Source organism: Nocardioides sp. SYSU D00065, from assembly GCF_017916425.1.
Taxonomy (GTDB): domain Bacteria; phylum Actinomycetota; class Actinomycetes; order Propionibacteriales; family Nocardioidaceae; genus Nocardioides.
In genome coordinates this window covers 1,642,495-1,699,249 of record NZ_JAFMSX010000001.1, presented here as the reverse complement: position 1 = coordinate 1,699,249, position 56,755 = coordinate 1,642,495, and the positions used below count along the sequence as shown (strand labels likewise).

Genomic DNA, 56,755 nt, shown 5'->3' with positions numbered 1-56,755 from the left:
CACGTCGATCGTGTAGTCGCCGGTGAGCGTGTCGAGGGCGGTGGTGGGGGCATCGAAGTCGGTGGTCATGAGGAGCTCCTTGAGGTTGTTGGTAGAAGATTCAACCACCCGAACGGACGACGAGGCCAGTTCATTCCCGCGTGCCGCCGACTTTCTCCGGACATGCGTCGAGCCACGCCCTGCATGGGCGTGGCTCGACGGGGAACAGCGGTCAGGCGGCCTGGCTGACGACGGTCGTCGCGCAGGACCAGCGGGCCTCCATGTGGGTGCGTCCCGACGCATCCGTCACGGCGACCCAGGTGCAGACCGGTGCGTCGGACATCTTGTGCTTGCTCATGTGACACCTCGCGTTCACTTTCTGTTCACCTAAGGTAGCACGTCCCCACCGGAGCGCAAATAGGTCGCCGAGATGGGCGTGCGCGCTCCACCTGGCGGGTCGGCAGGTGCCCTGAGCGGCATCGGTGCTCCCTCTGTGACCGATGGGGACGCGGTGTACGGCGGTGGAAACGCGCAATCGAGCGCTTCCTGCCCGATTTCGGGCAGGAAGTTGCTGCTTCTCGCTCGACTGCCCACACTCGACCTCGTGCCGGACCCCGCCCTCGTCGCCCACCTCGTCGCCACGACGACGCTCACCCCCGGCGAGGCGGCGCGCGTCATCGACGACGTGGTGGCGTTCCACGCCCAGCCGGTCGAGCAGTACGTCCGCGAGCGGCACGCGCGGCTCAAGACGTACGGCGCGAAGAACCCCGAGATCTTCGAGCGCATCGCCGCGGAGCTGGCCGAGCGCGTCGTCGCGCCACCGGTCCTCTCCGAGCGGCAGCTGCGGCGGATCGTCTACGGCTAGGCCCCTCGCGCCCCCCGACCTGCAGCCCTACCGGAAGGAACCACCCAGCATGTGCGGAATCGTCGGCTACATCGGCCGCCAGGACGCGGCGCCCGTCGTCCTCGAGGGACTCACCCGTCTCGAGCACCGCGGCTACGACTCGGCCGGCGTCGCGGTCCTCGGCAGCCGTGGGCTCCGTGTCGCCAAGCAGGCCGGACGCGTGCGCGAGCTGACCGGCGCCCTGCCGCGCCGCTTCGCGGGGACCACCGGCATCGGTCACACCCGGTGGGCCACCCACGGCCCGGCGACCGACGTCAACGCCCACCCGCACACCGACGAGTCGGGTCGGGTGGCCGTGGTCCACAACGGGATCCTCGACAACTCCGCCGCCCTGCGTGCCGGGCTCGCCGACGCCGGGGTGACGCTGGTCAGCGACACCGACACCGAGGTGCTCGCCCACCTCGTCGCCCGCAGCGGCGCCGACACCCTCGAGGGCAAGGTCCGCGACGCGCTCGGCGCGGTCGTGGGGACGTACGGCCTCGCGGTGCTGCACGCCGACTTCCCCGACCGGATCGTCGTGGCCCGCAACGGCAGCCCGCTGGTCGTGGGCGTGGGCGACAAGGAGATGTACGTCGCCTCCGACCTCGCCGCGATCGTGCGCCACACCACGACCGTCGCGATGCTCGACGACGGCGAGATGGCCACCGTCACGGCCGCCGGCTTCAGCACCATGCGGCACAGCGACCTGGCCTCCACCGGCAAGACGGCGACGCAGGTCGACGTCGACGCCGCCGCGTACGAGGCCGGCGAGCACGAGTCGTACATGCGCAAGGAGATCCTCGAGCAGCCCAGCACCGCGCAGGCGGTGCTGCGCGGCCGGCTCGACGAGCGCTTCGGCACCGCGCACCTCGGCGGCCTCGACATGGACGCCCGCGACCTGCGCGCCGTGCGGCGGGTGAAGATCCTGGGCTGCGGTTCGGCCTACTACGTCGGGCAGATGGGCGCTGCACTGATCGAGGAGCTGGCGCGGATCCCGGCCGACGCCGAGGCGGCGAGCGAGTTCCGCTACCGCGACCCGGTGATCGAGCCCGACACCCTCTACGTCGCGGTGAGCCAGTCCGGCGAGACCATCGACACCCTCCTCGCCGTCCAGGAGGTGCGCCGCAAGGGCGGGCGCTGCGTCGGCCTGGTCAACGTCGTCGGCTCGGCGATCGCGCGCGAGTGCGACGGTGGCATCTACCTCCACGCGGGGCCCGAGGTGGCGGTGGCCAGCACCAAGGCGCTGACCAACATGTTCCTCGGCTTCGCGCTGCTCGCCCTCCAGCTCGGTCGGGTCCGCGACCTGTCGATCGCCGACGGCAAGCGGCTGGTGGCCGGCCTGGAACGCCTCCCGCGCCAGATCCAGGAGGTGCTCGACGGCGAGGACGCCCTGGTCGAGGTCGCCCAGGAGCTGGCCGCCGCGCGCAGCCTGTTCTTCGTCGGGCGCGTGCGAGGCTTCCCGGTCGCCCGAGAGGGCGCGCAGAAGTTCAAGGAGGTCAGCTATCGCCACGCCGAGGCCTACCAGACCTCCGAGCTCAAGCACGGCCCGCTCGCGCTCATCGACCCCGACGTGCCGACGGTGGCGCTGGTGCCGCACGACGAGCTGACCGAGCGCAACGTCGGCGCGCTGCACGAGATCGCCGCCCGGCAGGGACCCCTGGTGGTCGTCACCCACGAGGACGTGGACCTGGGAGAGGTCGGCGCGCGCCGCATCGTCGTCCCGCGCAACGAGCCGGAGCTCGACCCGATCCTGCTGACCATCCCGCTGCAGCTGCTGGCGTACCACGCCGCGCGACACCTGGGTCACGACATCGACAAGCCGCGCAACCTGGCCAAGTCGGTCACCGTCGAGTGACCCGGGCCGAGCCGACAGGGGACCTGCTGGCGCCGATCCACTGGACCGGCTGGACTGGCCGCCCCTTGCCGCATGGGGTCAGCAAGGGGCGCGCCGCAGAGAACCTTCCCACCAGACGGGCGTCCTGTCCGACGATCGAGCGAAGTTGTCGGCGGATTTCACTGTCGCCCGCGTCACGCCTCGCCGGGCGTCCGCGACAGCGCCGAGCGCGAGGCCGCGACGAGCCGGAGTGCGCGCTCGGCGAGGTGCGCGGCCACGGCCCGGTCGGCCTCGACGAGGCCGACTCTCGTGCGGCGGTCGAGCAGGTCGTCGGCGTCGTGCGCGCCCTCGTCGGTGATCGCGAAGACCAGCTCGGCGAGCGTGACGGGCACGTCCGGCGCGGCCGGTGCCAGCAGCTCGTCGTCGGGCAGCCCGGTGACCTCCCGGGCCGTCGCCAGGACCAGCTCGGCGTCGGTGCCGAAGCGGCGTACGAGGCGGGCGGGCGCGCGGCAGCGGCGCAGCTGCGCGGGGGTGCCGGCGCCTCGGAGCGGCAGCGCCGCCGTGCGGCACGGACCGGCCCGGAGCCGGCCGGCGGCGACGAGGTGGTCGAGGGTGTCGGCGGCCATCCGGCGGTACGTCGTCAGCTTGCCGCCCACCACCGTGGTGACGCCGGTGGCCGAGGTGAGGATCGCGTGCCGGCGCGAGAGGTCGGCGGTGGCGTCGGTGCCGTCGACCTGGAGGAGCGGTCGCAGGCCGGCGAAGGACCCCACGACGTCGCTGCGGGTCGGTGGGTCGGTGAAGACGGGGGCGACGACGTCGAGCAGGAAGTCCACCTCGGCCGCGCTCGGCGCGGGCACGTCGGGCACCGGGCCGGTGACCGGCTCGTCGGTGAGTCCGACGTAGACCGTCCCGTCGGGCTGGGGGAGGACCATCGCGAACCGGGCGCGCGCCCCGGGGATCGGCACCACCACCGCCACGCGCGTGTGCAGCGCCGAGCCGCGCAGGACGAGGTGGGTGCCGCGGCTCGGACGCAGCCGCACCCGGTCGTCGAGGTCCCCGGCCCACACCCCCGTCGCGTTGACGACGGCGCGGGCGCCGACGACGGTCCTGCCGCCGGTGAGCTCGTCGCGCAGCTCGACGCTCGTGCCCGTCGCTGCGGTGGCCCGGGCGCGGGTGCGCACGTGGGCGCCGTACGCCGCCGCGGTGCGCGCCACGTTCACCACGAGCCGGGCGTCGTCCTCGAGCTGACCGTCCCAGGCGAGCAGGCCGCCGCGCAGGGTGTCGGCGCGCAGCGACGGCGCGAGGCTGCGGGCCTCCGTGGCGTTGAGCCGGCGCGGCCGGGGGAGGGTGCGCGCCGACGTCCGCGCGGTGCGGCGCAGCAGGTCGCCGGCGTGCAGGCCGGCCCAGGTCAGCGCCGCGCGCCGCCGGGGCATGGTGTCGCCGAGCGGTGTCAGCATCGGCAGCGGGCGGACCAGGTGGGGAGCGGTGACGGCCATGAGGATGCCGCGCTCGACGGCGCTCTCGTGGGCGATCGCGACCTGGCCCTGCGCGAGGTAGCGCAGGCCGCCGTGCACGAGCTTGGACGACCACCGCGAGGTGCCGAAGGCGAGGTCGTGGGCGTCGACGGCCAGCACGCTCAGTCCGCGGGTCACGGCGTCGAGCGCGACACCGACGCCCGTGATGCCGAGGCCCACGACCACCACGTCGACCTCGTCCGGGGCGCCGGCCAGGCCCGGGATGATCCGGACCGGCGCCAGGTCGCCGCGCGCCACTGCGCCCGGTGTCACGTGGTCGGGGCGAGGGAGGCGGCGACGTGGCGGGCGTACTCCTCGTCGAGCTGCTCGAGGCTGACAGCCGCGTCGGTCATGGTCATCGCGGAGAACACGAAACCGTGTCCGGCCAGCGTCAGCGAGCGGGCCATGAGCAGCGGATCGCCGTCGCGGATGGCGCCCGACTCCTGGCCGCGGGCGATCTCGGCGGCGAGGAGGTCGACGAGCGCCTCCTGCGACCGGCCCGGTCGCGAGAGGAGGTAGGGAAGCATCAGGTCGGGGTCGAGCTCGACGATGCGGAGGAACAGCTCGTTGTCGCGCAGCGCCCGGACGGTGGCCACGGCGGCAGCCGCGATGCCGGCGGGCGTGGGCGTGTCCGCCGAGGCGACGCGCGTCGCCGCGGCGATGCCGACCCACTCGCGGGTCATCAGGTCGCCCAGCAGCGAGCCCATGTCGGACCACGCGCGGTAGATCGTCATCCGCGAGACCCCGGCGCGGCGGGCCACCTCGGTGAGCGTCGTACGCCGCCAACCCACGTCGAGGATGCACTCGCGCGCCGCGTCGAGGTAGGCGTCGAGACGCGGGTCAGCCGTGTGACGAAGTGACGACATATGTCACACTGTAACGCATGTCCCCGACCCCGGTCCCCGAGATGCACCCGCAGCGCTGGGGCGACCCCGCCGCCGCCCATCGCCTGGCGGCGTCGGCGCTCGAGCTGGTCGAGCTCGCGTTCGGCCTGCAGGACCGCCCGCTCGCGACCGACACCGCCCCTGCGCCGAGCGCACTCGACGAGCCCGTGCTCGACGCCCTGCGCGCGGCGATCGGCGACGAGCACGTCATCGTCGACGACGCGACCCGCGTCCTGCGCGCCCGCGGCAAGTCGACCCCCGACCTGCTGCGGGCCCGCGCGGGCGACCTCGGCGACGCGCCCGACGCAGTCGTCCGTCCCGACGGCCACGCGGAGGTGGCGGCCGTGCTCGCCTGGGCCGACGAGCACCGGGTGGCGGTCGTGCCCTTCGGTGGCGGCACCAGTGTCAGCGGTGGCCTCGCGGCCCGGCGCGACGGCTACGCCGGGCTGGTCAGCCTCGACCTGGGTCGGATGAGGCGACTCCTCGCGGTCGACCCGGTGTCGATGACCGCGACGCTGGAGCCGGGCCTGCGCGGCCCGGAGGCGGAGGAGCTGCTCGCCGCCCACGGGCTGACCCTCGGCCACTACCCCCAGTCCTTCGAGCACGCCTCGATCGGAGGGTTCGCCGCGACCCGCTCGAGCGGCCAGGCCAGCGCCGGCTACGGCCGCTTCGACGCGATGGTCGTCGGCCTCCGGGTCGCCACGCCCACCGGGTCGCTCGACCTCGGCTCGGCTCCCGCGAGCGCGGCCGGCCCCGACCTGCGCCAGCTGCTGCTCGGCTCCGAGGGCACCTTCGGCGTCCTCACCGCGGTCACCGTCCGCGTACGCCGCGCACCCGAGGCCACGACGTACGAGGCCTGGCGCTGGCCGTCGTTCGACGCCGGCTGCGACGCGATGCGCACCCTCGCCCAGGCCGGGCTGCTGCCCACGGTGCTGCGGCTCTCCGACGAGGCGGAGACGGCGATCAACCTGGCCGACCCGTCCTCGATCGGCGCGAGCGAGGACCCTGGCTGCCTGATGGTCACCGGCTACGAGGGCAGCGCCGAGCAGGTCGAGGCGCGGCGAGCCGCCGTCTCGGCCGTCCTGGGCGGGCTCGGGGGCACGGCGCTCGGGACCGAGCCGGGGGAGACGTGGGCGCGCGGACGGTTCGCCGCGCCGTACCTGCGCGACGCGCTGCTGGACCACGGCGTGCTCGTCGAGACCCTGGAGACGGCCACGTTCTGGTCGAACCGGGCGCGACTCCACGCCGACGTGCGAAACGCGCTGGGCGCCGCGCTCGGCGCCGGGGCGCTGGTGCTGTGCCACGTCTCGCACGTCTACGAGACGGGGTGCTCGCTCTACTTCACCGTCGCGGCCCGGGAGGACGCGGACCCGGTCGCGCAGTGGGCGGCCGCCAAGTCGGCGGCCAGCGACGCGATCATCGCCGCCGGCGCCACGATCACCCACCACCACGCCGTGGGCACCGACCACAAGCCGTGGTTCGCGCAGGAGGTCGGCGAGGCCGGGGTCCGGATGCTGCGCGCGGTGAAGGCGGAGCTCGACCCGCGGGGCATCCTCAACCCGGGTGTGCTGATCCCGTAGGGCGGCGCCGCCGCTGGGGGCCGCCCTCTTGAAACGTTACATGGGCGAAATGCAGGCCGCCGTCCGCCGACATGTCCGGCTTCTAGACATGCAGCGCCATCCCCGTCCCCCCGAGAGGCGCTCGATCCCACATGTCCTTCCTCACCCCCGGGCGCCGCGCCGCCCGCCTGGTCGCCCTGCCGGCGATCGCGGCGGTCGCTGTCGGCACCCTCACTCTCACGCCGACCGCGCAGGCGCTGACCAGCGTCGCCACCGCCAACGGCGCGACGATCAACATCAACGACGCCCGCCGCCCCGGCCTCGACACCGGCTCGATCCGCAACGTGAGCGGGTCCCGGATGGAGGGCTTCGGCAACCTCTTCGTCCACGTCGACGCGCCCGCCGGCGAGGAGCCGCGGATGAACGACCAGATGATGCGCGGCTTCGGCCTGACGGCGACCGCGCCGGGCTCCTACGCGTCCACGCGGTCGGTGCGTCTCGGGGACGTGCTGATGACCCGCAAGGTCCAGGTCAGCGCGGCGCGCAACGCCACGAGCTTCTTCGACACCTTCACCAACACCTCGACCAGCTCGATCGTCATCGACGTGTCCTTCGGCGGCTCGCTGGGCTCCGGCCTCACGGCCACGACCAGCCCGAACAAGGCCACCATCAGCGCCTCGAGCAGCGGCGACGCCGCCGTCGGTCCGGCCGACACCTGGGTCGCCGCGACCACCCCGGGCAACACGCGTCCCACCGGGGTCGTCGTCGGCACCGGCGTGACGTCGCTGGGCGACCAGCAGTCGAACCCGTTCCGCACGGCGTACGTCCCGACCGGCAGCCGGGCCAACGACCTCGGCTTCGTCCGTACCCTCACGATCGAGCCCGGCGCCACCGAGTCCCTCATGCAGTACGTCGTCGTCGGTGCGCTCGGCGACACCACCCAGATCGCGGCGGACACCGCCGCACTGGCGACCGCGCCCGACCTCTCGGCGCTCAGCATCGACGAGATCTGCACGCTGCAGAACCTCGACCTCGCCCCGTACGCCACCGCCTGCGCCGGCGCGGAGCCGCTGAAGCTGCCGGCCGCCGCGGAGGAGGTGCAGCACACCACCGACGTCGCCTACGACGTCACCGGCAAGACCATCGCGGACCTCCAGGCCGACATGGTCGCGGGCAAGGTCACCTCGGTCCAGGTCACCAAGGCCTACCTCGACCGGATCGAGGCCTACGACGGCGGCGCCCTCGGCTTCCACTCGTTCATCACCGTGGCGAAGGACGCGGTCGCCCAGGCGCTCGCCGCCGACGAGGCGCGTCGGGCCGGTCGCACCGGCGACCTGCTCGGCATCCCGATCGCGCTCAAGGACATCTACGACACCAAGGACATGCCCACCTCGGGCGGCACCCTCGCCCTGAAGGACTGGGAGCCCGAGAAGGACGCCTGGCAGGTCGCCAAGCTGCGCGAGGCCGGCGCCGTGATCATCGGCAAGACCGTGCTCTCGGAGTTCGCCAACTCCGGCTCCTTCAGCGAGAGCGGCTTCAAGCAGGTCTGGAACGCGCTCTACCCCTCCAAGACGTCGTTCGGCTCCAGCGGCGGCTCGGCCACCGCGGTCGCCGCCGACCTCGCGGCCGCGGCGATGGGCACCCAGACCGGCGTCTCGCTGTACGCCCCGTCGACCGGTGCCGGCCTGACGACGTTCCGCGGCACCGACGGTCTCGCCAGCACCAACGGCGTCATGCCGCTGACGTGGGCGACCGACTACGCCGGCCCGATGGCCAAGTCGGTCACCGACGTGGCGTCGCTGCTGGACGCCACCTCGACGCGGGCGACCGGCAACAACCCCGACGACCTGCTCACCAGCCGGGTGGACAACAGCCTGCGCCCGGCCGAGTGGAAGTCGTCGCTGAGGAGCGACTCCCTCCAGGGCAAGGTGATCGGCTACGTGCCCACCTCCTTCGCCTCCACCGCGATCGTCGACGACAACGCCGGCGCGGTGGCGCTGGCCGACGCCCGCGCCGCGATCGAGGCGGCGGGCGGCACGCTCGTCGCGCTGCCCGCGGGGGCCGCGACGGCGCCCACCAACCCGCCGGCCGTCGGCCCGACCACGGGCAACGCGGGCTCGGAGGGCTGGGAGCGCTACATCGCCGAGGAGCGTCCGGCGACCTTCCCGATGACCGCGGAGGAGCTCCTGGAGAACCAGGCGAACCTGCCCTACAACGTCTCCAGCAACTACAGCTACAACCCGATGGACGACACGAGCGTCGCCAACCTCCTGGCCCGCCGCGACGCCTACAAGGTCAACGCCGACACGTGGATGGACACCGCCTTCGGCCGGTCCGTGGACGCGGTGATCTACCCGGGCTTCCTCAGCAGCGTCGGCAACAACGACGCCTCCTCGGCGATCATGAGCTCCGACCGGGCCTCGGGGGTCATCACCCAGAGCGTCGGCCTTCCGACGGCGATCCTGCCGATCGGCGCCAACGACGAGGGACAGTCCAACAGCGTGCAGATCGTCGGTCGGGCCTGGGACGACGCCGCCGTCCTCGGCTACGCCTACGCCGTCGAGCAGCAGGCCAAGGCCGCGGTGCGCACCGAGTTCGCCCCGGCCCTGGCCTGGAGCGGCCCGGCAGCGTCGACCACCTCGGTCAGCCTCGGGTCCACCGCGACGACGTACGGCACCGCCACCACGGCGACCGTCACCGTCGCTGCGGACGCCGCGGTCACCGGCGCCGTCACCGTCGAGGTCGCAGGCACGAGCGTCACCGGCACCCTCGCCGGCGGCACGGCCACCGTCACCCTGCCGGCCGGCACGCCGGTGGGCACCCACCTGGTGACGGCGTCGTACGCCGGCTCGCCGACGGTCAGCGCGAGCGCCGCCACGGCGACGCTCAAGGTGGCGAAGGCAGCGCCGAGCGTCACCGCCAAGCTCGTCAGGACCAAGGTCGCCGTCGGGAAGAAGGCGAAGGTCCGGGTCGCGATCAGCGCCGCCGGCACGTCGACGGTCCTGGTGTACGACGGCGCCAAGGTGGTCCGCTCGCGGTCGGTGACCGGCAGGCGGACGATCACGCTGCCGAAGCTGAAGGCCGGCAAGCACAAGATCCGCCTGCACGTCGTCGCCGGCGAGGAGTACGCCGCGGCCACGAGCAGGACGCTCCACCTCAAGGTCGTCGCCAAGCGCAGGAGGACGTAGCTGCCTCGTGCGGCTGGCGCGCCCGGGCCGACCCGGGCGCGCCGGCCGTCGCGCGGCCTCGGCCGCGGCTCAGGCGAAGGACCAGACCAGGAGCTCGGCGTCGGCGCGCGCGGTGACGACGTGACCAGGCTCGTCGGCGAGGCGGACCGCGTCGCCGGCGCCCAGCGCGAGGCCGGCGACCTCCGCCGCCCCGGTGGCGGCGAAGACGTGCTGTCGCGGGTCCTGCGGCAGCGTGACCGACTGCCCGTTGGCCAGCCGGGCCACGAGCAGGCGGGCGCCGCGGGCGCCGATCGGCAGGCCGTCGCCGCCCACCACCTCGGCCAGCCCGGTGCCCGGCGCCGGCGCCTCGCCCCGGACGTACGACGGCGCACCGCCCGGTCGGCTCGGTGCGAGCCAGGCCTGGACGAACCGGCAGCGTCCGGAGGAGGCGTCGGCGACCTCGCTGTGCCGGATGCCCGCGCCGGCCGACAGGACCTGCGCGTGGCCGGCCTCCACGACGTGGCGAGCGCCGGTCGAGTCGGTGTGCACGAGCGCGCCCTCGAGGACCCAGGTGACGATCTCCAGCTCGGAGTGGGGGTGCTCGGGGTAGCCCGCACCCGGGTCGAGCCGGTCGTCGTTGTGGCACACCAGGGGACCGAAGCCCAGGTTGGCGGGGTCGTAGTGGGGACCGAAGGAGAAGGAGTGGTGCGTCACCCGCCCAGCGGCGGTCGACGACGACCTCCGGGAACCGACGTACAGCACCGTGCTCATGCGGATATGTTCGCTGATGTGCCTCCCCTGCAGGACTTCCCCATGCTGCCGCCCGGGTTCCGGTTCGGGACGGGCACGGCCAGCTACCCGGTGGAGGGCGCGGTGTCCGAGGACGGGCGGGGCCCCAGCATCTGGGACACCTTCAGCGCCCAGCCCGGCCGGATCGTCGACGGCAGCACCGGCGAGGTCGCCTGCGACCACTACCACCGCGTCGACGCGGACGTCGCGCTGATGCAGCAGCTCGGCACGGGCGGATACCGCTTCTCGATCGCCTGGCCGCGGGTGCAGCCGAGCGGCCGCGGTCCGGTCAACGAGCAGGGCCTGGCGTTCTACGACCGGCTCGTCGACACGCTGCTGGCCCACGGGCAGCAGCCGATGGCCACGCTCTACCACTGGGACCTGCCCCAGGCGCTCGAGGACGACGGCGGCTGGCTCAACCGCGACACCGTCGAGCGGTTCGCCGACTACGCCGCGGTCGTGGGCGAGCGGCTCGCCGACCGCGTCGAGCACTGGATCCCGGTCAACGAGCCCAACGCCGCCTCGATCCTCGGCTACGGCATGGGCGCCCACGCGCCGGGCAAGGCGCTGTACTTCGACTGCCTGCCCGCCGTGCACCACCTGCTGCTGGCCCACGGCCGCGCGGCGATCGAGCTGCGCCGGGCCGGCGCGGCCTCCATCGGCTGCGCGAACAACCATGCGCCGATCTGGCCCGCGAGCGACGACGACGCCGACGTCGGGGCGAGCAAGATCTTCGACGCCCTGTGGAACGGCACCTTCCTCGAGCCGATGCTGCTCGGGCGCTACCCCGTCGACCTGATGCCGCTGTTCGAGGACGTCATCGCCGACGGCGACCTGGCGACCATCCGCCAGCCGCTCGACTTCTACGGCGTCAACTACTACAACCCGATGAAGGTCGCGGTCGCCGACGACGACTCCGAGGTGCCCTTCGAGCTGCGCGAGGTCGTGGGCTACCCCACCACCGACATGGGACGGCCGATCGTGCCCGACGCGCTGCGCGAGTGGCTGGTGATGTTCCGCGCCCGGTTCCGCGCCGCGCTGCCGCCGATCTACATCACCGCGTCCGGGTGCAGCTACACCATGGGCCCCGACGAGTCGGGGATCGTGGACGACCAGCCCCGCATCGACTACCTCCGCGCCCACGTCAACGCGGTCTCGGAGGCGATCACGCGCGGCGTCGACGTACGCGGCTACTACTGCTGGTCGCTGATGGACACCTTCGAGTGGGCCGAGGGCTACACCCAGCGCTTCGGCCTCGTGCACGTCGACCACGACACCCTCGTGCGGACCCCGAAGAGGTCGTTCCAGTGGTACGCCGACCTGATCCGGGCCCAGCCGCAGCACCGCTGAGCGCCCGCTGGCGACGTACCAGCTCGAGGTCGGGTGCAGCGAGCCCTGACTGCCCTTGTCAGGCGGTCGCTGAGGTTGTCAGGCTTTGCACGGGCCGACAACCTGAGGAATCCCCGGCCGGCCGGGGATCCCTCATCGCCGCCCCAGCCCCGCCGACCCGGCGACCGCGTCCCGGCCGCAGGTCCCACCGATAGGCTGCGGCGCATGACCAGTCGACGTCGGGTGGTGTTCGTCGTGGGGTCGGGCCGAAGCGGCACGAGCACGATGGCCGGGACCCTCCGCACGCTCGGGCTGCACGTCCCCCAGCCGGAGGTCGTCGCCGACGCCACCAACCCCAAGGGCTTCGGCGAGCCGCGCTGGGTGGTCGACCTGCACACCCAGCTGCTGGCCCGCAGCAACGTCCAGGTCTCCGACGCCCGCCCGCGGGCCTGGCTCGACACCGGCACGACCAGCGCCGACCACGCGACCCGCGAGCGCGTCACGGCCTGGCTCGAGGAGCAGTTCGCCGTCGCCGACGAGCTCGTCGTCAAGGACCCGCGCGCCGCCTGGTTCCTCGGCCTGTGGCGGGCGGCCGCCGACCGCTGCGGCGCCACGTCGTCGTACGTCACGATGCTGCGCCCGGTCACCGAGGTGGTCGGCTCCAAGCAGACCTACTACGGCCAGATGGGCGCGGGCTCCGACCAGGGAGCCGTCACCCGCACCGCGGCGTGGGTCAACATGATGCTCCACACCGAGCGTGCCACCCGCGGCCAGCAGCGCGCGTTCGTCCACTACGGCGACCTGCTCGACGACTGGACGCAGCCGGTCTTCGCGCTCGGCGAGGCCTTCGACCTGGACGCGGTGAAGACCGCGATGGCCGTCGACATCGCCGCGGTGCACCGCTTCATCGACCCGTCGCTGCGCCGGGTGACGATGACGTGGGACGACATCGGGGTGCCCGACCGGCTGCGCGAGCTCGCCGACGAGACCTGGCGAGCGCTCGCCGCCGTCGCCTCCGACGACTCCCCGGAGCACCACCAGTGGTGCGACCGGCTCCGCGCGGACTACGCCGCGCAGTACGCCGACGCCGAGGCCTTCGCCCACTCGACGGTCGTCGCGCAGCGGCGCACGGCCGCGGCCGAGGCGCGTCGCGAGGCGGCCGCGCAGGCGCCGGCCGCACGTGGCGCCGACCGGGTGCCCCACGCGGTGCGCGCCATGGTGCCGCCCGCCGCCCGGCAGCGGCTGCGCAAGGCGATCGGGCGCGAGCGACCGCAGGGGCAGGGACCGGCCTGATGCCCGACATCGCCTCTCTCGAGAGCGAACCGGCGTACGACGTCACCTGGCCGTGGACCGCCGGCGAGCCGCTGGCGCCGGGGCTGACGTGCGTCTTCCGGGTCCGCAACGAGGCGCGCAACCTGCCGTGGGTGCTGCCGCCCATCTTCTCCGCGGTGCAGCACGTGCTGCTGGTGGACAACGGCTCGGACGACGGCACCGCCGACGTGGCGCGCCGGGTCGCGGACGAGTGCGGCGCCGCCGAGCGGTTGACCGTCCTCGACTATCCCCACCGGGTGGCCCGCGCCGGCGCCGAGCACCTCGCGACGCCGGCCACGAGCGTGCACTCGCTGACGCACTTCTACAACTGGTGCTTCTCCCACGTCCGCACCACCTACTCGATGAAGTGGGACGGCGACATGGTGCTCACACCGGAGGGGGCCGCGATCCTGCGCGACCTGTCGTGGCAGCTGGAGGCGACCCGCGCGATCGTGGCGATGCCGCGCCACCCGCTGACGGTGGTCGACGAGTCGACCGGCTGGCTCGACCTGTCGCTGCGCTTCCTCGAGCCGTGGGTCTACCCCATGGGCCCGGAGTTCACCTTCGTCAAGGCCTTCGACTGGGAGCTGCGCGAGTTTCCTCCCGGCGTGGAGCGGATCGTGCTGCAGCAGGGGCTGTGCGTCGAGGTGAAGTGGCTCGACGCCGACGAGTACGCCCACTGGCGCCGCGACGGCGTCGACTTCACCAACACCCGGCTGTACCGCAAGCTGCGCGAGTTCGAGGTCGACGAGGCGATCCGCAACGGCGACCCCGAGGCGCTCGGCGGGCTGGTGCGGGTCACCGCGCCCGAGGGCGTCCACATCATCGACCACGTGAGCCGCGACTGGCTCTGGCGCCAGCCGCGGCCGCTCGTGCAGCACTCGCTGCCGGCCTCCTTGAAGCACCGAGCGCTGAAGGACCGCTAGACCGTGACCCCTCCTCCCCAGCCCCCGACTCCGCCGCACCGATCGACGCCGCACCCGGCGACACGGCACCCGCTGCACGACGTCCGGCTCCCCGGGCCCACCTTGGTGCTCGTCGACGACTCCGACGCCCTCGCGCTCGACGCCCTGCGCGGCATCGAGGACGTCCCCGGCATCGAGCCGCGCGTCGTCGCGCTGTCCTCCATCGACGGCCCGCTCAAGGGCTGGGGATCGGTGCTCGTGGTCGCCGCCGACCGGGCGCGGCTGCGACGGATGGCCAGCGCCGTGCCGCTGCTGGGGCAGTGCAAGGTCGTCGCGTGCTGGTTGACCGACACGCCCACGCCGTGGGTACTGGTGCCGCGCCCGGAGTGGCCGCGGCTGGTCCACCTGGCCGCCCGCGAGGCCGGGGACCGGGGCGTGCTGACCGTCGCCCGCTTCGCCTCCGGCGCACGAGCGCAGCTGGTGGCGATGGAGATGGCCCGCCAGGCGGCCGGTCCCGGCGACACCGCCCACGGCGGCCTCGTCGTGTCCTACGCCGGTCGCGCCGCGGCGCCGGGCCTCGACGCCCGCAGCGTGCTGCTGCCCGACGTGGCCGGAGCCGGCGACGCCGAGCGCGACGTACCTCCGGACGTCGTGGTGGCGCGCCGGGGCGGTGCGGTGGCCGAGCATCACGTCATCGACCGGGCACCGACGGTGGTGACCGATCCCGGTCCCGAGCCGGTGGACGAGCGCGTGTTCAACCCGGTCGGCTTCCGCAAGGACTGGGACCACCCGGTCGTGGAGCTCGACCGCATCACCCGCGGGCCGGTCACCGAGGGGGTCGTCGCCGCCGCTCGCGCCTTCCAGGGCGTGTGCCTCACCGCCCAGACGCCCACCGCCGACCTCCTCGCGCTCGCGATGGCGGGCGTCCCGCTGGTCACCGAGGACGTCCTCGACCTCGCCCCGCCGCTGGCCGCGGCGCTGGCTGCCGACGTCGACCTCGACGACCCGCTGCGCCGCGAGGAGCACAGCCTCGCCGTGCGCCGCGCGGCCTTCGACCACCACTCGACCCTGGCGTGGCGCTCCGCGCTCGCCGCGCGCTCGGGCACCCGCCACGTGGGGCTGCCGCCGGTCAGCGCGCTGCTGGCGACCAAGCGTCCGCAGATGCTCGACTTCGCGCTGCGACAGGTCGCCCGGCAACGCGGCGCGGAGGTGGAGCTGGTGCTCGCGGCGCACGGCTTCGAGCCGGAACGCGACGCCGTACGCCGGGCGCTGGGCGACCGGCCGCACCAGGTGCTGTCCTTCGACGGCGACACGTTCTTCGGCGACGTCCTCACAGCCGCGGCGCGGGCCGCGTCGAGCGAGGTGCTGCTCAAGATCGACGACGACGACTGGTACGCCCCCGACGCGGTCCACGACCTGCTGATGGCGCGCCGCTTCTCCGGCGCCGACGTGGTCGGGATGCCCTCGGAGTTCGTCTACCTCCACCACGACGACCTCACCGTGCGGCGCAACCACCCCTCCGAGCTCTTCGCCCGCTTCGTCGCGGGCGGCACCCTGCTGCTCGACCGCGGCCTGCTGCGCTCGCTCGGCGACTTCCGGCGGGTGCGCAAGTTCGTCGACGCCCAGCTGCTCGCCGGCGTCGAGGCGGCGGGCGGCCGGATCTACCGCACCCACGGCCTGGGCTACGTCCTGCGGCGGACGGGCGAGGGACACACCTGGGTGCGTGACGACGCGGAGTTCCGCCGACCTGACATCGTGGCCTCGGAGTGGGAGGGTTTCCAGCCGAGCCTGGTGCTGGAGGTCGACCCGCTCGACCGGCCGGTCCCGGGCGGGACGGTCGGCACGAACGGGGGAGGGTGAATGCCGCGGCAGCCGGTGGTGCGCCACAACGACTGGGGGAGCCTGGTCCCGGCGACCCTCGGTGACTGGGAGCCGACGCTGTCGGTCAGCGTGGTGGTCCCCACCTTCAACTACCAGCACACGCTGCCGCACGTCCTCGCCGCCCTCGCCGCGCAGTCCTACCCCGCGCACCTGCTCGAGGTCGTGGTCGTCGACGACCAGAGCTCACCGGCGCAGGAGCTGCCCGAGGTCCGGCCGGAGAACACCCGGCTGATCCGCGTCGAGGAGGGCTGGGGCCGGGCGAACGCCTGCCACCTCGGTGCGCGGGCGGCCGACGGCGACGTCCTGCACTGGTACGACGCCGACATGCTGGCCTACCGCGAGGAGGTCGAGGCCCACGCCCGGTGGCACCATCTCGTCGACTACGCCGTCCCCGGCGGCTGGAAGCTCTTCGTCGACCCGGCGCCGCTGCTCGAGCTCGAGCCCGCCGTGGTGCGCGACCGGGTCGCGGCGGGCGGGGCGGCGGACCTCTTCGCGGATCAGCAGCACGAGCCGCACCAGTGGGTCGAGGACTACTGGGCCAAGACCGACGACCTGCGCACGGCCGGACCCCGCGCGCAGCGCTTCCACATCGGCATGACCGGCTCGGTGTCGCGCGCGCTGTACTTCGACTCCCGCGGCTTCGACCGCACCCTGCGCCTCGGCGAGGACCTGCACCTGGGCCACGAGCTGGCCCAGGCCGGCGGCGTCTTCGTCGTCGACCGCGAGGCCCGCAGCTGGCACCTCGGCCGCTCGCAGGTGCTGCGCCGCGCCGAGCAGGTCAACCGCTACAACGACCCTTTCCTCGCCGACCTCGTCCCCACGATGCGGCCCAAGCGCAACCGCCGTGGCCGGGCCTACCAGGTGCCGTACCTCGAGGTGGTCGTGCAGGCCGGTCCCGCGGACGAGACCATCCGCCTCGTCGACTCGCTGCTCGACGGGGACGTCCCGGACCTGCGGGTGAGCCTCGTCGGCCCGTGGGGCTCGGTCCACCAGGACCGGGTCCAGCCGGTCGAGGACCCGGTGCTGGAGACGCGCCTGGTGCACCGCTCGTACCTCCACGAGCCGCGGGTGCGGCTGGTGGAGTCGACGCCGGAGGTCAGAGAGGCCGAGTTCGTGCTGACGCTGCCCGACGTGTCGCTCGCGCCCCTGCCCGCGACCCTGGCGGCCCTGCTCGACGACCTCGAGCGCACCCACCACGGCGCGCGCGTGCTGACGTACGCCTCGGGTGCGACGGCTCGACTCGAGCGCACCGCCGCGCTGGCGCGGGTCTCCCGCCTGATGGCCGAGGGCGACGACCCGGAGGCGCTGCTCGAGGAGTCGTTCGGCGTGAAGACCTACGTCGCGACCGAGGTGGGCTTCGTGCCGGTCGACCAGCGGGTCGTCGAACGCTTCACCCTCGGGGCCCGCCCGCCGATGGACCCCGACAAGTCCGAGAAGCGGCTGCGCAAGGTGCTCGCCGCCGACCGACCCGCTGACGAGGTCGTCGACGACGGCGCCGACCCGGCGACCGAGGTCGAGGCGGCCTCGGACCGGAAGCGGGGGATCTTCGGCCGCCGCCGCTGATGCTTCATCACGGTATGTCGGTGAACAGGCACTTCCCTGCGTGAATTCACCGGGGGAAGTGCCCATCCGGCGACATACCGTGATGGACAGGCAGCGGGGTCCCGCCGAACCTCAGTCGGCGCCGAAGAGGTCGCGGGTGTAGACCTTGTCGGCCACGTCGCGCAGCTCGTCGACCATCCGGTTGGCCACGATCAGGTCGACCCGCTCCTTGAACGAGGCGAGGTCCGCGGTCACCTCCGAGCCGAACCAGGTGTCCTCGCCGAGCTCGGGCTCGTAGACGATGACCTCGATGCCCTTGCCCTTGAGGCGCTTCATGATCCCCTGCACCGAGGACTCGCGGAAGTTGTCGGAGCCGGCCTTCATGATCAGGCGGTGGATGCCGACGACCTCGGGCGCGCGGTCGATGATGTCGAAGGCGATGAAGTCCTTGCGCGTCGTGTTGGCCTCGACGATGGCGGAGATCAGCGTCTGCGGGACGTCGGAGTAGTTGGCGAGCAGCTGCTTGGTGTCCTTGGGCAGGCAGTAGCCGCCGTAGCCGAACGACGGGTTGTTGTAGTGGGTGCCGATGCGCGGGTCGAGGCCGACGCCGTCGATGATCTGGCGGGTGTCGAGCCCGCGCGACAGCGCGAACGAGTCCAGCTCGTTGAAGTACGCCACCCGCATCGCCAGGTAGGTGTTGGCGAACAGCTTGATCGCCTCGGCCTCGGTGGGCGCGGTGAAGAGCACGGGTACGTCGTCGGCGTCGGCGCCCTTGACGAGCAGCTCGGCGAAGGCGCGCGCCCGCTCGGAGTCCTCGCCCACGACGATGCGGGCGGGGTGCAGGTTGTCGTGGAGCGCCCGGCCCTCGCGCAGGAACTCGGGGGAGAAGATCACGCGGTCGGTGCCCAGGCGCGCGCGGACGTCCTCGATGTAGCCCACCGGCACGGTCGACTTCACGACCATCGTGGCGTCCGGTTCGAGCCGCAGGACGTCGCGCATGACGGCCTCGATCGAGCTGGTGTCGAAGTAGTTGGTGACCGGGTCGTAGTTGGTCGGCGTCGCGATGACGACGAACTCGGCGCCGGGATGCGCCTCCTCGGGGTCGGTCGTGAAGGTGAGGTCGAGGTCCTCCTCGGCGAGGAAGCGCGTGATGTCGTCGTCGTGGATGGGGCTCTCGCCGCGGCGCAGTCGCTCGACCCGCTCGGCGTCGAGGTCGAGCCCGACCACGGTGTTGTGCCGAGCCAGCAGCACCGCCATGGACAGCCCGACGTAGCCGAGCCCGGCGACGGAGATCTTCGTGGTCACCGGCTCAGTGTGCCGCACCCGGGTGACCGCGATGCCATGAGAAGGGGTCGTCGCGGCGACCACTCGGCGTGGGGTCGTTCAACCGGCGAGCGGGGTCAGGTCGCTGGGCAGGACGGCGGGCGTGCCGGTCGTACGTCGCGCGTGCCGCGACACGTCGCCGCGGCACGCCGGCTGCTCCAGCGCCCGCAGGTCCTCGAGCCAGGTGGGGGCGGGCGCCTCGGCGATCGGCAGCGTCACCCGCAGCGACGTCCCCTCGGGACCCACCTCGGCGGTCACCACCGCCGTCGCCGAGCCAAGGTTGCGGACGAAGGTCGCCAGCGTGCCGCCTCCACCTCCGCACGCCGCGAAGGTCGGTCGCCAGCCCGGCAGCACGGTCAGGACCTCGTCGAGGGTGGTCGCTCCGGTCGTCACCTCCGCCGCCGGTGCGCGGCGACGGTTGACGCCCGTCTCGAGCCGGGGCGAGGCGACCCGCACGCCGAGCGCGGCGAGCGCGGGGTCGGCGTTGACCTCCTCGACGAGCTCCCCGGGCGCGTCGTCGTCCGTCCACTCGGCGCTCTCCTCGTCCGACGCCTCGGCGTCGCCGAGCGGTGCGGAACCGAGGGGTGGCGGCTCGAAGGGCGCGGACTCCCCGTCGAGGCAGGTCCGCTCCACGGAGGCGGGCACCGCCCACGTCTCGTCGAGGTGGTGCGCCGTGACGGCTTGCACGGCCACCTCCGCACCGGCTCCGTCGGGCGCCACGGTGAGCTGGGCGGCGGCGTCACCCGGCCCGGCCAGGGCGACGTGCACGGTGTCGCCGCACGTGCTGGACGTCGGCGCCCACCCGGCGGCGCGCGCTGCTCGCAGCTCCTGCGCCGCCGCCGCGGGCACCTCGACTGCGTACGGCGTGGTGCGCCGGCCCACGACCCGGTCGACCTGGCCGTTGCTGCCCAGCGCCGGTCCCGCGACGGTCGCGGACGTGGGGGCCACCCACGGGTCCGACCACACGGCGATCGCGGCGGCGAGGTCCGCGCGGTCCGACCCGATCGCGGGGTCGTCGCTGCACCCCGCCAGCACGGGGGCGAGCAGGACGCTCAGGACGACGGCGTGACGGCGAACCACGGCTCGTCCCATCCGGAGACGCCCAGGTCGCCGCCGGTGAAGTCGTCGCGCGAGACGGTCTGCTCCCGCCCGGAGGCGGGGTCGAAGATCGTCAGGCTGTCCCCGGTGCTCCCGGTGACGAGCACGACGTGCCCGGGCCGGGTGGTGTCGCCGACGTAGAGCGGGACGTGGTGACCCTCCTCCACCGAGCCGGCGATCCGGTCGTAGGTGGCGCCGCGGTCGGAGGCCGCGACGGTCTGCACCTCGTACTCCGTGCCGGGGGCACCGCTGCCGCCGTCGGCGGACATCTCCGCAGCGACCGCCCACGGCTGGGTGCCGGCCGCCTCGGGCCACGGGAACTGGAGGTCGCCGTCGCGGTCGGTGATCGCGTTGGTGCGCTCGTGCATGTCCAGCGACTCGTCGGCGAAGCGCTGCTCGGGCGTGCGGGGGTCGGTGCGGCCGGTGGCGGGGTCGTAGCCGGTCTCCATCCACAGCGCGTAGGCCGGGTCGTTGAGCATGCGCGACATCACCAGGCTGGAGGAGCCGCACGTCGTCTGGTCGGGCTGGGAGTAGGAGCCGTCCGTCGGCGGGTCGAGGTCGTCGAGCTCCGACGGGCTCATCGTGTGCAGGCGGGCGACGTAGTTGGCGAGCGCGGTGCCGGTCAGCCCGGAGGCGACGCCGGCCATGATCCACGCGCGCTCCTCGTCGCTGCGGGCGTCGGCCAGAGCGTCCCGCACGGCCTGCTGCTGCTGCGGGCTGAGCCGGTCGAACGCCGCGTCGTAGCCCTTGAGCGCCGACCCGGACAGCGGACCGTCCTCGTCCTCCCAGCCGTTGACGAGCGCGACCGGGGAGACGCCTTCCGGCAGTGCGTCGGGGAGGTCGATCTCGTCCATCGCCGCGCGGATGGCGTTGCGCGCGACGCGCACCGCGTCGCTGGCGTCGGTGTAGGCGCCGATGGCCTCGCGGATCGCGTGCACCACCCCCTCGACGACGCCGCGCAGGTAGTCGACGAGGTCCCAGGGCGGCATCTCCCCCCAGGAGAGCTCGAGGTTGTCGCGCAGCATGTCGTCGGCGCGGCGGTGGCGATCGCGCGCGGCGGTCATCGACTCGGCGAGGGCGTCCAGCGCGCTGGCCACGTCACGGGCGGCCGACGGCACGGTGGCCGTGCGGGTGCGCAGCCGTCGGACCGAGGTGCGGAAGGTGTCGCCCGACGTGCCGTCCCAGGCCGTCGCGTCGATCCGCTCGCGGCAGGTGTCGAGCTCCTCGCCGGCCCGGTCGACGCAGGCGGCGATCCGGCGCCACACGGCGGCCGCCGTGGTGAGGGCCTCGGGCGCCGGCTCCGGGGGCTCGGAGGCGATCGCGACGGCCTGCGCGACGGCGTCGACGATCGTCTGGGCGGCGTCCCACGGTGGCCAGAGGTCGATGTCCTCGACGAGCGACAGGGCGTCCCTCAGCCGGGCGACGGTGTCATCGAGCAAGCCCATGGAACTCTCCCGCCGAGGTGCCGTCGGTGGCCAGGAAGTCGGCGATGCACTGCTCGGTGTTGACGCGGTGCTCGGCGATGACGCCCAGCACCACGCGCAGCACGCCGTCGAGGTCGCTCGCCGCGTCGGCGAGGGTCGCGGCGAGGTCCGCCATGTCGTGTCCGGCTGCCTCAGCGGTGCGCGCGATCGCGTCCTGCACCTCGGTGTGCGCGTTGTCGCCGTAGTGCCAGCCGGCGCGGACCGCGTCGGGGTCGAGGATGATGGTCATGGGTTCCTCCCTGTCTGGAGGGAGGTTTCCCCGGGCGGCGGGCCCCAAACAAGCGGGCCCGCCGTCTGGGGACAACGGCTGAGCGGAGCGACCGTCAGCGGAGCACGCCCGAGTCGCCCGACACGACGACGTAGAAGCGCTTGCGGGCGCCGTCGGTGGTGACGCTGCCGTCGCTGTTGCGGGGGCTGACGACAAGGTGCTGGGTGTTGCCCGTGCCGGGAGGCGCGCAGTTGACCACTCCGGGCTGGCACATCGCCGCGGAGATCTCGCCGGAGAACTCGGGGTTGGCGTCCGCACCGGGGGCGCGGCCGTTGGTGATGGCGTCGCCGTTCTGGTCGACGGTGTTCTGCAGGGCGACGACGGCGAGCACGCCGTTGTCGGTGAGGTCCTCGCCGGCGTTGATGTAGACGTTGCCGTTGGCGCGCAGGCCGGCCGTGTCAGTGCCGGCGGGGGCCAGGGTCGGGTACGCCGCGGTGACGGTGAAGCCGCCGGACTGGGCGACGATGGCGCCGGTCGCGTCGACGAGCGCCCAGCGTCCGACGCCTGCCGGGCCCTGGGGGCCGGTCGGGATCTGGCCGGCCTTGAAGTCCTTGGACTTCAAGGACCCGTTGCGGATCTTGTTCGAGCCGAGGACGTCGTTCTTGATGTCGCGACCCTTGAGGGTCTTGTCCTTGATGTCCATCGTGGTGAGGGAGTTGTTCCGCACGTCGTCGGAGCCGATGAGGCCGGCGGCGTACGACGTGCCGGTGGAGGCCACGACCAGCGCCATGACCGAGACGGCCATGGACGGGGACGGGCGGCGGAGAGCGGGGAGGCGCATGAGGGTGACCCTTCGTCGACTGGCCGCCGGGTCCGACGGCTCCCCGGGGGTTCGGAGTGAGCCGGGTCACGGATGGGTGCGGATCGCGTTTCCCTCCGCTGGGTACGGTCGGGACATGGGTATGGCAAAGAAGATCGCAGCGCTGGGCATCGCCAAGAAGGTCTACGACGAGGCTCGCAAGCCACACAACCAGGCCAAGATCAGGTCGGCCGTGCAGAAGATGCAGGAGCGCCGCCGCCCCCGCTGACCACGGGCGGGCGACCGACCCGAGACCCACCGCAAGGGGTGACCGGGCATTGCGGTGGCGCGCGTCGCGGCGTACGACTGGACGATGACCACCACACCGAGCGAGCCTGCGCCCGAGCCGACCGTCGTGCCCTCCGGGGACCCCGGCGTGAGCCCGATCGAGCCCGATCAGGTGCCGGACGCGCCGATCCCCGAGGCCGAGCCCGCGGTCGGCCGATGAGGCGCTGCGCTCCCCTCCCTATGCTCGCGCCATGACGATCCAGCAGCCCACCGACCTGACCCACGCAGCGATGCTGGGGTTGGGCACCTACCGGCCCGAGCGGGTCGTCACCAACGACGAGATCTGCGAGGTGCTGGACTCCTCCGACGAGTGGATCCAGACCCGGTCGGGCATCCGGACCCGGCGCTTCGCGGGTGAGGGCGAGACCCTCATCGGCATGTCGATCACCGCGGCCGAGCGGGCCCTGGCCGCTGCCGGAGTGGGCGCCGAGCAGGTCGGCTGCGTCATCGTCGCCACCTCCACCCACCCCGAGCACACGCCGGCGTCCGCACCGCAGGTCGCCGCCGCCTTGGGGATCACCTCGGCGGCGTTCGACATCTCCGCCGGCTGCGCCGGCTTCTGCCATGCCATCAACCTGGCGTCGTCGATGGTCCGCTCGGGAGCCGAGTCCCACGTGCTGGTGATCGGCGTCGAGCAGCTGAGCCGGTTCATGGACCCGACCGACCGCGGCACGGCGTTCATCTTCGCCGACGGCGCCGGTGCGGTGGTCGTCGGTCCGTCCGACGTGCCGGGCATCGGCCCGGCCGCGTGGGGCTCGGACGGCTCGCAGGCACACGTCATCACCCAGACCCCCAGCTGCCTGGGCGGCCACTCCGAGACCGACCACCCGGTCGTGCAGATGGAGGGCACGGCCGTCTTCCGCTGGGCACCGTTCGCGATGGCGGAGGTCGCGCACGAGGCGATGCGCCTGGCCGGCGTCACCCCCGACGACCTCGACGCCTTCATCCCCCACCAGGCCAACCTGCGCATCACCCAGACGCTCGCGAAGAACATCAAGCTGCCCGAGCACGTCGCGGTCGCCACCGACGTGATCGACTCCGGCAACACCTCGGCCGCGTCGGTGCCGCTGGCGATGGAGGCGATGCTGCGCCACGACGAGGCAGCCCCCGGCGACACCGCCCTGCTCATCGCCTTCGGCGCCGGGCTCAGCTATGCCGGGCAGGTCGTGACGCTCCCGCCGCTGGGCTGAGGGACGCGCTCCTCGACGCCCCGGAACCGGGTCGCGGACGGCGTCGACGCGACCTACGATCGAGCCCTCGCCCCGCCCCTGGGGCGGACGGGCTCCGCAGGCTCGACCTGCGCGGCGACCGTGATCCGTGAACAGTGGTACGACCACATCGGCAGGGGCTGCCCGGCGGACCGGACCTCGTCCGGTCCGCCGGTGCCTTGACCGGGCACCCCTGCGGGTGCACCTGGCCGGCATCTCGCCCGATGCGGCTCTGGCAGCCGGCGCGGCGTACGTCGAGCGGTGAACCAGCCACATCCCAGCGGGTCCCGATGTGGCTCACGCACCGCTAGCGGGAGCGCTGTACCGCTGGCGGTGGGCCAGCCACAATTCAGGGCCGCCCGATGTGGCTCACGCACCGCCAGCGGGCGCGGCGTACGTCGAGCGGTGAACCAGCCACATCCCAGCGGGTCCTGATGTGGCTCACGCACCGCCAGCGGGCGCGGCGTACGTCGAGCGGTGAGCCAGCCACATCCTGGCGGTCATCGATGTGGCTCACGCACCGCCAGCCGGAGCGGCGTACGCCCAACGGTGCCCCGGACTTTCTCAGAGCGCCGCGACGAGCTCGGTCCCCTGCCGGATCGCCCGCTCGGCGTCCAGCTCGGCGGCGAGGTCGGCCCCACCGATGAGGTGCGCGGGCCGGTCGAGGCCGTCGTAGAGGTCGCGCACCGAGTCCTGGCCGGCGCACACGACGATCGTGTCGGCGGCGACGACCCGCGCGGCGCCGTCGACGGTAAGGTGGAGCCCCTCGTCGTCGATCCGGTCGTACGTCGCGCCGCTGACGAGCGTCACGTGCGACTGGCGGAGCACCGCACGGTGCGCCCAGCCCGACGTCCGGCCCAGGCCGATGCCGATCGGCGTGGTCTTGCGCTGGACCAGCGTCACCTCGCGGGCCGGGGTGCGCGGCTTGGCCTCCGTCAGGCCGCCCTCGTGCAGCGCGGGGTCGCCGACGCCCCAGTGGGCCAACCAGTCGTCGAGGTCCTCCGCCTGGTGGGTGAGGAAGACGCTCACGTCCACCCCGATCCCGCCGGCCCCGATCACCGCGACCCGGCGCCCGGGCACCACGGCGCCGCTCAGCACGTCGGCGTACGACGCCACGCTCGGGTGGTCGATGCCGGGGATGTCCGGGATGCGGGGTTCGACGCCGGTCGCGACGACGACCTCGTCGAAGCCGGCGAGGTCGCCGGGGCCGGCGGTCGTCCCGAGGCGCACGTCCACGCCGAGGACCTCGAGGCGGCGCATGAAGTAGCGCAGGGTGTCGGCGAAGTCCTCCTTGCCCGGTACGGCCATGGCGAGGCGGAACTGGCCGCCGAGCCGCGGCGAGCGCTCGAACAGCGTGACGGCGAACCCGCGCTCGGCCGCGCTGGTCGCCGCGGCGAGCCCGGCCGGACCGGCGCCGACGACGGCCACGGTCCGCCTGCGCAGTGTCGGCATCAGCACGAGCTCGGTCTCGCGGCAGGCCCGCGGGTTGACCAGGCACGAGGCCCGCTCGTTGCTGAAGACGTGGTCGAGGCACGCCTGGTTGCAGGCGATGCACGTGTTGATCTCGTCGGCGCGCTCGTCCATCGCCTTGGCGACGAAGGCGGGGTCGGCCAGCAGCGGGCGGGCCATCGAGACCAGGTCGGCCTCACCCGCGGCGAGGATGTCCTCGGCGAGCTCGGGGGTGTTGATCCGGTTCGACGCGCACACCGGGACGTCGACCACCTGCTTGAGCCGGGCGGTGTACGACCGCCACGCCCCGCGCGGCACCTGCGTGATGATCGTGGGCACCCTCGCCTCGTGCCATCCGATGCCGGTGTTGAGCACCGTCACGCCGGCCGCCTGGAGGTGCAGCGCCAGCTCGGCGGTCTCCTCCCAGGTCTGGCCGCCCTCGACGAGGTCGAGCAATGAGATCCGGTACACGAGGGGGAAGTCGTCGCCGACCAGCTCGCGCGAGCGGCGTACGACCTCGACCGGGAAGCGCATGCGACGGCTCGGCGAGCCGCCCCACTGGTCGTCGCGGTCGTTGGTCCGCGCGGCGAGGAACTGGTTGATGAGGTAGCCCTCGGAGCCCATGATCTCGGCCGCGTCGTAGCCGGCCTTCCGGGCCAGCGCGACGCTGCGGGCGAACGCCGTGGCAGTGCGGTCGACCTCCTTGCTGGACATCGCGCTCGGTCGGAACGGTGTGATCGGCGACTTCCTGGCCGAGGCGCCCTGGGAGAGCGGGTGGTAGCCGTAGCGGCCGGCGTGCAGCACCTGCAGGGCGATCGCGCCGCCGGCGTCGTGCACCGCGCCGGTGATCCGCTCGTGGCGCGCGGCGTGCAGCCGGTTGGTCATCTCCGACGCGAACGGCTTGAGCCAGCCGCGCTTGGTGGGGGCGTAGCCGCCGGTGATGATCAGCCCGACGCCGCCGCGTGCGCGCTCGGTGAAGAAGGCCGCGAGCCGGTCGATGTCCCAGGGACGGTCCTCGAGCCCGGTGTGCATCGAGCCCATCACCACCCGGTTGCGCAGCACCAGGGCGTCCGGACCGGTGCCGAGGGTCAGCGGGGCGAGGAGGTGGGGGTAGCGCGGGTGCGTCATGGGTGGGGCTTCCTGTCGTGTGCCTGCAGGTACTCGGTGATCCAGTCGATCCAGAACCGCTCCAGCCGGATGCCGCCGCGCAGCACGAGCCACTGGTCGAGCCCCGCCTCGTCGAGGGCGGCGGGGTCGGGGAACTGCTCGCGCTCCAGCGACTCGTAGTGCGCGAGCCGGGTGGCGTGGTCGGCGCGGACGCCGTGCAGGTGGCGGGTCAGCGCCGCGCGGTCGCCATACGCCGCTCCGCGCAGCTTGACGGCGAGCTCGCTGCGGAACGTCTCGCGGGGGATCGGGGCGGCGAGCCAGTCGGCGAGCACCCGCCGACCCGTCGCCGACGGGGTGTGCACCCGCTTGTCGGGTCGTCCCTCCTGCTCGACGACCTCGACGGTGACCCAGCCGTCGGCCTCCATCCGCGCGAGCACGCGGTAGATCTGCTGGTGGGTCGCGTGCCAGAAGAAGCCGATCGACCTCTCGAACCGTCGGGTGAGGTCGAGGCCGCTCGCGGGTCGCTCGCTCAGCGCGACGAGGAGCGCGTGCTCGAGGGCCATGCATGGAGTGTCGCCGACCTATGCAACGAGTTGCAAGCCTGGCGTGGTTGAGGGATCCCCGGTCGGCCGGGGATCCCTGAAGTTGTCAGGCCATGCAAGGGCCGACAACCTGCGGAACCCCCGGCCAGCCGGGGATCACTAAATCCCGCCCCACAGCGACCCCGACAGCAACGGTGTCATCATCGGCGCATGACGTACGAGCTGGGGCAGGGCACCGGTCCGCTGCGGGGCGTGCGGGTGGTCGAGATCGCGGGGATCGGGCCCGGACCGCACGCCTGCATGGTCCTGGCGGACCTCGGCGCGGACGTGGTGCGGATCGAGCGACCGGGCGGCGGGATGTTCGCCGGGGGCCGCGCCGACCTGCTCAACCGCGGCCGGCCGAGCGTCGCGCTCGACCTCAAGCGCCCCGAGGCGGTGGCGACCGTGCTGGGCCTCGTCGAGCGCGCCGACGTGCTCGTCGAGGGGATGCGACCCGGCGCGATCGAGCGCCTCGGGCTCGGCCCGGAGGAGTGCCTGGCCCGCAACCCCCGGCTCGTGTTCGCCCGGATGACGGGATGGGGCCAGGACGGACCGTGGAGCGAGGTCGCCGGCCACGACCTGAACTACGTCGCCGTCAGCGGCGCCCTGCACGGCCTCGGCCAGGACCCCGGCCGGCCGCAGTTCCCCGGCAACCTGCTCGGCGACTTCGGGGGCGGCTCGACGTACCTGGTCATCGGCGTCCTCGCCGCGCTGATCGAGGCCCGGGCCGGCGGCCGCGGGCAGGTCGTCGACGCCGCGATCGTCGACGGCGCCGCGCACCTCAACGCCATCGGGTCGAGCTTCGCGGCGATGGGCCTGGACCCCGACCGGCGCCGCTCCGGCCTGCTCGACGGCGGCACGCCCTGGTACGACGTGTACGAGACCGCCGACGGCCGGCACGTCAGCGTCGCCGCCCTCGAGCCGCAGTTCTGGGCCGCCCTGGTCGAGCGGATCGGCGTCGCGCTGCCCGACCGCGACGACCCCGCCCAGCACGCGAGCATCAGGGAGGCGCTCACCCGGAGGTTCCGGGAGCGGACGCAGGCCGAGTGGGCCGAGGTGTTCGACGGCACCGATGCGTGCGTCGCGCCCGTCGTACGGCTCGCCGACGCGCCGCACCACCCGCACCTGGCCGCTCGCGGGACGTTCGTGTCGCCGGGCGGGGTGACCCAGCCGGCGCCGGCGCCGCGCTTCTCGCGCACCGCGACCGCCGTCGGCGCGCCGCCGGCCCTGCCTGGCGAGCACACGCGGGAGGCGCTGGCCGCGTGGGGCATCGGCGACATCGATGCCCTGGTCGCGAGCGGGGCGGCTGTCCAGGCCTGAGGCGCGGCGCCGCTCGGTCGTCGCCGAGGCCGTCTGGCACGCTGGGGGCCGTGGACAGGCGGCAGGGAGCACTCGCCGTCGCGGTCGTGGTCGTCGCGCAGCTCCTGGGCACCTCGCTGTGGTTCAGCGCCAACGCGGCCGCCGCCGATCTCCGCGGGATCTGGGACCTGAGCGACGCCGACCTCGGACGGCTGACGATGGCGGTGCAGGCCGGCTTCGTGACCGGGACGCTGCTCGGCGCGGTCACCAGCCTGGCGGACCGCTACGCAGCGAGCCGGATCTTCGCCTGCGCCTGCGTGCTCGGGTCCGCCGCCAACGCTGGCTTCGCGTTGCTCGCCGAGGACACGGTGTCCGGGATGGCCTGGCGTTTCGTCACCGGCCTGTGCCTGGCCGGCATCTACCCCCTCGGCATGAAGCTGGTCGTCTCCTGGGCCCCCGACCGCGCGGGCCGGGCGCTCGGCTGGCTGGTCGGGATGCTGACGCTCGGGACCGCGCTGCCGCACCTGGTCTCCTCGCTCGGCGTCGGATGGGACTGGCGCGCGGTCGTGCTGGCTTCCTCCGCGCTCGCGCTGGCCGCCGGCGCGGCCGTGCTGCGGCTCGGCGACGGGCCGCACCTGCCGCGCGGCGACGCCCGCGGCCTGCGTCCGGGCGCGGTCCTCCAGGCGTTCCGCGTGCGCTCCTACCGCGGTGCCGCCCTCGGCTACTTCGGCCACATGTGGGAGCTCTACGCCTTCTGGACGGTCGTGCCGCTGCTGCTCCTCGACGTGGTCGTCGGCGGTCCGGGCGAGCTGAGCGCGTGGGCGTTCGTCGTCATCGGCGCCGGGGCGGTCGGCTCGGTCGCCGGCGGAGTGTGGAGCGGGCGGGTCGGCGAGGCGCGCGTGGCCGCGGCGGCGCTCGCCGCCTCGGGCACCATCTGCCTGGTCTACCCGCTCGTGGCCGGCGGGCCGTCCTGGCTGGTGCTGGCGGTGCTGGTGCTGTGGGGCGTCGCGGTCGTGGCCGACTCGGCCCAGTTCTCGGCGCTCTCGGCCAGGGCGTGCCCGCCGCACCTCGTCGGCAGCGCGCTGGCGGTGCAGAACGGCATCGGGTTCGCCCTCACGATCGGCGCCATCGCGCTGGCGTCGGCCCTGGTCGGCGACCTCGGCCCGCACGTGTCGTGGCTCCTGCTCCCGGGACCGGTCCTGGGGCTGCTGGCCATGGCGCGCGACCTGCGCCGGGTGTAACTCCCAGTTGCACGAGCGCGCCGCTCGCCTAGGCTCGGGGCGTGAGCAAAGCCGACCACGTCGACGTGCTGATCATCGGCGCCGGGCTCTCGGGCATCGGAGCGGCGGCCCACCTGGTCAAGGACCTGCCGGGCACGACGTACGCCGTCCTCGAGCGCCGCGACGCCAGCGGCGGCACGTGGGACCTGTTCCGCTACCCCGGCGTCCGCTCGGACTCCGACATGCACACGCTCGGCTACCGCTTCCGTCCCTGGCGCGGGCACACCTCGCTGGCCGACGGCGCGTCGATCCTCGCCTACGTGCGCGACACGGCCCGCGAGTACGGCGTGGACGACCACATCCGCTACGGCCACCACGTCACCGCCGCCTCCTGGGACGCCGCCACTGCCCGCTGGAGCGTCACCGCCCGGGTGGGGGAGGAGACGGTCACCGTGACCGCGGACTTCCTGTGGGCCTGCAGCGGCTACTACGACTACGACCGGGGCCACACGCCTCACTTCGAGGGCCAGGAGCGCTTCCGCGGCGAGGTGGTCCATCCGCAGCACTGGCCCCAGGACCTCGACCACGCCGGCAAGCGCGTGGTCGTCATCGGGTCGGGGGCGACCGCGGTGACGCTGGTCCCGGCGCTCGCCGCGTCCGGAGCCGCCCACGTCACCATGCTGCAGCGCTCGCCCACCTACGTCCTGTCCGTGCCGGGCCAGGACGGGCTGAAGCGCAGGCTGACCTCGCTCGTCGGCGAGCGGACGTCGTACGCCGTCACCCGGTGGAAGAACATCGCGGTGCAGTCGGCGCTGTACAAGCTGAGTCGCCGCCGCCCGGACCTCGTGCGCACCGTGGTGCGCAAGGCCAACGTGGCGCTGCTGCCGCCGGGGTACGCCGTCGACACGCACTTCAACCCCACCTACGACCCGTGGGACCAGCGGCTGTGCCTGGTGCCCGACGGCGACCTGTTCCGCGCGATCAGGGCCGGCTCGGCGACGGTGGTCACCGACCGGATCGTCACCTTCACCGAGACGGGACTGGAGCTGGCCTCCGGTGACCGGCTCGAGGCCGACGTCGTGGTCACCGCGACGGGGCTCGAGCTGCAGGTCTTCGGCGGCGCAGAGCTCAGCGTCGACGGCGAGGTCGTCGAGCCGCGCGAGACCATGGCCTACCGGGCGATGATGCTGTCGGGGGTGCCCAACTTCGCCTTCACCATCGGCTACACCAACGCGTCGTGGACGCTCAAGGCCGACCTCGTCGCCGAGTACGTCGTGCGCGTGCTGGCCCGGATGCGCGCCACCGGTTCGCGCTCGGTCGTGCCGGTGCGCGACCCGGCGGTGAAGGAGGTGCCGCTGCTCGACTTCGAGTCCGGCTACGTCCAGCGGGCGCTGCACGCCCTGCCGCGACAGGGCGCGGTCGCGCCGTGGCAGCTCAAGCAGAGCTACGTCCACGACGCCCTCGCGCTGCGGACTGCGCGGCTCGACGACGGCGTCCTGCGCTGGTCCTGACCGCGCTCAGGCGCTGAGCCGCTCGCCCGAGGCGGTGTCGAAGACGTGCACCTCGCTCGGTTCGACGACCAGGCCGACCTGCTCGCCCTTCTCCAGCCGCCGGCGACCGTCGACCCGCACGACGCACTGGGCGACCTCCTCGGCGAGGGCGGGATCGCTGGGCGTGACGTAGACGAAGCTGTCGGAGCCGAGCTCCTCGACCACCCGCAGGGTGCCGCGGATGCCCTCGCCGGCCTCCGCGAGGCGCCACGCGTGCGGGCGTACGCCGAGGGTGACGGCACGGCCGGCCCGCGTGGCGACGCCCCGCTCCAGCGGCACGCGGTGCCCGGCGACGACGGCGACGCCGTCCGCCACGACCGCAGGCAGCAGGTTCATCGCCGGGGAGCCGATGAACCCGGCCACGAACAGGTTCGCGGGGCGGTCGTAGAGACCGAGCGGGGTGTCGACCTGCTGCAGCACCCCGTCCTTGAGCACGGCCACCCGGTCGCCCATGGTCATCGCCTCGACCTGGTCGTGGGTGACGTACACGGTCGTGACGCCGAGCCGCTGCTGCAGCGCGGCGATCTGGGTGCGGGTGGACACACGGAGCTTGGCGTCGAGGTTGGACAGCGGCTCGTCCATCAAGAAGACCTCCGGCCGCCGCACGATGGCACGGCCCATGGCCACCCGCTGACGCTGGCCTCCGGACAGGGCCTTGGGCTTGCGGTGGAGGTAGTCGGTGAGGTCGAGCAGCCGGGCGGCCTCCTGCACCCGCTCGGCGCGCTCGGCCTTGCCGACGCCGGCGATCTTGAGCGCGAAGCCCATGTTGTCGCCCACGGTCATGTGCGGGTAGAGAGCGTAGTTCTGGAACACCATCGCGATGTCGCGGTCCTTGGGCACCTCGCGGGTGACGTCCCGCTCGCCGATGCGGATCGACCCCGCGTCGCACTCCTCCAGGCCCGCCAGCATCCGCAGCGACGTCGACTTGCCGCAGCCGGACGGTCCGACGAGCACCATGAACTCGCCGTCCTCGATCTCCAGGTCGAGCGCCTCGACCGCCGCGCGGTCCGCACCCGGGTAGTGGCGCCCGGCGCCGACGAAGCTCACTGATGCCATCGTGTGGTTCCCCTCGCGAAGTGGTGGTGTGACGCCCGGGCGGTGGCCGCCCAGGACGTCGCTGCTCACCGTACGCAGCGGCAGGCGTGCCGTCTAGTGGAAGCGCTCTCATTCAAATGGTGGACTTGTGCGCGCTCCATTGACACTCGAATGTGACGCCTGTCATGGTGAACCGCGGACGTAAGTGGAAGCGCTCTCACGCATCGGTGCTGACGTCCACCCCGAGCCGGGCAACCCGTCCGGCCTTCGCACGGCAGGAGTGCAGTGGTGCAGACATCGAAGAGCCGGCGAGTGCGACTCGCCACGAGCGCGTTGCTGGCGCTCACCCTCGCGACGACGGCGGCCGCGTGCGGCGGCAGCGACGACGAGGGCACGACCGCGGACGGCAAGATCAAGCTCACCGTCGCGACCTTCAACGAGTTCGGCTACGAGGAGCTCATCGAGGAGTACAACGCGATGCAGGACGAGGTCGTCGTCGAGCAGAAGAAGGCCGGCACGGCCAACGAGCACCAGGACAACCTCTACACCAAGCTGGCCGCGGGCTCGGGCCTGTCGGACATCGAGGCGGTCGAGGTCGACTGGTGGGCGGCGCTGATGGAGCAGGCCGACGCCTTCGAGGACCTCTCCGACCCGGAGGTGGAGGGACGCTGGCTGGACTGGAAGACCGAGGCGGCCACCACCGACGACGGCCGGCTCATCGGCTACGGCACCGACATCGGCCCCGAGGGCATCTGCTACCGCGCCGACCTGCTCGAGAAGGCCGGCATGCCGACCGACCGCGAGGAGGTGGCCAAGATGTTCACCACCTGGGACGACTACTTCGAGGCGGGTCGCCAGTTCGTGAAGAAGGTGCCCGACGTCGCCTGGTACGACAGCTCCGGCGCGACCGCCCAGGCGATGATCAACCAGACGGAGTACTCCTTCGAGGACGAGGACAACAACGTCATCGCCGCGGAGAACCCGCAGGTCAAGGAGGTCTTCGACACCGTCACGGCGCTGTCGGAGGAGGGCCTGTCGACCCAGCTCGTGCAGTGGGCCGAGGACTGGACCGCGTCGTTCCAGAACGACGGCTTCGCCACCATGGCGTGCCCCGGCTGGATGCTCGGCGTCATCGAGGGCAACGCCGAGGGCGTCGAGGGCTGGGACATCGCTAACGTCTTCCCGGGCGGGGCCGGCCTGTGGGGCGGCTCCTACCTGACGGTGCCCACCCAGGGCGACCACGTCGAGGAGGCCAAGGAGCTCGCCAAGTGGCTGACCGCCCCTGAGCAGCAGCTCAAGGCGTTCGACGCCAAGTTCACCTTCCCGAGCCAGGTCGAGGCCCTGGAGGACCCGGGACTGCTCGACCACACCAGCCCGTTCTTCAACGACGCCCCGACCGGGCAGATCCTCGCCGACCGCGCGGAGGCCATCGAGTTCATCCCGCACAAGGGTCCCAAGTACGCCGACATCAACACGGCGTTCCAGCAGGCGATCCAGCGCGTCGACGAGGGCAAGGAGTCCCCCGAGGACGCCTGGCAGTCGTTCCTGGCCGACGTCGAGCGGCTGGGCTGATTCTTCGCGATGGGTGTGGGTTCAACTGCCGTGAAGCAGGTCGGGGGCGCCGGTGGCCCGGCGTCCCCGACCCGGGCACGGCCCGACAGCGCCGACGTACGCCGCTCCGCGTGGCGGCGCCGGCTCTCCCGGCTCGACACCAGGGTCACGCCCTACGTGTTCGTCTCCCCGTTCTTCCTGCTGTTCCTGCTGGTGGGCATGTTCCCGCTCGCCTACACGGCGTTCGTGTCGGTCCACCAGTGGGGGCTGCTGTCGGGGCAGGGCGACTTCGCCGGCCTCGACAACTACCGGCGCGTGCTGGAGGACCGCTACTTCTGGAACGCCCTGCGCAACACCGTCAGCATCTTCGTGCTGTCGTCGGTGCCGCAGGTGGTCATCGCGCTGGTGCTGGCTGGCCTGCTCGACACGCAGCTGCGGGCGCGCAACCTGTGGCGGATGAGCGTCCTGCTGCCCTTCGTCGTGGCACCCGCGGCGGTGGCGCTGATCTTCGGCAACGTCTTCGGCGACCGCTACGGCCTGGTCAACGAGGTGCTGCAGGGGATCGGCCTCGAGCCGATCCGCTGGCACGTCGACACGCTCGCCAGCCACGTCGCCATCGCGTCGATGGTCAACTGGCGCTGGACCGGCTACAACGCGCTGATCTTCCTGGCCGCGATGCAGGCGGTGCCGCGTGACGTCTACGAGTCGGCAGCGCTCGACGGGGCCGGCCGGATCCGCCAGTTCGTGTCGATGACCGTCCCGATGATCCGCCCCACCGTGCTCTTCGTGGTCATCACCTCCACGATCGGCGGACTGCAGATCTTCGCCGAGCCGCGGCTCTTCGACACCGCCGGCCTCGGCGGCTCCGACCGGCAGTACCAGACCCTCACGATGTACCTCTGGGAGCTCGGCTGGCGGGTGCGCGACCTCGGCATGGCGTCGGCGGTGGCGTGGCTGCTGTTCCTCATCATCGTGGTGTTCGCGGTGGTCAACCTGCTCATCAGCCGGCGAGCCGGCGCGCTGCGGGGGGTGGACGGATGAACCGGCGTCCCGGATTCCTCGTCTACGGCCTGCTCACCGCGTTCGTGCTGGGCTCGTGCGCGCCGCTGTACTGGTCCTTCCTGGTCGGCTCGCACAGCCGTGAGGTGCTCACCAAGCGGGTCCCGCCGCTCCTGCCCGGCGGACACTTCTGGGACAACGCCCAGCGCGCGATCGACGCGGTGCCGTTCTGGAAGGCCCTGGGCAACAGTCTGCTGGTCTCGGGCACGGTCGCCACCTCGGTGGTGTTCTTCTCCACGCTGGCCGGCTTCGCCTTCGCCAAGCTCGCGTTCAAGGGCCGCACCCCGCTGCTCGTGTTCGTGGTCGCGACGCTCGCGGTGCCGACCCAGCTCGGCGTGATCCCGCTGTTCATCGTGATGGCCAAGCTCGGCTGGGTGGGCTCGATGTGGGCTCTCATCGTGCCCGGCATGGTGACCGCGTTCGGGGTGTTCTTCATGCGGCAGTACCTCGTCGACGCCGTGCCCGACGAGCTCGTCGAGGCGGCGCGGGTGGACGGATGCTCGCTGTTCCGCACCTTCTGGAACGTCGCCGTGCCCGCCGCCCGGCCCGCCGCGGGGATCCTGTGGCTGTTCACCTTCATGGCCACGTGGACCGACTTCTTCTGGCCGCTGATCGTGCTGCCGGCCAGCAACCCCACGATCCAGATCGCACTCCAGCAGCTGCAGAGCGGCTACTACGTCGACTACAGCCTCGTGCTCGCCGGCGCCACCCTCTCCGTGGTCCCGCTGCTGGTCCTCTTCGTCCTCACCGGCCGCCAGATGGTCGCCGGCATCATGCAAGGAGCAGTCAAGGGATGAGCGTGCAGAGCAGGACCCCCGCCGAGCCGGGCACCGCCGCGGCCGCGACCGCGGAGCCGGTCCGCTTCCCCGCGGACTTCGTCTGGGGGATGGCCACCGCGTCCTACCAGATCGAGGGCGCCGCCGCCGAGGACGGACGGACGCCGTCGATCTGGGACACCTTCTCCCGGGTCCCCGGCGCCGTGATGAACGGCGACACCGGCGACGTGGCCTGCGACCACTACCACCGGATGCCGCAGGACGTGGCGCTGCTCGCCGACCTCGGCGCGACGTCGTACCGCTTCTCGGTGGCCTGGCCGCGCGTGCGACCCGACGCCGGTGCGGTCAACCCGGCCGGACTCGCGTTCTACGACCGCCTCGTCGACGAGCTGCTGTCGCGGGGGATCGCCCCGTGGCTCACGCTCTACCACTGGGACCTGCCGCAGGTGCTCGAGGACGCGGGCGGGTGGACCAACCGCGACACCGCGCACCGGTTCGTGGAGTACGCCCTGTCGGTGCACGACGCGCTCGGCGACCGGGTCCCGACGTGGACCACCCTCAACGAGCCCTTCTGCTCCTCGCTCCTGGGCTACGCCGCGGGCCACCACGCGCCGGGCCGGCAGGAGGGTGCTGCCGGGCTGGTCGCGGCCCACCACCTGCTGCTGGGCCACGGCATGGCGACGCAGGAGCTGCGCAGCCGCGGCGCCGACCGCCTCGGGCTGAGCCTCAACCTCACGGTCCCCGACCCCAGCGACCCCGACGACCAGGTCGACGTCGACGCCGCGCGGCGCATCGACGCCCTGCACAACCGGCTGTTCCTCGACCCCGTCCTCCGCGGCTCCTACCCCGCCGACCTGCTGGAGGACACCGCCGGCCTCACGTGGCAGGGCCGGCCGTGGTACGACGTCGTGCGCGACGGCGACCTGGCGATCACGTCCGCGCCGATCGACGTGCTCGGCGTGAACTACTACCACGGCAACGAGGTGTCCGGGCACCCGCGCACCGACGTCGTCGGCCTCGGCGCGGACCACCCCGACCGGGTCGCGCTCTCCCCCTTCGTGGGCTCCGAGCACGTCACCTTCCCCAGCCGCGGGCTGCCGGTGACCGACATGGGCTGGGAGATCCAGCCCGAGGGCCTGCACCGGCTGCTGCGCCGCCTCCACGACGACTACCCGCACCTGCCGATCTACCTCACCGAGACCGGGGCCGCCTTCGACGACCGCCGCGACGAGCACGGGCGGGTGCACGACCCGGACCGGATCGACTTCCTCGACTCCTACCTCCGCGCCGTGCACCGCGCGGTCGAGGAGGGGGTCGACGTGCGCGGGTTCTTCCAGTGGTCGTTCTGCGACAACTTCGAGTGGGCCTTCGGCTACGCCAAGCGGTTCGGCCTCGTCCACGTCGACTACGCCACCCAGGAGCGGACGCCGAAGTCGAGCGCCCACTGGTACGCCGAGCTGTCCCGCACCGGGATCCTGCCTGCGCGCGACCCCGCCGGCGACTAGCGTGGCGCGCGTGAGCACCTCGCGGACCCCGGCCGGCACGGGCTCGCCGACCCTCGACGAGGTGGCGCGCGTCGCCGGGGTGTCCCGCGCGACGGCGTCGCGGGCGATCAACGGGGGCCAGCGCGTCAGTGCCCGCGCGCAGTCGGCGGTCGACACGGCGGTGCGCACGCTCGGCTACGTCCCCAACCCGGCCGCCCGCAGCCTGGTGACGCGGCGTACGGACTCGATCGCCGTCGTCGTCCCGGAGCCCGACGACCGTGTGTTCTCCGACCCGTTCTTCGCCGGCACCCTGCGCGGGGTCACCCGGGTGCTGGGGGAGCGCGACCTCCAGCTGGTGCTGCTGCTGGCGCGGCCGGGGGCCTCCACCGCCCGCACCCTGCGCTACCTCACCGCCCGCCACGTCGACGGGGCGCTCGTGGTGTCCCACCACCGCGACGACCGGCTGGCCGAGCAGCTGGCCGACATCGGGCTGCCGTGCGTCTTCGGCGGGCGGCCGTGGACCGGCGGCGACCGGGTGGCCTACGTCGACGTGGACAACACCGCGGGCGAGCGCGAGGCGACCGAGGTCCTGCTGGCCCGGGGGTGCGCCCGCATCGGCACCATCGCCGGGCCCGCGGACATGACGGCCGCGGCCGACCGGCTGGCGGGCTGGCGCGAGGCGATGGGGACCGCGGGCCTGCCCACCGACGCGGTCGAGCACGGCGACTTCACCGAGGAGAGCGGCGTGCGCGCCGCCCGGGCCCTGCTGGAGCGCCACCCCGACCTCGACGGCCTCGTCGTCGCCTCCGACCTGATGGCCGTGGGGGCGCTGCGGGTGCTGGCCGAGCTGGGGCGTCGGGTGCCCGAGGACATCGCCGTCGTCGGCTACGACGACCTCGGCGTGGCCGAGCGCACGACGCCGCCCCTGACCACGGTCCGCCAGCCCGTCGAGGTGATGGCGGAGCGCGCGACGCGGCTGCTGCTCGAGCGCGTCGACGGGGTCGACGGCAGCCACCCGGTCCGGCTGATCATCCCGCCGACCCTGGTGCGTCGCGACAGCGCCTGAACGCGGTCCGGGTCCGCGCCCGGTGGTCGAGGATTCACGGGAACACCACCGGCCCCACTAGCGTTGTCACCACAGACGCCCGGTCGGTCTTGCCCCGGGCGCAGGTCGTCGCCCGACACGCTCGGTGCGACACCTCCCTCACTCTGAGGCACGTACGCCGCACACGTCCCAAGCGCAGCGGCTCACGGTGGCGAGACGCCAACCGAAAGCAACTCACATGACCTTCGCCGACCTCGGCGTGCCGTCCTCGCTCGTGCAGATCCTCGAGCAGCAGGGCATCACCACTCCCACTCCCATCCAGGCCGCGACGCTGCCCGACAGCCTCGCCGGGCGCGACGTGCTCGGTCGTGGCCGCACCGGCTCGGGCAAGACGTACGGCTTCCTGCTCCCGCTGGTCGCCCGCCTCGACGCCAGCAAGCTGCCGGCCATGCCGCGCAAGCCGCGCGCGCTCATCCTCGCCCCGACGCGTGAGCTCGTCGGCCAGATCCACGCCGCGCTCGCGCCGCTGGCCAAGACCGCCGGCCTCTCGACCGTCGTCGTCTACGGCGGCGTGGGCCAGAACCCGCAGGTCACCGCGCTCAAGAAGGGCGTCGACGTCGTCATCGCCTGCCCCGGGCGGCTGGAGGACCTCATGGGCCAGGGCTTCGCCGACCTCTCGGCCGTCGAGATCACCATCCTCGACGAGGCCGACCACATGGCCGACCTGGGCTTCCTGCCCGGTGTCCGCCGGATCATGGACAAGACCCCGCGCAGCGGCCAGCGACTGCTGTTCTCGGCCACGCTCGACAAGGCGATCGACGTCCTGGTCAAGCGGTTCCTGACCAACCCGGTGACCCACGAGGCCGACTCGGCGCAGTCGCCGGTGGCCACGATGCACCACCACGTGCTGCACCTGACGCGCGAGCAGCGGGTGCCGGTGCTGGTCGACCTCACCAGCGCCCCGGGCCGCACGGTCGTCTTCACGCGCACCAAGTACGGCGCCAAGGCGCTGGCCCGCCAGCTCAACAAGTCCGGCGTGCCGAGCGTCGAGCTGCACGGGAACCTGTCGCAGAACGCGCGGACCCGCAACATGGAGGCGTTCCACGCCGGCACCGCGACGACCCTCGTCGCCACCGACATCGCCGCGCGCGGCATCCACGTCGACGACGTGGCGCTCGTCGTGCACGCCGATCCGCCGGTCGAGCACAAGGCCTACCTGCACCGCTCCGGACGTACGGCGCGCGCCGGCAACGAGGGCACCGTCGTCACCCTCATGACCGACGAGCAGCAGCGCGACGTGCGCGACCTGACCCGCCAGGCGGGCATCAAGCCGGTCACCACCAAGGTCGACGGCCCCGGCCACCCCGTGCTGGCGCAGCTGGCTCCGGGTGAGCGGACCCTTGTGCCCGGCGGTCTCGTCGTCGAGGCGCCGGCGTCGGGTGGCGGTGGCCGCTCCACGGGCGCCAACGCCCAGCGCAAGCGTGCTCGCCGCTCCGGCCAGACCAACGGCCAGTCGCGTCGGGGCAACCCGACCAGCTACACCAGCGAGACCCCCAGCTCCACCGGCGGCGGCCAGCGTCGCCGCTCCGGCGGCGGTCAGGGCGGTCAGGGCGGTCAGGGCGGCGGCGCAGGTCGTCGTCGCTCCGGTGGCGGCCAGTCCGCCTCGTCCGGTCAGTCCCAGGGCGGTCGCGCGCACAGCGCCTCCTCCTTCAGCCGCGGCCGCTGAGCGAGTTCGGCCCCGTGTGGGATCCCCGGCCGGCCGGGGATCCCTCAGCTTGTCGGCCCTTGCAAAGCCTGACAACGTACGGAAGAGCCTGACGTCCGGGGATCACTCGGAATGCGCGCCACGGCCAGATGGTTCACCCTTCAACCAATGGAGGAGCGCCATGACTGACGACCACACCGTGCTCGGCACCCGCGAGCACATCTCGCTAGGCCTCGACACCTTCGGCGACGTGCCGCTCGACGGGGCCCCGGACAACCACGCCGAGACGCTGCGCGAGGTCGTCGCGGAGGCGGTCCTGGCCGACCGGGTCGGCATCGACTACATCGGCCTGGGCGAGCACCACCGCGCCGACTACGCGATCACCGCACCCGATGTGGTGCTGGCCGCGATCGCCGGGCGGACCGAGCGGATCCGGCTCGGCACCGGCGTCACGGTGCTGTCCTCCGACGACCCGATCCGGGTCTACGAGCGCTTCGCCACGCTGGACGCGGTGTCCGGCGGGCGCGCGGAGGTGCAGCTCGGTCGGGGCTCCTTCGTGGAGTCGTTCGGCCTCTTCGGCCTCGACCTCGGCGACTACGACCGGCTCTTCGACGAGAAGCTCGACCTGTTCGCCGCGCTGCAGCACGAGCAGCCGGTGACCTGGGAGGGCACCTTCCGCACGCCGCTGGTCGACCAGCCGGTCTACCCGACGACCGCCGCGGGGAAGCTGCCCGCGTGGATCGGCGTCGGCGGCACCCCGCAGTCCGTCGTACGAGCGGCTCGCTACGGCATGCCGTTGATGCTCGCCGTCATCGGCGGGTCGCCGGCAGCCTTCGCCCCCCTCGCCGACCTGTACCGCGACGCGCTGGGCCAGCTCGGCCTCCCCGAGCTGCCGATCGGCATGCACTCGCCCGGCCACGTCGCCGCCACCGACGAGGAGGCGCGCGAGCAGCTCTACCCCCACCAGGCCGAGGTGGTGACCCGCATCGGCCGCGAGCGCGGCTGGGGCCCCTACAGCCGGATCGCCTTCGAGCAGGCCGCCGCCCCGCAGGGCGCGCTGTTCGTCGGGTCGCTCGAGACCGTGGCGCAGAAGATCGCGTGGGCGGCGCGCACGCTCGGGCTCTCCCGGTTCCAGCTGAAGTACTCGGTCGGCGCCCTGCCCCACGAGCAGCGGATGGAGTCGATCCGGCTCTACGGCGAGGAAGTCGTCCCCCGGGTGCGCGAGCTGCTCGCGGCCGGCTGAGCCCGCCGTCGGCGGCCGCTCGGCGACCCTGCCCGAAGGGTGGAGCGCCGGCCGGACGCTCGGTGGTTGGATCGAGGCATGCGACTTCTGGGGGTGGAGGAGGAGCTGCTCCTCGTCGACGCGACAACCGGAGCGCCGCGCAACCTCGCCGCCGAGGTCATCCGGGCAGCGGACGAGCACGGCGCGAGCACTCCGGCGCCGAGCGACGACCGCGGCGGCACGCTCGGCCACGAGCTCCACAAGACCCAGGTCGAGACGGACACGCCGCCCCTCGAGAGCCTGTCCGCCCTCGACCACGCCCTGCGCGCGTGGCGTGAGCGCACCCGCAGCGGTGCGCTCGAGGTCGGCGCCCGCGTCCTCGCGTCCGGCACCTCACCGCTGCGAGGAGAGTCGACGGTCGAGCGCAGCCCGCGCTACGACGTCATGGCCGAGCGCTACGGACTGATGATCGCCGAGCAGCTCGTCTGCGGGTGCCACGTGCACGTCGAGGTGTCCGGGCCCGAGGAGGGGGTGGGTGTGCTCGACCGCATCCGGACGTGGGTGCCCCTGCTGCTGGCCGTCAGCGCGAACTCGCCGTGGGCACAGTCGACCGACACCGCCTACGAGAGCTACCGGTGGCAGATGCAGATGCGCTGGCCGAGTGCCGGTCCGCTGCCCGTCCTCGGCTCACCGGACGCCTACCGGTCGTACGTCGACGCCATGCTCGCCACGGAGGTCCCGCTCGACGAGGCCATGGTCTACACCGACGCGCGGCTGTCGGCTGAGCACCCGACGGTGGAGATCCGCACGGCCGACGTCTGCCTCGACGTGCGGGACACCGTCGTGGTCGCGGGCCTCGCCCGTGCCCTCGTGGAGACCGGCGCACGGGAGTGGGCCGAGGGCGTGCCGGCCCCCGACGTACCCGCTCCGCTGGTCCGGCTGGCCGGGTGGAAGGCGGGCCGCTACGGCCTCACCGCCGACCTCGTCCACCCGCCCACCGGCACCAGCCGGCCGGCGGCCGACGTGGTCGCCGAGCTTCTCGACCACGTCGACGAAGCACTGCGTGATGCCGGCGACCACGCCGTCGTCTCGGCGGGGCTCGCCCGCCTGCTCGCCGAGGGCACCGGCTCCCAGCGGCAGCGTGAGCTGCTCGGGGGTGCCGATCCCGACGACGAGGACGCCCTCGCGCAGGCCGTGCTGGCCCTGAGCCGGCTCTCGGTCGGCGAGTGACGGGCTCCTAGGCTGCTTGCGTGCGCACCTTCATCAAGCGGTCGCTGTGGGACGTGGTCCCGCGCGACCAGCGTGACACCCCCGAGGCGCTGAGGCGGCGCCAGGTGGTGGCGGCGGCGGTGGTGCTCGTCGGCGCACTCGTGCTCGGCTGGTCGCTGCGCCTAGAGCCAGGCGGCAACACCTTCTACGTCGCCGCGATCGTGCTGGCCGGCGTCTGGGCGGCAGGGGCGTTCTTGTCGGGCCGCCTGCACCTGGGCCGCATCTCCGGCGGGGGCGAGGTCTTCATCCGGCCGATCCTCGCGCCCGTCGTGCTCGGCCTGCTCATGGTCGGGGTCTTCGTGCTGGGCGCGCTCGTGGTCCGCGAGGTCGATCCGCTGGCGAGCTACGTCTCCTCGGTCCTGGAGTACGCCGACGAGGGCTCCCTGACGGTGCTGGCGGTCATCACGTTCGTCAACGGCATCGCCGAGGAGCTGTTCTTCCGCGGCGCGATGTACGCCGCCATCCCGCACCACCCGGTCCTCTGGACCACCCTGGCCTACGTGGTGGCGACGCTGGCGACCGGCAACGTCATGCTCGGCTTCGCGGCCATCCTGCTCGGCACCGTCTGCGGGCTCGAGCGGCGCGCCAGCGGCGGCGTGCTGGCACCGATCCTGACCCACATCACGTGGTCGCTGTCGATGCTGTTCGTGCTACCGCTGCTGTTCTGACGCGGCGCGCTCGGCCAGCGCCCGGCGCACCGACTCGCGGTAGGACAGCGGCTCGCCCGGCACCACGTCGCGGATCGAGGTGTCGGTGACGACGACCTCGTGCGACATCGAGTCGATGAGGTTGCGCCCGGTCGTGGCGTCGACGTCGGTGACCAGCGCCAGCCAGCGCGAGGACAGCCGCGGCGTCAGCACCGGCACGGCGACGATCGGGATCCTGCGGCCGTTCATCGCCTCGGCGGCGACCTGCATCATCTCCAGGTACGTCAGCTGCTCGGGGCCGCCGATCTCGAAGACGCGCCCCTTGGCCTCCTCCTCGCCGACCACGCCGGCGAGGTAGCGGACGACGTCGTCCAGCGCGATCGGCTGGGTGGGCGTCGACACCCACGTGGGCACCACCATCGCCGGCAGGTTCTTGACCAGCTGGCGGGTGATCTCCCACGAGATGCCCCCGTGGCCGACCACGACCGCGGCGCGCAGCACGGTCACCGGCACCCCGTCCTGGCCCAGCAGCCGCTCGACCTCGCGCCGCGAGCGCAGGTGGGGCGACAGGTCGTCCTCGTCGTCCCCGAGACCGCCCAGGTAGACGATCTGGCTGACCCCCGCTGCGGCCGCGGCGGCGCTGAAGTGGCGCGCCGCATCGGCGTCCTTGCGCTCGAAGTCGGGGTCGTCGAGGGAGTGCACGAGGTAGATCGCCACGTCGGCGCCCGCGAGCGCCGGCACCAGCGAGTCGGCGTCCATCACGTCCGCCCCCACCGGCTCGCCGGGTCCGTCGTACGTCTCCGGGCGCCGCGTCATCGCACGGACGTCGTGTCCGTCGTCGATCAGGGCGGGGACGAGTCGCCGGCCGATGAAGCCGGTGGCGCCGGTGACGAGGACTGTCGACATGCCCTCATGCTGTCAGCCCGCTCCACCCGTCGGCTCACGCTGCGGGTCCTCCGCCTCCCGACGCCTGTCGAGGCGGGCCATCGCGGGAGTCGCGGTCACGCCGTGCAGCAGCACCGACACGATGATCGTGAAGGCGACCGTCGACCACAGCCACGACTCCTCCGGCACGTGCTCGTGGGTGACGGCGTAGCCCAGGTAGTAGAGCGAGCCGACGCCGCGCACCCCGAAGAACGCCACGGCTGCGATCTCCCCGCGGTCCAGCCCGCCCGCCTCGTCCTCGTCGCGCGCGAGCACCGCCAGCGCCACGTAGCCGGCCAGGGGGCGGATCACCAGCACCAAGGTGAGGGCGACGGCGATCCCCCGCCAGTCGAGCTGCTCCAGGAGCCCGCGCGTCATCGCCATGCCCAGCACGAGCAGGACGAGCAGCGTCATCAGGCGCTCCAGGCGCTCGACCACGCCGTGCATCGCACGCTGGTAGGCGTGGCCGCGCTTCGAGCTGCGCAGCCGGACGGCGCAGGCGAAGACCGCGAGGAAGCCGTAGCCGCCGACCAGCTCCGCGGCGCCGTACGCCGTCAGCAGCGCGGCCAGCGCGAGCAGGGGCTCCCCGGCGTCGGCCAGGCGGAGCTTCTCGTTGCGGGCGTGGAACGCCTGTCGCCCGAAGAGCCAGCCCGCGCCGACGCCCACCACGAGGCCCACGGCGATCTTGCCCACGACGTACCAGCCCAGCCAGGTGCCGGCGTCCGCGAGCCCGAAGCCGCCAGCCAGCAGCAGCAGGGCCAGGTGCACGAAGGGGAAGGCGAGGCCGTCGTTGAGACCCGCCTCCGCGGTCAGCGCGAACCGGATGTCGTCGTCCTCCTCGTAGTCGTCCTCCGCCTCGGCCTCGGCGACGTCCTCGGTGAGCGGCTCGCCCACCTGCACGTCGGAGGCAAGCACGGGGTCGGTGGGCGCGAGGACGGCGCCGAGCAGCAGGGCGACCGCCGGTGCCAGGCCCGCCACCCACCAGCCGACCAGGAGGGTGCCGAGGATCGTCAGCGGCATGGCGACCAGCAGCATCCGCCACACCGGCGACCAGGTGCGCCACGACCGCCACGACCGCACGTCGAGGATCCGGTCGATCGCGAGCCCGACGCCCATCAGCGACACCAGGACGGTGAACTCCGCGACGTGCGTGAACAGGTCGCGGTTGTCCTCCGGCTGGAGGCTCACGTCCTGCCCGAGCGGCAGCAGCCCGATGGCCAGGCCGACGGCGACGAGCACCATCGGCGGCGAGAGCGCGATGCGGCGCGTGACGTGGGGCAGGAGCGTCGCCAGGAGCAGCGACAGGCCGAGGATGAGGTAGACCGCGGCGCCGGTCATCGGGTCCGCCTGCCGCCGTAGGCGGCCTGGCTCTCGTCGATCGCCTGCTCGTAGGCCGTGACCAGGCCCGCGATGGTCAGCGGCTTGAGCCGGTGGACGAGCTCACGCAGCTGCTCCGCCGTGCCGCCGCGCTCGCGGAACTGCGGCCACACCATGGTGCGCACGATCTCCGACAGCTCCTCGGCCACCTGCCTGCCGTGCGCGGCATAGACGTCGGCGACGGCCTCGGCCGCCTCCGGCGAGATGCCCAGCCCCGACAGGCTGCCGGGCACGTCGACGTCACGGTCGCCGGTGACCGGAGCGAGGAGGGAGAGGTGCACGGCGATGTCGGACGGCGTCGCGGACTCCGGGATGCGCTCGACGTACTTCTCGATCGCCGCGAGGGTGAAGCCGTGTCCCTGGAGCTCGCGCACCAGCTCCAGGCGTGCGACGTGGTCGGGGCCGTAGTAGCCCGAGCGGCCGCGTCGCACAGGGGAGGGGACCAGCCCGCGGGAGGTGTAGAAGCGCACGTTGCGCGCGCTCACCCCCGTCCGCGCGGTCAGCTCGTCCAGCGTCAGCAGCCCGTCGCCGTCCGGGTCGGCGCCGGTGCGGGGCTCGTGCCGGGCCTCGTCTCGCACGTCGGTCCTCGCGTCGGTGTCCACGGCTCCATTCTTCCGTTCGCAGTCGGCCGGCGCCTCCCCGCGCCGGGTGAGTCCCAGGACGCCGGGTTGGATCGTGACAGTGGTGGTGTCACAATCACGGCATGGCAGAAGCACTCGTCTACGACCACATCCGCACCCCGCGCGGCCGCGGCAAGGCCGTCGGCTCGCTGCACGAGGTCAAGCCGGTCGACCTGGTCGTGGGACTCCTCGACGAGCTCACGACCCGCAACCCCACCCTGGACACCGCACGTGTCGACGACGTCGTGCTGGGCGTCGTGACCCCGATCGGCGACCAGGGCGCCGACATCGCCAAGACCGCCGCCCTCAAGGCCGGCTATCCGGAGACCGTCGCGGGTGTGCAGCTCAACCGCTTCTGCGCCTCCGGGCTGGAGGCCGTCAACCAGGCCGCGGGCCGGGTGCGCTCGGGGTTCGAGGACCTCATCATCGCCGGCGGCGTGGAGTCGATGAGCCGGGTGCCGATGGGCAGTGACGGCGGTGCCTGGGCGATGGACCCGGCGACCGCGCTGCGCACCGGCTTCGTGCCGCAGGGCATCGGCGCCGACCTCATCGCCACCATCGAGGGGTGGAGCCGCGAGGACGTCGACGCCTACGCCGCCGAGTCCCACCACCGCGCCGCCAAGGCGTGGGCCAACGGCTACTTCGACGACGCGGTCGTCCCGGTCCGCGACCTCAACGGCACGACCGTCCTCGACCGCGACGAGACCGTCCGGCCCGACACCTCCGTCGAGGGCCTCGCCGGCCTCAAGCCGTCGTTCGCGCAGATCGGCCGCGATGCCGGCTTCGACGACGTCGCGCTGGAGAAGTACCACTGGGTGCCGGCCATCGACCACGTGCACCACGCCGGCAACTCCTCGGGCATCGTCGACGGCGCCGCCGTGATGGCGATCGGCACCGAGGAGGTCGGTACGTCGCTGGGGCTCACCCCACGCGCCCGCATCGTCTCGACCGCCGTGTCGGGAGCCGACCCCACGATCATGCTCACCGGGCCGGCGCCGGCCGCGCGCAAGGCGCTGGCCCGCGCGGGGCTCGCGGTCGAGGACATCGACCTGTGGGAGATCAACGAGGCGTTCGCCGCCGTCGCGATGCGGTTCATGCGCGACATGGGCATCAGCCACGAGGTCACCAACGTCAACGGCGGAGCCATCGCGATGGGTCACCCGCTCGGCGCCACCGGCGCGATGATCCTGGGCACCCTGATCGACGAGCTCGCGCGCCGCGACCTCAGGCGCGGCCTCGCCACACTCTGCGTGGGCGGCGGCATGGGCATCGCGACCGTCGTCGAGCTGGTCTGAGGAGAAGACACCGTGAACACCCCTGACACCCACACCGCCGACACCCACACCGCCGACACCCGGACCGCCGTCCGCTACGAGCGCGACGCCGACGGCATCGTGACCCTGGTGCTGGACGACCCGAGCGCCAGCGCCAACACGATGAACGAGCTCTACCGGACCTCGATGGAGGCCGCCGTCCAGCGCCTCCACGACGAGCAGGACGAGGTCACCGGCGTGGTCATCGCCAGTGCCAAGAAGTCCTTCTTCGCCGGTGGCGACCTCAAGAGCATGGTCACCGCCACCCCGGACGACGCCGAGGACGTCTTCGCGATGGCCGAGGCGGTCAAGGCCAGCCTGCGCCGGCTGGAGACCTTCCCCCGCCCCGTCGTCGCGGCGATCAACGGCGCCGCGCTCGGCGGCGGCCTGGAGATCGCGCTCGCCGCCAACCGGCGCATCGCGGTCGACGACCGCTCGGTGAAGATCGGCCTGCCCGAGTCGACCCTCGGCCTGCTGCCCGGCGGCGGCGGCGTCACCCGCGTCGTACGCATGCTCGGCCTGCAGTCCGCGCTGATGGACGTGCTCATGCCCGGCACCCAGTTCGACCCGCAGGGTGCGCTGGCCAAGGGGCTCGTCGACGAGCTCGTGCCGACCCGCGAGGAGCTGCTGCCCGCGGCGAAGGCCTGGGTCCTGGCCCACCGCGACGACGCCGACGCGGCGTCGAACCCGTGGGACCGCGCCGGCTACAAGATGCCCGGCGGGACCCCGAGCACGCCGGCGCTGGCGCAGTTCCTGCCGGCGTTCCCGGCGCTGCTGCGCAAGCAGACGAAGGGCGCGGTCTACCCCGCCCCCCGCGCGATCATGAGCGCCGCGGTCGAGGGCGCGCAGGTCGACTTCGACACCGCCTCGCGCATCGAGAGCCGCTACTTCACCAGCCTGGTGATCAGCCAGCAGGCCAAGAACATGATCCAGGCCTTCTTCTTCGACCTCCAGGCCATCGGCTCCGGCTCCCTGCGCCCGCAGGGCATCGAGCGCTGGCAGGCCACCAAGGTCGGCGTGCTGGGCGCCGGGATGATGGGCGCCGGCATCGCCTACTCCTGCGCCCGCGCGGGCATGCAGGTCGTGCTCAAGGACGTCTCGCTCGAGGCCGCCGAGCGGGGCAGGTCGTACACCGCCACGCTCAACGCCAAGGGCGTCGAGCGGGGCCGACTCACCCCGGAGAAGGCCGAGGAGCTGCTCGGCCGGATCACGCCCACGGCCTCCGCGGAGGACCTCACCGGGTGCGACCTGGTCATCGAGGCCGTCTTCGAGGACCCCGCGCTCAAGGCGAAGGTCTTCGCCGAGGTCGCGCCGTACGTCGACGCCGACGCGCTGCTGTGCTCCAACACCTCCACCCTGCCGATCACCGAGCTGGCCGAGGGCGTGGACCGCCCCGCGGACTTCATCGGCCTGCACTTCTTCAGCCCGGTCGACAAGATGCCGCTGGTGGAGATCATCCGCGGCGCGGAGACCTCGGACGCGGCGCTGGCCCGGGCGTACGACGTGGTGCAGCAGATCCGCAAGACCCCGATCGTGGTCAACGACGCGCGCGGCTTCTACACCTCGCGGGTCATCGGCACCCAGATCAACGAGGGCCTCACGATGCTCGCCGAGGGCGTGCACCCGGTCTCGCTGGAGCGGGCCGCGACCTCGGCCGGCTTCCCGGTCGGACCGCTGCAGATCAGCGACGAGCTCAACCTGGAGCTGATGGCCAAGATCCGCAAGGCCACCGCCGACGCGGCCGAGCGCGAGGGGATCGACCTCGGCCCGGACCCGGCCGGCGAGGTCATCGCCACGATGATCGGCCTCGGCCGGCCCTCGCGGGCCTCCGGCGCGGGCTTCTACGACTACGACGCGGACGGACGGCGTACGACGCTGTGGCCCGGGCTGGCGGAGACCTTCCCCGTCGCCGAGCAGCAGGTCCCGATCCGCGACGTCCGCGACCGGATGCTCTTCATCGAGGCGCTGGAGACCGCGAAGTGCTTCGAGGAGGGCGTCATCACCTCGGCCGCGGCGGCCAACATCGGCTCGATCATGGGCATCGGATTCCCGGCGCTGACCGGCGGTGCCGCGCAGTTCATGACCGGCTGGCAGGCGCTCGACGAGACCGGCCGCGGCGTGGGCCCGATCGGCCTGGCCGCCTTCCTGGCGCGAGCCGACGAGCTGGCCGACGCCTACGGCGAGCGCTTCCGCCCGTCGGCGTACCTCCGCGAGCTCGCGGCGACGGGCGGGTCCTTCCCCGCCTGACCCGCCTGATTCCGGGGCCGGATTTTGGCGCCGGATCTTGGCCCAACGGGGCTTGTAACGCCGTGTTGGTGCTTGTTCTACCCACCGTCTGCGGGGGTGCCTACAAGCACCAACCCGGCGTTACATGCGGCGTAGCGGGTACGCCGAAAGCGGCCCGCGAACGCCCCGGACCGGGGGAGAATCGGCGGGTGAGCCAGACCCCCGCCGTCGTCGTCCGCGGCCTGCACGTCCGCTTCGGCGATGTCGAGGCGGTCTCGGGCGTCGACCTGAGCGCGGACCACGGGCGCGCGACCGCCCTCCTGGGCCGCAACGGCGCCGGCAAGTCGACGACCATGAAGGTCCTGGCCGGGGTGGTGCCGCCGACCGCGGGCGTGGTCACGGTAGGCGGCCACGACGCCGCCACCGACGCCCTCGGCGTCAAGCGGGTGGTCGGCTACTGCCCCGACGTCGGCGGCCTCGTGCCGCGGGCGACCCCGTGGGAGCACCTCCAGCTCAGCGCCCGGCTGCGGCGCATGGACGACTGGGAGGAGCGCGGGCGCGACCTGCTCGAGCGCTTCGAGCTCGGCGACGTGGCGCACCGCGTCGTCGGCGGCTTCAGCCACGGCATGGGCCGCCGGCTCAGCGTCGTGCTCGCCGCGCTGCACGAGCCGGCCGTGCTGCTGCTCGACGAGCCCTTCGACGGTGTCGACCCCCGCGGCGTCGAGGCCACCCTCGAGGTGGTCGCGGACGCTCGCGCCCGGGGAGCCTGCGTCCTGCTGTCCACCCACCTGCGCGACCTGGCGCTCGAGGCCTGCGGCGACGCGATCGTGCTCCGCGGCGGCAACCGGGTCGCGGCGATGCAGGCCGTCGAGCTCACCGGTGAGGCCTACCGTGCCCTCCTCGACTGACGGCTGGACGCACGCGGCGCGCGCCACCGCGCACCTCGTCGCCTTCCGCGCCCGGACCGTACGCCGACGCGCCCCCGCCGCCGTCGGGCTGGTCGTCGTGCTGCTCCTCACGGTGGGCTTCGCGTGGGGGCCGGCGACGGTCGAGACCGACGCCCTCGCCTCCGCTCCCGTGGAGCGCGCGATCGGCACGCTGCAGGGCAACCTGGGCACCGCGCTGGCCGGCTTCCTCCTACTCGCCGTGAGCGCCGCGATGGGCGCCGGCGGCGGTCGCGAGCTGCTCTCGCGGAGCGAGGCGTCGATCCATCCGATCGGCCCGGTGACCGAGCACCTCGGCGCGCTCGTGCTCGCGCCGCTCAACCTCGCCTGGCTCGTCCAGGTCTGGGGGCTGCTCGCGATCACCGCTCTGGTGACCCCGCCCGCCCGCCTGGTCGGGGCCCAGCTCGTCGTGCTGGCCTGGGTGCTCGCCGCGACCGCCGTGGGACAGGCCGTGGGGTGGAGCGTCGAGGGCGTACGCCGCACCGCGCACGGCGTGCTGGTCGTCCGGGTCGGCGCCGGGCTGGTCGTCGCGGCACTCGCCGGGCTGCACCTCGGCGGGTGGCTCGTCCCGCTGGTGCGAGCCCTGCCCACGACCTGGGTGGCCGAGGCGGGCCAGGACTCGCGCTGGCCGCTCGCCGTGGTCGCCCTGCTCGCCCTCGCCGGGGCGGCGGTGGTGCTCGGGGCGCGTCCCGCCACGTGGGCGCTGGGACTCCCGCCGCGCGAGGAGCTGGACGTCCAGTCGGGGGTGCACGAGGCGCGGCCCGTGCCGGCGCCGCGCCGGGGATCGCCGGACCGCGCGCTGCTGCGCCGACTCGACCGCGGGTCGGTGTGGCGCTCGGTGGGCATGCGGCGCGGCCTGCTTGTCCTGGGCGTCGGACCCGGCCTGGTCGCGCTGGTGGCGGGGCTGGAGTGGAGCTCGGTGATGCTGCTGCCGGGGCTCACCGCCAGCGGCGCCGCGCTCCTGTTCGGCGTCAACACCTGGTGCCTCGACGGCAAGGGGATGGTCTGGCGCGAGACCCTCCCGGTGTCCGCGGCCGACGTGTTCGACGTACGCGCCCTCGTCGTCGCCGAGTGCATGGTCGCGGTGTCCGGCGTGACCGTCGTGCTCGCGCTGCTGCGCAACGGGCTGCCGCCGCTCGTCACCGGGACGGCCGTCGCGGCGTGCTGGCTGGTGGTGGTGGTGCAGGTGCTGGCGATCGTGCTCACCTGGTCGATGCGCTCGCCGTACGCCGTCGACCTCGCCTCGCCCCGTGCGACGCCGGCCCCGCACGGCGCGATGGCCGGCTACGCGGGCCGGCTCTCGCTCGTCACCACGCTGACCGCGGTGCTGTTCACCGGGGTCGCCGCGTTGCCGTGGCCGTGGCTGCCGCCCCTCGTCGCCGTGCCGTTCCTCGCCTGGTCGTCCCGCAGGCTCGTCCGCGCCCGCCGTTGCTGGCTGGCGAGCGACGAGCGGGCGCGGGTCGTGCTGACCGTCGCCGCGGTCTGAGCGGGCCTAGCGCTGCGGCAGGCGCCGGTTGATGTCTTCGCTCATGCGGGTGATGGCCAGGTAGAACTCGCACATCATCCGGAACAGGCACAGGTAGAGCAGGCCGACGATCGGCGAGACGACCAGCGTGACGATCCCGAGACCGGGGCTGTCGGTGGCGAAGCCGCTGAACGCGAAGACCAGCGTGGCCGCGCCGATCACCACGAGTCCGATGACGTAGACGACCTTGATGATCGTCGGGGTGACGAACGTCGTGAACCGCAGGTCGAACAGCGCCCCGACGAACCCCTTGCTGCCCGGCGCGCCGCCGACGGGCGAGCCGCCGTAGGACCCGCCGCCGTAGGACCCGCCGCCGTAGGACCCGCCGCCGTAGGACCCGCCGCCGTAGGAGCCGCTCGCGGGCGCCTGGCCGTAGGGGGCGGTGGGCTGCTCGCCGTAGGGCGGCTGTGGAGGGGTGTCACCGGGCTGCGACATGCGGATCTTTTGGGTTCGGGGACGGGTCGGTGCGTCTCCTGCCCCGCCCGCCGCACGCCAAACCGGTATGCGATGCATACGTGGTGCACGTCGCCCGACTCGACTGACGACGCGCGAGCGGGGTACAAGCGGGCCGGGCGGGCCGGCGCAGGGCGGGCCGTGCACGAGGAGAGAGGGACGTCCATGGTGAGGCTGCCGTCGCTGGGCGACGAGGTGTCGGTGTGGATGGACGCGCCGCCCGCCGAGGTCTGGGACCTCGTCAGCGACGTGACGCGGATCGGGGAGTTCAGTCCCGAGACGTTCGAGGCGCGGTGGACGCGCGGCTCGACGGGGCCGGAGGTGGGCGCCCACTTCAAGGGGCACGTGAAGCGCAACGGGGTCGGGCCGACGTACTGGTCGGGCTGCCGGGTGACGCGGTGCGAGCCGGAGCGGGTCTTCGAGTTCTCCGTCGGCACCGACGCGGTGACCGTCAACAACTGGGGCTACCGCCTGGAGCCCGAGGACGGCGGCACGCAGGTCACCGAGTACTTCCGCCTCGACCCGAATCTGCCGACCCGGCTGTACTGGCTCGTCCTGGGACCGTTGCGGCGGCGTACGAACCAGCGTGGGATGCGGACGACGCTGGAGCGGATGAAGGCCGTGGTCGAAGGGTGAGTGAGCGCCGCCACGGGCCGCGCGGGATGTCGGTGGCCGGTGGCAGGCTGGCGCCGTGGCCCTCGCAGACCGTCCGCTCGTGCCCGAGGAGTGGGTGCGGCGCATCGACGCCGTGCTCGGGGCGCTGCCGCGCTGCGCGCAGGAGCCCGCGTGGACCGGCACCCGGTGGCGGGTCGGCGGGGCGACCGTGGCGCACGTCTTCGGCGGCGAGGACCAGCTCTTCCGGATCACGTTCCGCGGCGAGCCCGACGAGGTGGCCGCCTTCGAGCACATGGGGCACCCCTACTTCCGCTCCGGCTGGGGCGGCAACGCGATCGGCATGGTCCTCGACGAGGACACCGACTGGGACGAGCTGGCCGAGCTGCTCACCGACTCCTACTGCATCCAGGCCCCCGCGCGCCTCGCCGAGCAGGTGGCGCGGCCGGGCGGCTAGCTGCCCCGGCCGGACGGCCGGACCGCAGGGGGCGGCCCCGCGCGCGAGGATGGCGCCATGACCGCGACGGCGCAGGCCCGACTCGTCGGGCTGGACGCCGCCCGGTGCCTCGCGCTGCTCGGGATGGTCGCCACCCACGTGCTCGACGCGCGCGTCGCGGGGGGCGACCTGTCCACCGCGCAGTGGCTGGCCGGGGGGCGTGCCTCGGCGCTCTTCGCGGTGCTGGCCGGGGTGAGTCTCGCCCTGATGACTCGCGAGCCCCTGACCGGGCGCCCCCGCGCGCTGCGCCTCGCCGGCCTCGCCGGCCGGGCGACGCTGGTCGCGCTCCTCGGCCTGCTGCTCGGAGCGCTCGACAGCGGCCTCGCGGTCATCCTCACCTACTACGGCGTGCTCTTCGTGCTGGGCCTGCCGTTCACGCTGCTCGGAGTCCGCGCGCTGGTGCCGCTGACCGTCGGGTGGGTCGCACTCGCGCCGGTGCTCTCGCACCTGGTGCGGCCACACCTGCCCGAGCGCGGCTTCGCCAATCCGCACGTCGAGCAGCTGGCGGACCCCGTCCAGCTGGCCAGCGAGCTGCTCCTCACCGGCTACTACCCCGTCGTGCCGTGGCTGGCCTACCTGCTCGCCGGTCTCGCGCTCGGTCGGGCCGACCTGCGCGACACCTCGCTGCTCGGCGGACTGGCTCTCGGCGGCCTCGGGACGGCCGTGCTCGCCACGCAGGTCTCGCGGACGCTCGCCGACCCGGTGGCGGCCTCGGAGCACGCGACCGGGATGTACGGCACCACGCCGCCCGACGGCGACTGGGACTGGCTGCTGCTGGTCGCGCCGCACACGGCGACGCCGTTCGACCTGGCGCAGACGATCGGCAGTGCGGTGCTCGTCATCTCGTGCTGCCTGCTCCTCGCCCAGATCCTGCCCCGACCGGCCACGGCCGTCCTGGCCGTGGTCTGCGGTGCCGGCACGGTGACGCTCACGCTGTACTCCCTGCACGTCGTGATGCGCACGGCGCCGGTGTGGCCGCCCGAGGATCCCTCGTCGTACGCCGCGCACGTCGTCGTGCTGCTGAGCCTGGGGGCGGGCTTCCGCCTGGTGCGGCGGCGAGGTCCGCTCGAGGCGTTCGTCGGGTGGCCGGTCCGCCTCGCGGTCCGCGCCGCCCGCGGGAGCGACGCCGCCGCGGCTCAGCGCAGCGGGACGAACCGGTAGTGGCCGTGCTCGGTCACCACCGCCCCCGGGTTGGTCACCCGCAGCATCGTGCCGGCCACCGGGATCACCAGCACGCCGTCGTCGGCGAGCTGCTCGACCAGGGCGGGCGGGAGCGACTCGGGCTGCGCCGACACCAGGACCCGGTCGTACGGCGCTCCGGCCGGGTCGCCGAGCACGCCCGGGGTCGCGAGCCGGATCGAGGCCCACGGCCGAGCCGTCCGGGCGAGGTTGGCGGCGCCGAACCGCACGAGCCGAGGCTCGAGCTCGACGCCGAGCACCGAGCCGGTGGGTCCGACGAGGTGGGCCAGGAGCGCGGTGCTCCACCCGGACCCCGCCCCGACGTCGAGCACCCGCTGGCCCGGCCGGACGTCGAGCAGGCGCAGCATGTCGGCGACGGTGCGCGGCTGGGAGTTGGTCTGGCCGGCCGCGATCGCCAGCGGACCGTCGTACGACGCGCGCCGGCGGACCCCGCGGGGGAGGAAGTCCCGCCGCGGGGTCGCCTCGAACGCCGCCTGGACGGGATCGGTCATCCGACCCAGGTGTTGTCGTGCTCGCGCATGAAGCGGTCGTAGGCGTCGCCGTCGAGATTGCCCATGCCGGCGGCGAGGCCTTCGAAGTAGGCCTCGCGCGGGGCGCCGGGGGCGAAGTGGAGCAGCATCTTGGCGGCGCCGTCCTCGTTGCGGAAGCCGTGGATCCCGCCGGCGGGCACGTGGGCGAAGTCCCCGGCGCGGCACTTCACCCAGTCGCGCCCGTCGTAGATCGTGACGGTGCCCTCGAGGACGTAGAACGACTCGGTGATCGTGCGGTGGAAGTGGGCGCCGGGACCGCTCGCGGGGCCGGCGAACTCCCACCGGTAGAGACCGAACGTCCCCGACGTCTCGGTGCCCCGCGCGAGGTAGAACACCTTGTTGCCGTTGGGGTAGACGACCGCCGGCTCGATCCCTGCGGCCACGACGTGTGCGGAGACCTCGCCGGTCTCGCCGGAGTAGAGCGGCGGCGGGTAGCTCATCGCGGGGACCTCATCGTGCCGCCGCGTCGTACTGGTCCTGGACCTCCTGCGGCGAGGCGGTGTTGGGCTGGCTGATCCGGACGTGGTTGCCGAAGGGGTCGCGGATGCCGAAGTCGGTGCCGTAGGGCTGCTCGACCGGCTCCTGGGTGATCTCGACGCCGGCGTCGCGCAGCGCGGCGTACGTCGCGTGGACGTCGCTGCTCTGCAGGAACAGCCCGCCGAGGGCGCCCTTGGCGACGAGCTCGCGCACCTGCGCGGCCGTCGACTCGTCGTGCTGGGGACCCCCGACGAGCTCGAGGAGGATCGAGGTGTCCTGGCCGGGGACGCCGACGGTGAGCCACCGCATGAAGCCGAGGTCGATGTCGTCGCGGACCTCGAAGCCGAGGTGGGTCGTGTAGAAGTCGAGTGCCTCGTCCTGGTCGAGGACGGGCACGCTGCGGATGTGGAGGCTGGTGATGTGGCTGGTCATGACGACGACGCTAGTCAGCGTCGCGGGCGCCCGCTTCTCCGAAACCGCTGTCCTGCCCGCCGGGCGTCGCCCGCTCCCGCGGTCGCGTCCAGGCCGCGATGAAGCAGGACGGCACCGCGACCGGGGCGTGCCGGGCGCGGAACTCGGTCGGGGACACGCCCACGACGTTGCTGAAGGTGCGGCTGAACGTGCCGAGGCTGGCGAAGCCGACGTCCCACGCGATGTCGGTGACCGGCCGGTCGGTCTGGCGCAGCAGCGTCATCGCCCGCTCGACGCGCCGCCGCTGGAGGTAGCGGTGCGGTGTCTCGCCGTAGACCTCCTTGAACACCCGCCCGAACTGCGAGGCGGAGAGGTGCGCGATGGCGGCGAGGGTCGGTACGTCGAGCGGCTCCGCGTAGCGCCGGTCCATCTCGTCGCGGGCGCGCAGCATCCGCCGGTTGGTGTCCTCGCGGGTCGAGGGCTGCCGCGGCTGGCCCATGGTGGCGAACCTACCGAGGCCGGACGCCGAACAGCGGCACGACCCCGGGGGAAGGTCGTGCCGCTGTCGGTTGCGTTATGGGAGCCGGTCCCGTGCAGCATGCT

Annotated in this window: 52 protein-coding genes (1 of these 52 cut by a window edge); 31 read left to right on the top strand and 21 right to left on the bottom strand. The window is 73.2% G+C overall.

What is annotated here, in order from left to right:
- Both J3P41_RS08050 and J3P41_RS18935 read right to left on the bottom strand, forming a co-directional pair.
- Positions 1-69: the beginning of a YceI family protein gene (locus J3P41_RS08050; RefSeq protein WP_210649644.1), read on the bottom strand. It extends 501 nt beyond the left edge of the window; only the first 69 of its 570 coding nucleotides appear in the window; it begins with the start codon at positions 67-69; its stop codon lies off the left edge, out of view.
- Between the two features lie 142 nt (positions 70-211).
- On the bottom strand, positions 212-337 hold the full coding sequence (locus tag J3P41_RS18935; RefSeq protein ID WP_282594804.1) for a hypothetical protein: 126 nt from the start codon (positions 335-337) through the stop codon (positions 212-214).
- Positions 338-583: 246 nt separating this feature from the next.
- Here J3P41_RS18935 and J3P41_RS08045 point away from each other — a divergent pair, with 246 nt between their 5' ends.
- The gene (locus J3P41_RS08045) at positions 584-844 is read left to right on the top strand and encodes a hypothetical protein (protein ID WP_210649643.1); all 261 of its coding nucleotides are present in this window, start codon (positions 584-586) and stop codon (positions 842-844) included.
- 49 nt (positions 845-893) lie between these two features.
- Positions 894-2,717, top strand: coding sequence for a glutamine--fructose-6-phosphate transaminase (isomerizing) (gene glmS / locus J3P41_RS08040; protein ID WP_210649642.1), 1,824 nt, complete (start codon positions 894-896; stop codon positions 2,715-2,717).
- A 173-nt stretch (positions 2,718-2,890) separates the two neighbouring features.
- Here the strand turns inward: glmS and J3P41_RS08035 are convergent, their stop codons facing one another.
- Positions 2,891-4,483 (bottom strand): glycerol-3-phosphate dehydrogenase/oxidase, encoded by a 1,593-nt coding sequence (locus J3P41_RS08035; protein WP_307861886.1) that lies wholly within the window; start codon positions 4,481-4,483, stop codon positions 2,891-2,893.
- Complete coding sequence (locus J3P41_RS08030) at positions 4,480-5,076, bottom strand: TetR/AcrR family transcriptional regulator (RefSeq protein ID WP_210649641.1); 597 nt, start codon at positions 5,074-5,076, stop codon at positions 4,480-4,482. Before J3P41_RS08030 ends, J3P41_RS08035 begins: the two co-directional genes overlap by 4 nt.
- 17 nt (positions 5,077-5,093) lie before the next feature.
- Between J3P41_RS08030 and J3P41_RS08025 the strand changes: the two genes are divergently transcribed.
- Positions 5,094-6,674: an FAD-binding oxidoreductase gene (locus tag J3P41_RS08025; RefSeq protein ID WP_246861489.1), complete on the top strand. Its 1,581-nt coding sequence runs from the start codon at positions 5,094-5,096 to the stop codon at positions 6,672-6,674.
- Between the two features lie 131 nt (positions 6,675-6,805).
- Entirely contained in the window at positions 6,806-9,841 is a 3,036-nt protein-coding gene (locus J3P41_RS08020; RefSeq protein ID WP_210649640.1) for an amidase family protein, read from the top strand.
- A gap of 69 nt (positions 9,842-9,910) precedes the next feature.
- Here the strand turns inward: J3P41_RS08020 and J3P41_RS08015 are convergent, their stop codons facing one another.
- Positions 9,911-10,591, bottom strand: a complete 681-nt coding sequence (locus J3P41_RS08015) for a pirin family protein (protein ID WP_210649639.1) — start codon at positions 10,589-10,591, stop codon at positions 9,911-9,913.
- A gap of 18 nt (positions 10,592-10,609) precedes the next feature.
- On the opposite strand from J3P41_RS08015, the gene J3P41_RS08010 reads away from it, so the two are divergent.
- The 5 genes from J3P41_RS08010 to J3P41_RS07990 all read left to right on the top strand — a co-directional run bounded on the left by J3P41_RS08010 (position 10,610) and on the right by J3P41_RS07990 (position 17,598).
- Positions 10,610-11,959: a GH1 family beta-glucosidase gene (locus J3P41_RS08010; protein WP_307861885.1), complete on the top strand. Its 1,350-nt coding sequence runs from the start codon at positions 10,610-10,612 to the stop codon at positions 11,957-11,959.
- 204 nt (positions 11,960-12,163) lie between these two features.
- Positions 12,164-13,231, top strand: coding sequence for a sulfotransferase family protein (locus J3P41_RS08005; RefSeq protein ID WP_210649637.1), 1,068 nt, complete (start codon positions 12,164-12,166; stop codon positions 13,229-13,231).
- A complete protein-coding gene (locus tag J3P41_RS08000; RefSeq protein ID WP_210649636.1) occupies positions 13,231-14,175 on the top strand; it encodes a glycosyltransferase in 945 nt (314 codons plus the stop codon). The genes J3P41_RS08005 and J3P41_RS08000 overlap by 1 nt, the downstream gene beginning before the upstream one ends.
- Before the next feature lie 3 nt (positions 14,176-14,178).
- Entirely contained in the window at positions 14,179-16,014 is a 1,836-nt protein-coding gene (locus J3P41_RS07995; protein WP_210649635.1) for a glycosyltransferase family 2 protein, read from the top strand.
- Entirely contained in the window at positions 16,015-17,598 is a 1,584-nt protein-coding gene (locus J3P41_RS07990; protein WP_210649634.1) for a glycosyltransferase, read from the top strand.
- 111 nt (positions 17,599-17,709) lie between these two features.
- On the opposite strand, the gene J3P41_RS07985 is transcribed toward J3P41_RS07990, so the two are convergent.
- The 5 genes from J3P41_RS07985 to J3P41_RS07965 form a co-directional block, all read right to left on the bottom strand.
- On the bottom strand, positions 17,710-18,882 hold the full coding sequence (locus J3P41_RS07985) for a nucleotide sugar dehydrogenase (protein WP_307861884.1): 1,173 nt from the start codon (positions 18,880-18,882) through the stop codon (positions 17,710-17,712).
- A gap of 78 nt (positions 18,883-18,960) precedes the next feature.
- The gene (locus J3P41_RS07980; RefSeq protein WP_210649633.1) at positions 18,961-19,980 is read right to left on the bottom strand and encodes a hypothetical protein; all 1,020 of its coding nucleotides are present in this window, start codon (positions 19,978-19,980) and stop codon (positions 18,961-18,963) included.
- Positions 19,953-21,443 (bottom strand): hypothetical protein, encoded by a 1,491-nt coding sequence (locus tag J3P41_RS07975; RefSeq protein ID WP_210649632.1) that lies wholly within the window; start codon positions 21,441-21,443, stop codon positions 19,953-19,955. The genes J3P41_RS07980 and J3P41_RS07975 overlap by 28 nt, the downstream gene beginning before the upstream one ends.
- A complete protein-coding gene (locus J3P41_RS07970) occupies positions 21,427-21,711 on the bottom strand; it encodes a hypothetical protein (RefSeq protein ID WP_210649631.1) in 285 nt (94 codons plus the stop codon). Before J3P41_RS07970 ends, J3P41_RS07975 begins: the two co-directional genes overlap by 17 nt.
- A 94-nt stretch (positions 21,712-21,805) precedes the next feature.
- Positions 21,806-22,531 carry a hypothetical protein gene (locus J3P41_RS07965; protein ID WP_210649630.1) on the bottom strand — a complete coding sequence of 242 codons (726 nt, stop codon included), beginning with the start codon at positions 22,529-22,531 and terminating at the stop codon, positions 21,806-21,808.
- Positions 22,532-22,646: 115 nt separating this feature from the next.
- On the opposite strand from J3P41_RS07965, the gene J3P41_RS18930 reads away from it, so the two are divergent.
- The 3 genes from J3P41_RS18930 (at position 22,647) to J3P41_RS07960 (ending at position 24,027) form a co-directional block, all read left to right on the top strand.
- Positions 22,647-22,778 (top strand): hypothetical protein, encoded by a 132-nt coding sequence (locus tag J3P41_RS18930; protein ID WP_282594803.1) that lies wholly within the window; start codon positions 22,647-22,649, stop codon positions 22,776-22,778.
- 84 nt (positions 22,779-22,862) lie between these two features.
- On the top strand, positions 22,863-22,997 hold the full coding sequence (locus J3P41_RS18925) for a hypothetical protein (protein ID WP_282594802.1): 135 nt from the start codon (positions 22,863-22,865) through the stop codon (positions 22,995-22,997).
- A gap of 31 nt (positions 22,998-23,028) precedes the next feature.
- Complete coding sequence (locus tag J3P41_RS07960) at positions 23,029-24,027, top strand: beta-ketoacyl-ACP synthase III (RefSeq protein WP_210649629.1); 999 nt, start codon at positions 23,029-23,031, stop codon at positions 24,025-24,027.
- Positions 24,028-24,609: 582 nt separating this feature from the next.
- Here J3P41_RS07960 and J3P41_RS07955 read toward each other — a convergent pair.
- Both J3P41_RS07955 and J3P41_RS07950 read right to left on the bottom strand, forming a co-directional pair.
- Entirely contained in the window at positions 24,610-26,622 is a 2,013-nt protein-coding gene (locus J3P41_RS07955; RefSeq protein WP_210649628.1) for an NADPH-dependent 2,4-dienoyl-CoA reductase, read from the bottom strand.
- Positions 26,619-27,164 carry a PadR family transcriptional regulator gene (locus J3P41_RS07950; RefSeq protein ID WP_210649627.1) on the bottom strand — a complete coding sequence of 182 codons (546 nt, stop codon included), beginning with the start codon at positions 27,162-27,164 and terminating at the stop codon, positions 26,619-26,621. Before J3P41_RS07950 ends, J3P41_RS07955 begins: the two co-directional genes overlap by 4 nt.
- Positions 27,165-27,353: 189 nt before the next feature.
- Between J3P41_RS07950 and J3P41_RS07945 the strand changes: the two genes are divergently transcribed.
- The 3 genes from J3P41_RS07945 to J3P41_RS07935 are packed head-to-tail and all read left to right on the top strand — an operon-like array spanning position 27,354 to position 31,212.
- Positions 27,354-28,502 carry a CaiB/BaiF CoA-transferase family protein gene (locus tag J3P41_RS07945; RefSeq protein WP_210649626.1) on the top strand — a complete coding sequence of 383 codons (1,149 nt, stop codon included), beginning with the start codon at positions 27,354-27,356 and terminating at the stop codon, positions 28,500-28,502.
- Positions 28,503-28,552: 50 nt separating this feature from the next.
- A complete protein-coding gene (locus J3P41_RS07940) occupies positions 28,553-29,722 on the top strand; it encodes an MFS transporter (protein WP_210649625.1) in 1,170 nt (389 codons plus the stop codon).
- Between the two features lie 41 nt (positions 29,723-29,763).
- Entirely contained in the window at positions 29,764-31,212 is a 1,449-nt protein-coding gene (locus J3P41_RS07935) for an NAD(P)/FAD-dependent oxidoreductase (RefSeq protein ID WP_210649624.1), read from the top strand.
- Positions 31,213-31,218: 6 nt separating this feature from the next.
- On the opposite strand, the gene J3P41_RS07930 is transcribed toward J3P41_RS07935, so the two are convergent.
- A complete protein-coding gene (locus J3P41_RS07930) occupies positions 31,219-32,307 on the bottom strand; it encodes an ABC transporter ATP-binding protein (RefSeq protein WP_210649623.1) in 1,089 nt (362 codons plus the stop codon).
- A gap of 291 nt (positions 32,308-32,598) precedes the next feature.
- On the opposite strand from J3P41_RS07930, the gene J3P41_RS07925 reads away from it, so the two are divergent.
- The 9 genes from J3P41_RS07925 (at position 32,599) to J3P41_RS18920 (ending at position 43,065) form a co-directional block, all read left to right on the top strand.
- Positions 32,599-33,858: an extracellular solute-binding protein gene (locus J3P41_RS07925; RefSeq protein WP_210649622.1), complete on the top strand. Its 1,260-nt coding sequence runs from the start codon at positions 32,599-32,601 to the stop codon at positions 33,856-33,858.
- Between the two features lie 30 nt (positions 33,859-33,888).
- A complete protein-coding gene (locus J3P41_RS07920; protein WP_307861883.1) occupies positions 33,889-34,878 on the top strand; it encodes a sugar ABC transporter permease in 990 nt (329 codons plus the stop codon).
- Positions 34,875-35,693 carry a carbohydrate ABC transporter permease gene (locus J3P41_RS07915; protein ID WP_210649620.1) on the top strand — a complete coding sequence of 273 codons (819 nt, stop codon included), beginning with the start codon at positions 34,875-34,877 and terminating at the stop codon, positions 35,691-35,693. Before J3P41_RS07920 ends, J3P41_RS07915 begins: the two co-directional genes overlap by 4 nt.
- Entirely contained in the window at positions 35,690-37,177 is a 1,488-nt protein-coding gene (locus J3P41_RS07910; protein WP_210649619.1) for a GH1 family beta-glucosidase, read from the top strand. The genes J3P41_RS07915 and J3P41_RS07910 overlap by 4 nt, the downstream gene beginning before the upstream one ends.
- A 10-nt stretch (positions 37,178-37,187) precedes the next feature.
- Entirely contained in the window at positions 37,188-38,222 is a 1,035-nt protein-coding gene (locus tag J3P41_RS07905; protein ID WP_210649618.1) for a LacI family DNA-binding transcriptional regulator, read from the top strand.
- 217 nt (positions 38,223-38,439) lie between these two features.
- Positions 38,440-39,927, top strand: coding sequence for a DEAD/DEAH box helicase (locus J3P41_RS07900; protein WP_210649617.1), 1,488 nt, complete (start codon positions 38,440-38,442; stop codon positions 39,925-39,927).
- Positions 39,928-40,087: 160 nt separating this feature from the next.
- Complete coding sequence (locus tag J3P41_RS07895) at positions 40,088-41,149, top strand: LLM class flavin-dependent oxidoreductase (protein ID WP_210649616.1); 1,062 nt, start codon at positions 40,088-40,090, stop codon at positions 41,147-41,149.
- Between the two features lie 78 nt (positions 41,150-41,227).
- Positions 41,228-42,358, top strand: a complete 1,131-nt coding sequence (locus tag J3P41_RS07890) for a glutamate--cysteine ligase (protein WP_210649615.1) — start codon at positions 41,228-41,230, stop codon at positions 42,356-42,358.
- A gap of 20 nt (positions 42,359-42,378) precedes the next feature.
- Positions 42,379-43,065: a CPBP family intramembrane glutamic endopeptidase gene (locus J3P41_RS18920; RefSeq protein WP_210649614.1), complete on the top strand. Its 687-nt coding sequence runs from the start codon at positions 42,379-42,381 to the stop codon at positions 43,063-43,065.
- Here the strand turns inward: J3P41_RS18920 and J3P41_RS07880 are convergent.
- From J3P41_RS07880 to J3P41_RS07870, 3 genes are read right to left on the bottom strand one after another with little or no spacing between them, the layout of a single operon-like run.
- Positions 43,048-43,950, bottom strand: coding sequence for an NAD(P)H-binding protein (locus J3P41_RS07880; RefSeq protein ID WP_210649613.1), 903 nt, complete (start codon positions 43,948-43,950; stop codon positions 43,048-43,050). The two genes, J3P41_RS18920 and J3P41_RS07880, sit on opposite strands and share 18 nt — an antisense overlap.
- Before the next feature lie 12 nt (positions 43,951-43,962).
- The gene (locus tag J3P41_RS07875; protein ID WP_210649612.1) at positions 43,963-45,306 is read right to left on the bottom strand and encodes a sodium:proton antiporter; all 1,344 of its coding nucleotides are present in this window, start codon (positions 45,304-45,306) and stop codon (positions 43,963-43,965) included.
- Positions 45,303-45,947 carry a helix-turn-helix domain-containing protein gene (locus J3P41_RS07870; protein ID WP_307861882.1) on the bottom strand — a complete coding sequence of 215 codons (645 nt, stop codon included), beginning with the start codon at positions 45,945-45,947 and terminating at the stop codon, positions 45,303-45,305. Before J3P41_RS07870 ends, J3P41_RS07875 begins: the two co-directional genes overlap by 4 nt.
- A gap of 101 nt (positions 45,948-46,048) precedes the next feature.
- Between J3P41_RS07870 and J3P41_RS07865 the strand changes: the two genes are divergently transcribed.
- The 4 genes from J3P41_RS07865 (at position 46,049) to J3P41_RS07850 (ending at position 51,934) form a co-directional block, all read left to right on the top strand.
- Entirely contained in the window at positions 46,049-47,260 is a 1,212-nt protein-coding gene (locus tag J3P41_RS07865; RefSeq protein ID WP_210649611.1) for an acetyl-CoA C-acetyltransferase, read from the top strand.
- Positions 47,261-47,272: 12 nt separating this feature from the next.
- The gene (locus J3P41_RS07860) at positions 47,273-49,525 is read left to right on the top strand and encodes a 3-hydroxyacyl-CoA dehydrogenase NAD-binding domain-containing protein (protein WP_307861881.1); all 2,253 of its coding nucleotides are present in this window, start codon (positions 47,273-47,275) and stop codon (positions 49,523-49,525) included.
- A 188-nt stretch (positions 49,526-49,713) separates the two neighbouring features.
- Positions 49,714-50,412, top strand: a complete 699-nt coding sequence (locus J3P41_RS07855) for an ABC transporter ATP-binding protein (protein ID WP_210649610.1) — start codon at positions 49,714-49,716, stop codon at positions 50,410-50,412.
- A complete protein-coding gene (locus tag J3P41_RS07850) occupies positions 50,396-51,934 on the top strand; it encodes a hypothetical protein (protein ID WP_210649609.1) in 1,539 nt (512 codons plus the stop codon). Before J3P41_RS07855 ends, J3P41_RS07850 begins: the two co-directional genes overlap by 17 nt.
- A gap of 6 nt (positions 51,935-51,940) precedes the next feature.
- Here the strand turns inward: J3P41_RS07850 and J3P41_RS07845 are convergent, their stop codons facing one another.
- Positions 51,941-52,408 carry a DUF4282 domain-containing protein gene (locus J3P41_RS07845; protein WP_210649608.1) on the bottom strand — a complete coding sequence of 156 codons (468 nt, stop codon included), beginning with the start codon at positions 52,406-52,408 and terminating at the stop codon, positions 51,941-51,943.
- A 183-nt stretch (positions 52,409-52,591) separates the two neighbouring features.
- Here J3P41_RS07845 and J3P41_RS07840 point away from each other — a divergent pair, with 183 nt between their 5' ends.
- From J3P41_RS07840 to J3P41_RS07830, 3 genes are read left to right on the top strand one after another with little or no spacing between them, the layout of a single operon-like run.
- Positions 52,592-53,062, top strand: coding sequence for an SRPBCC family protein (locus J3P41_RS07840; RefSeq protein WP_210649607.1), 471 nt, complete (start codon positions 52,592-52,594; stop codon positions 53,060-53,062).
- Between the two features lie 55 nt (positions 53,063-53,117).
- Positions 53,118-53,495 (top strand): MmcQ/YjbR family DNA-binding protein, encoded by a 378-nt coding sequence (locus tag J3P41_RS07835; protein ID WP_307861880.1) that lies wholly within the window; start codon positions 53,118-53,120, stop codon positions 53,493-53,495.
- Between the two features lie 57 nt (positions 53,496-53,552).
- The gene (locus J3P41_RS07830; RefSeq protein ID WP_210649606.1) at positions 53,553-54,695 is read left to right on the top strand and encodes a heparan-alpha-glucosaminide N-acetyltransferase domain-containing protein; all 1,143 of its coding nucleotides are present in this window, start codon (positions 53,553-53,555) and stop codon (positions 54,693-54,695) included.
- On the opposite strand, the gene J3P41_RS07825 is transcribed toward J3P41_RS07830, so the two are convergent.
- From J3P41_RS07825 to J3P41_RS07810, 4 genes are read right to left on the bottom strand one after another with little or no spacing between them, the layout of a single operon-like run.
- Positions 54,671-55,225, bottom strand: coding sequence for a protein-L-isoaspartate O-methyltransferase (locus J3P41_RS07825; protein WP_210649605.1), 555 nt, complete (start codon positions 55,223-55,225; stop codon positions 54,671-54,673). The genes J3P41_RS07830 and J3P41_RS07825 overlap by 25 nt on opposite strands.
- Positions 55,222-55,704: a cupin domain-containing protein gene (locus J3P41_RS07820; protein ID WP_210649604.1), complete on the bottom strand. Its 483-nt coding sequence runs from the start codon at positions 55,702-55,704 to the stop codon at positions 55,222-55,224. The genes J3P41_RS07825 and J3P41_RS07820 overlap by 4 nt, the downstream gene beginning before the upstream one ends.
- A gap of 10 nt (positions 55,705-55,714) precedes the next feature.
- Complete coding sequence (locus J3P41_RS07815) at positions 55,715-56,173, bottom strand: VOC family protein (RefSeq protein ID WP_210649603.1); 459 nt, start codon at positions 56,171-56,173, stop codon at positions 55,715-55,717.
- Between the two features lie 10 nt (positions 56,174-56,183).
- Positions 56,184-56,651, bottom strand: coding sequence for a helix-turn-helix domain-containing protein (locus J3P41_RS07810; protein ID WP_246861488.1), 468 nt, complete (start codon positions 56,649-56,651; stop codon positions 56,184-56,186).
- Positions 56,652-56,755: the final 104 nt, after the last annotated feature.

Excerpts from the sequence above, each read along its gene's own strand:
- J3P41_RS18935 (WP_282594804.1), bottom strand. The coding sequence starts at position 337 with ATGAGCAAGCACAAGATGTCCGACGCACCGGTCTGCACCTGGGTCGCC.
- glmS (WP_210649642.1), top strand. The coding sequence starts at position 894 with ATGTGCGGAATCGTCGGCTACATCGGCCGCCAGGACGCGGCGCCCGTC.
- J3P41_RS08030 (WP_210649641.1), bottom strand. The coding sequence starts at position 5,076 with ATGTCGTCACTTCGTCACACGGCTGACCCGCGTCTCGACGCCTACCTC.
- J3P41_RS08025 (WP_246861489.1), top strand. The coding sequence starts at position 5,094 with ATGTCCCCGACCCCGGTCCCCGAGATGCACCCGCAGCGCTGGGGCGAC.
- J3P41_RS08020 (WP_210649640.1), top strand. The coding sequence starts at position 6,806 with ATGTCCTTCCTCACCCCCGGGCGCCGCGCCGCCCGCCTGGTCGCCCTG.
- J3P41_RS08015 (WP_210649639.1), bottom strand. The coding sequence starts at position 10,591 with ATGAGCACGGTGCTGTACGTCGGTTCCCGGAGGTCGTCGTCGACCGCC.
- J3P41_RS08005 (WP_210649637.1), top strand. The coding sequence starts at position 12,164 with ATGACCAGTCGACGTCGGGTGGTGTTCGTCGTGGGGTCGGGCCGAAGC.
- J3P41_RS08000 (WP_210649636.1), top strand. The coding sequence starts at position 13,231 with ATGCCCGACATCGCCTCTCTCGAGAGCGAACCGGCGTACGACGTCACC.
- J3P41_RS07990 (WP_210649634.1), top strand. The coding sequence starts at position 16,015 with ATGCCGCGGCAGCCGGTGGTGCGCCACAACGACTGGGGGAGCCTGGTC.
- J3P41_RS07975 (WP_210649632.1), bottom strand. The coding sequence starts at position 21,443 with ATGGGCTTGCTCGATGACACCGTCGCCCGGCTGAGGGACGCCCTGTCG.
- J3P41_RS07970 (WP_210649631.1), bottom strand. The coding sequence starts at position 21,711 with ATGACCATCATCCTCGACCCCGACGCGGTCCGCGCCGGCTGGCACTAC.
- J3P41_RS07965 (WP_210649630.1), bottom strand. The coding sequence starts at position 22,531 with ATGCGCCTCCCCGCTCTCCGCCGCCCGTCCCCGTCCATGGCCGTCTCG.
- J3P41_RS18930 (WP_282594803.1), top strand. The coding sequence starts at position 22,647 with ATGGGTATGGCAAAGAAGATCGCAGCGCTGGGCATCGCCAAGAAGGTC.
- J3P41_RS18925 (WP_282594802.1), top strand. The coding sequence starts at position 22,863 with ATGACCACCACACCGAGCGAGCCTGCGCCCGAGCCGACCGTCGTGCCC.
- J3P41_RS07960 (WP_210649629.1), top strand. The coding sequence starts at position 23,029 with ATGACGATCCAGCAGCCCACCGACCTGACCCACGCAGCGATGCTGGGG.
- J3P41_RS07955 (WP_210649628.1), bottom strand. The coding sequence starts at position 26,622 with ATGACGCACCCGCGCTACCCCCACCTCCTCGCCCCGCTGACCCTCGGC.
- J3P41_RS07950 (WP_210649627.1), bottom strand. The coding sequence starts at position 27,164 with ATGGCCCTCGAGCACGCGCTCCTCGTCGCGCTGAGCGAGCGACCCGCG.
- J3P41_RS07945 (WP_210649626.1), top strand. The coding sequence starts at position 27,354 with ATGACGTACGAGCTGGGGCAGGGCACCGGTCCGCTGCGGGGCGTGCGG.
- J3P41_RS07930 (WP_210649623.1), bottom strand. The coding sequence starts at position 32,307 with ATGGCATCAGTGAGCTTCGTCGGCGCCGGGCGCCACTACCCGGGTGCG.
- J3P41_RS07915 (WP_210649620.1), top strand. The coding sequence starts at position 34,875 with ATGAACCGGCGTCCCGGATTCCTCGTCTACGGCCTGCTCACCGCGTTC.
- J3P41_RS07910 (WP_210649619.1), top strand. The coding sequence starts at position 35,690 with ATGAGCGTGCAGAGCAGGACCCCCGCCGAGCCGGGCACCGCCGCGGCC.
- J3P41_RS07900 (WP_210649617.1), top strand. The coding sequence starts at position 38,440 with ATGACCTTCGCCGACCTCGGCGTGCCGTCCTCGCTCGTGCAGATCCTC.
- J3P41_RS07895 (WP_210649616.1), top strand. The coding sequence starts at position 40,088 with ATGACTGACGACCACACCGTGCTCGGCACCCGCGAGCACATCTCGCTA.
- J3P41_RS07890 (WP_210649615.1), top strand. The coding sequence starts at position 41,228 with ATGCGACTTCTGGGGGTGGAGGAGGAGCTGCTCCTCGTCGACGCGACA.
- J3P41_RS07880 (WP_210649613.1), bottom strand. The coding sequence starts at position 43,950 with ATGTCGACAGTCCTCGTCACCGGCGCCACCGGCTTCATCGGCCGGCGA.
- J3P41_RS07875 (WP_210649612.1), bottom strand. The coding sequence starts at position 45,306 with ATGACCGGCGCCGCGGTCTACCTCATCCTCGGCCTGTCGCTGCTCCTG.
- J3P41_RS07865 (WP_210649611.1), top strand. The coding sequence starts at position 46,049 with ATGGCAGAAGCACTCGTCTACGACCACATCCGCACCCCGCGCGGCCGC.
- J3P41_RS07845 (WP_210649608.1), bottom strand. The coding sequence starts at position 52,408 with ATGTCGCAGCCCGGTGACACCCCTCCACAGCCGCCCTACGGCGAGCAG.
- J3P41_RS07840 (WP_210649607.1), top strand. The coding sequence starts at position 52,592 with ATGGTGAGGCTGCCGTCGCTGGGCGACGAGGTGTCGGTGTGGATGGAC.
- J3P41_RS07830 (WP_210649606.1), top strand. The coding sequence starts at position 53,553 with ATGACCGCGACGGCGCAGGCCCGACTCGTCGGGCTGGACGCCGCCCGG.
- J3P41_RS07825 (WP_210649605.1), bottom strand. The coding sequence starts at position 55,225 with ATGACCGATCCCGTCCAGGCGGCGTTCGAGGCGACCCCGCGGCGGGAC.
- J3P41_RS07820 (WP_210649604.1), bottom strand. The coding sequence starts at position 55,704 with ATGAGCTACCCGCCGCCGCTCTACTCCGGCGAGACCGGCGAGGTCTCC.
- J3P41_RS07815 (WP_210649603.1), bottom strand. The coding sequence starts at position 56,173 with ATGACCAGCCACATCACCAGCCTCCACATCCGCAGCGTGCCCGTCCTC.
- J3P41_RS07810 (WP_246861488.1), bottom strand. The coding sequence starts at position 56,651 with ATGGGCCAGCCGCGGCAGCCCTCGACCCGCGAGGACACCAACCGGCGG.